Below are 57,671 nucleotides of genomic sequence, written 5' to 3' on the forward strand. Positions count from 1 at the left end.
GTCGAGAAGCCCAGCGAGGCGGCGTCGGGGTGGTGCTCGTTCGGCTCGAACGTCCACTCCTCATCCTGTCGGTGCGCGGTCGCGACGAGGGGGCCTGTGCCGACCATCTCGGTCGTGATGTCGATCTCGCCTGCCTCGATCTCGGCCATGGGCAGGACGGCGGCGGGGGTGTTCGCCAGCGCGGCGAGGAACGGTGCGTAGGGCTCAGACAGCGTGACCGTGACCTCGAGATCGCCGGTCTCCTCGATCGAGGCGATCGGGCCGAGCTGACCCGTCCACGTGGTCGGGGTGTCGATGAGACGCTGCAGGCTGCCGGCGACATCGGCAGCCGTCATGGCACGGCCGTTCGAGAACACCGCGTCATCGGCGAGCGTGAAGACGTACTCGGTGTCGCTCGGCGTCTTCCACGAGGTGGCGAGAGACGGCGCGACGTCGAGATTCTCGTCGATCGTGGTGAGGGTCTCGTACGACAGTCCCTCCAGCATCCACGAGCGCGCGGTCGCCGCACCCTGCGGGTCGAGACCGCCGGCCTCTGCGGTGTCGTAGTCGACCTGGACGACGAGGTCGCCACCGTCGTCGAATGCGTCGTCGGCGACGGCGAGGAAGCCGGGTGCCGCCTCTTCCTGTGTCGGTTCGGTGTCTGGTGAGGCGCCGGCTGCGCATCCGGTGAGTGCGAGGACGGCGATGGCGGACATCGCCACCCCCGCGCGAGCTGCTGTGTGCATGTCGGTGTTTCCCTTCGGGATGCCGGACGACGGCTGATCAGCCGTGGTGCGACGACGGGCGGACAGAGAGGTGATGCAGGTGGTGCTCGGAGTGCGCAGTGCCTGTGTCCTCGTGAGCGCAGGCGCATGCGGTGGGGGAGGCCGGGACGTCGAGGGTCGGGTTCCGGTCGAAGAAGTCGTGGGGTCTGAGGGTGAACCCGCACGTGTCGACGGGCATGATCGGCCAGTCCTCGGTGCGGGGGAAATGGGTGAGACCGAACGTATGCCAGAGCACGAGGTCGGCGCCGTCGAGCGAGGCGTCGTCGGCGACGAAGGCGGGGAGCCCCTGCTCGGGCGCGCTCTGATTGACGACGTCGCCGGCGGGGTAGCGCTCGTCGGGGTCGTAGGCGGTGACCCACAGATCGGACATCGCGAACCGTGCACGCGACGCGATCACCGATTCGGGCTGCGCCAGCAGCACGGGCTTGCCCTCAGGGGCCAGCACATAGGAGGTCGGTCGGCCGAGACGATTCTTCGCGGTCGCGCTGCTCACGCGCCAGGTGCGATCGACCGTCGCGTTGGCGCGACGGCGTCCCTCCTGCTCGCTCCGCAGCCGGGTGGTCGTGAAGCCGATCGCGCTGCCGTGCACGTTGTGGTCGTCGATCGGCAGGGCTCCGACATCGATCTCGTCCATCACGGCCGGGCCGTCGTCGACCGCCATGTCGAGGCGGGCGCAGAACAGATGCTGGTGGTAGGGGGCGGCAAGGCCCGGTGCCAGTTCGCTCGCGAACCGGCTGGTGCGCTCGTCGTAGGCGGCGGTGAAGACGAGGCCGGTGGCCTTGGCCTCGAACTCGATCTTGCCGTCGAGGTAGAGGTACCAGTAGAAGCCGTAGTCGTAGTTGCCGACGGTGACGAAGAACGAGATGACCAGGCGGCGCTGTCGTCGCACATCGCTCGAGCCGGTGAACTGCTCGGTGTGCTTCCAGAGCACACCGGCATCCTCCTCGTGGATGCAGATGGCGTTGGGCAGAACCTTGACGTTCCCTCGCGCATCGGCGATCGGTACGTCGAGATAGGTGATGTCGCCGACGCAGTCGCAGCCGAGTTCGAGCGAGTTCACCAGTCGTCCGAGCTGGTATTCGCCGGTGTCGAAGTAGTTCTGCCAGAAGCGCACCGGCCCCGGGTCGCCGTAAGGGACGAGCATCTCGGCGATCGAGGCGCGGTGCACGATCGGACGCACACGTCCGTCGTCCTCGAAGCCGATGCCGTGCAGGATGAGACCCTCCCGCATGTCGTAGCCGATGCGCAGCGACCACTTCTCCCACGAGATCACGTCGCCGTCGAACGAGAAGCTCGGTCCCTCCGGCTGCGTGATGACGATCGGCTTCTGCGTCGTGCGCTCGGGGCCGAAGGTGCCTGGCACGTGGTAGTCGGCGGTCTCCTGAGGGATCGGCATCACCCCCGTGTCGATGACGTCGACGACCGTTCGGCTCGCGAGATCGACGTACGCGACGAGGCCGTCGATCGGGTGCGCCCAGGGCATGGTCTGCGGGGTCGGCTGGTGGTGCCCGAGCACGCGCGCCAGTCGGCGTCCACTCTCGCCTTCGATCGGGTAGCGGCCCGCCGACAGGCCGGCGAGCGCCACGGTGCTCGGGTCGTCGATTCCTCGAGCCGAGAGCGCGGTGGCCCAGCGCGCGTCGGCGCCGATGAGCTCGCGGATGATCACGTGCTCCTCCTGGAGCAGCGGCACCTGGCCGTCGATCTCGGGGTCGATGTCGACGTCCTTCACGAGCGTGCCGGAGCCGAGATCCACCGAGAGCGCCCGAGCGCGTCCGCTGTCGACGTCGAGGAGCTGCACGCGAGCGCGGCGGGGGACGGATCGGCCGGCGACGACCTCGGTGCGGTCGGGCTCGTCGAGTCCGATGTAGGCGATGCGGTGCTCGTCGCCGAGTGCGCCTTCAGCGCGGAGGATCTCGGCGGCGCGCTGCAGCTCGTCCGCCGAGAGCGTCGCGTACGGCGCACCGGACTCATCGCCGAGGCGGCGCGAGCGCTGGACGTGGTCGGACGAGGAACAGCTGCAGTTCATGGAGTCTCCATCGGAAGTCGGTGCCGGAACGTCTGCGTGCCGGAACGTTCCGGCAAAAGTATGCGAAAAGCGTGTTACGGCGCAAGACCCGATGTGTTTCGAGTGGATTACGGCTTGCTCCGTGTGGCTAGACTCGGCCGCATGCAAGAGCCACGACGCGCCAGATTGATCGATGTCGCTCGGCGCGCGGGGGTCGGAAAGACCACGGCGTCCGACGCGCTCAGCGGCGGCGGTCGCGTGTCTTCGGCCACCCGGGAGGCCGTGCTGGCGGCAGCAGCCGAGCTCGGGTATTCGGTCAACACGGCGGCGCGACACCTCCGCGGCGGCGCGATCGGCACGATCGGGATCGTGCTCCCCGAGGTCGTGTCCCGGTCGTCGTACTACATGGCGTTCACCTTCGGAATCGTCACGAGCGCGGCGGCCCACGACATCGACGTGACCATTGTGAGCCCGTCGGCGTCGTCCGGTCGTTCCCGGCCCATCCGGGCGGACGGGTTGATCATCGGCGACCCGGTCTCGGGGGATCCCGGACTCCCGTCGCTCATGGCCTCCGGCATCCCGATCGTCACGCAGGAGCACCTGCCCGACGACATCGAGGGGGTTCCCGACGGCGTCATCTGGTCATCGCACGAGGCGGCGATGCTCCGGCTCCTCGACGAGATCGACGTCACTGAGGCGCAGCATCCCGCGTTGCTGGTCGCCCCGGATGCGACGGACTGGTCGCGCCAGCTCGTCTCGGGCTATCGGAGAGGATGCGCGGCACGCGGCCTCGATCCGGTCATCGCGCCGATCTCGTTCGAGGCGCCATGGCACGCGGTGCGCGAGTCGACCGAACGGCTGCTGCAGACGAATCCCGACACCGACGTGATCATCTGCGGCCCGGACTCGAGTGCGATCGAGGTCGTCGCCGTGCTCGGGCGCCTGGGTCGCACGGTCGGCGAGGACATCACGGTCGTCTCGTGCGTCGACCATCCGTCGCTGCCCTTCCTGACTCCGTCGATCACCTCGATCGATCTGCGCCCCCGCGACTCGGGAGTCGCCTGCGCCGAGCTCCTCATCGACCTGCTCGACGGCCGGGTGGCATCCGGCACCGATGTGGAGTTCCCGATCACGGTCGTCGCACGGGAGTCCACCTCGCAGGCGCTGCGGGTGCACCGGTGAGCGCGCCGCTCGACGGGATCGTCGTCGCGGACTTCTCCCGCGTGCTCGCGGGGCCGCTGGCGACCATGACCCTCGCCGATCTCGGGGCGCGGGTCGTCAAGGTCGAGAGGCCCGGCACGGGCGACGACACGAGGGCGTGGGGTCCGCCCTATGCCGAGTCAGGGATCACGACGTATTTCGAATCCGCCAACCGCGGCAAGGAGTCCGTGGCTCTCGACCTCACCGATCCGGACGATGCGGCGCGCGCTCGCGAACTGATCGCGAGAAGCGATGTGGTCATCGAGAACTTCCGACCGGGGCTCTTCGCGAAACTCGGGTTCGACTGGGACTCTCTCGCCGCCGAGCATCCCGGTCTCGTCTACGTCTCGGTCAGCGGCTTCGGGTTGGGGGACGGCGCTGCGCTCCCCGGATACGACTTCGTCGCCCAGGCAGTCGGCGGCCTCATGCACATCACCGGCGAGACCGGCGGCGATGCCATGAAGGCCGGTGTCGCCCTGGTGGACGTGCTGACCGGCAAGGACGCGGTGATCGGCATCCTCGCGGCCCTCCGCAGGCGGGAGCTGACGGGGCGCGGCTCGAGGATCGACGTCAACCTGCTGTCGAGCCTGCAGGCGGCGTTGGTCAATCAGATGTCGGCGCACCTCGGAGCGGGTACCGAGCCCGGAAGGCTGGGCAACCGGCATCCGTCGATCGCTCCCTACGAATCGCTGCGGTGCGCCGATGCGCCGATCGCTGTCGCCTGCGGCAACGACGCACAGTTCGCCCGGATGACCATGGAACTCGGATGCGCGCAGCTCGCCGCCGACCCGCGGTTCCTCACGAACCCCGACCGCGTCGCGCATCGCGAGGAACTCGTCGTCGCGCTCGAGTCCGCGCTGGCTGCGGACACGGCGGCGGCGTGGGCCGCGAGGCTGAATCGCATCGGCGTGGCCGCCGGTGTCGTCAACTCGATCGGCGACGGGATCGCGCTCGCCGAGGAGCTCGGCCTCGAGCCCGTGTGGGATGCCGTCGGTGGCGACGGGCGTCGGTCGAGGCAGATCCGCTCACCGCTCACCTGGTCCCCGGCGATCCCGGTGACGGCGTCCGCACCCCCACGGCTCGGCGAGCATGACGAGTCCGTGCGGGCCTGGTTGGATGCCGATCGCTAGAGCCCACGATCGCGGAGCGCGAGCCACAGTTCTGCCGCGACATCCGGGTCATCGAGCGAAGCGTCGAGCGTCTTCTCGGCGGTCGTGATCCTCGGCCGGATGGTGTTCCGGTGCACGCCGAGTTCCCGTGCCGTCCGCTCGGCCTGATGACGGTTGCGCAGGTACGCGATGACCGTGCGCCGCAGTTCCGGCTCGGTGTGCGCCAGCAGATCAGCCCAGCGGCGTGACCGCGAATCCGGATCGGTGCGGGCTCCTGCGCCGGGATCGGCGCGGTGGAGGGCGATGACCCGGGCTGTCGCGGCAGCGACGTCTTCCAGGCCGACCGGTCCGCTGAGGACTCCGGAATCGGGCGTCGGGTCTGCCTCGGCGGAGAGCAGGGTGAGGTGCACGCCCGCATGCGGGGCCCCGGCGCCGAATCCTCCGTCGACGGTCGCACCGACCCCGGCCAGGACGCGGAAGAGCATCGGCATCTCGATGCCGGAGGCGCCGGCGAGGGCGCGGGCCGCCGCGGGTTCGCCGCGAATCGCGAGTTCGGCGATCCATTCCTCGGGCGTCGGGCCCCCGCGATCGCGCGCGCTCAGCAGCCGCAGCAATGCGGTGGCGGTGAGAGCGAGTTGGCGATCCGAGCTGCCGAAAGGTCTGCCCGCGCCGAGCGCGAGCGCACCGCGGGTGCGTTCGCCGTCTGTCACCGCATGGGCGACGACCGTCGAACCGTGCGATACGAACGAGGCCGCCTCGACGCCGGAGCGCAGCAGCGACCTCTCCACGTCTGTGCGCACGGAGGGCAGCATCCCCTCGAGCGACGGGGGGTGCAGGATGTCCGTCGAGCCGCCAGGGCCGATCGGCAGCCACGCGACCCATCCCCCGATGGCCTGCGCCATCACCCGCACGACCGCGGTGATCGGATCAGGCCCGGCCGCGGCCTGCACGAGACGGGTGTGGGCATGCGCGGTGCGCATCGCCTCCTCCTGGCCGCCGCGGCCCGCGAGCGACCAGAACGCTCGGGAGACGTCGAGGAACGGGAGGCCGTCCGGCACTTCGAAGATCGGTATGCCGGTCGCGCGGCAGCGCTCCACCAGCGCGTGCGGCGCGTGCTCCCACCCCTCGCCGAGACCGATCCCGATCGCGCCGATGCCCTGTTCGGCGAGTCTGTCGACGTAGGCCTCGGCCGAGTGGGAGTGCAACGGGATGCCGGTGGTGAGCAGCAGTTCGCCGCCGTCGAGATAGCGGCCGGGGTCGTCGAGCTCCGAGACATGCACCCCGGTGATGCTGCGTGCGGCGTCGAACGGTGCGAGCGGGCGCAAAGAGGCGCCCGATGCGAGAGCGAGTTCACCCAGCGAGACCATGCCGCCATTGTGCAGTACGCACAGGGTGAGCATCAAGACTGGGCGAAGTGTTGCCCCTGCCGCCTCCGGCGCGATCTAGCGTCGACCTCATGACCTCCGCTCCGCATCTGATCACCGAGATTCCCGGCCCGCGCTCGCGCGAGCTCCACGCTCAGCGCACCGCCGCCGTCGCCTCCGGTTTCGGAATCACCCTTCCCGTCTTCATCGCGCGCGCCGGCACCTCGACGCTCGAGGACGTCGACGGCAACACGCTCATCGATCTCGCCTCGGGCATCGCCGTCACCAGCGTCGGTGCGGCGAATCCTCGAGTGCGTGAGAACGTCGCCGCCCAGCTCGACCTCTTCACCCACACCTGCTTCATGGTGACCGAGTACGAAGGGTTCGTGCGGGTGGCCGAATGGCTCAACGCCCACGTGCCCGGCGACTTCGACAAGCGCACCGCCCTGTTCAGCACGGGGGCCGAAGCCGTCGAGAACGCGGTGAAGATCGCCCGGGCGCACACCGGCCGACCAGGGGTGCTCGTGATCGACGAGGCCTACCACGGCCGTTCCCTGCTGACCATGGCGATGACCGCCAAGGAGCACCCGTACAAGACCACGTTCGGCCCCTTCCCGAACGACGTCGTGCGGGGGCCGAACGCCAACCCGCTGCGTGGAGAAGGCGCCGATGCCGCACTCGCCGAGATCGAGCGGGTCGTCATCGAGCACGGCGCCGACCACTTCGCCGCGCTCGTGGTCGAGCCGATCCAGGGCGAGGGCGGATTCATCGTCCCTGCCGAAGGGTTCCTTCCGGGGCTCCGCCGGATCGCGGACACGCACGGGATCGTGCTCGTCATCGACGAGATCCAGAGTGGCCTCGGCCGCACAGGTCGCCTCTTCGCGAGCGAGCACGAGGGGGTCGCGGGCGACATCACGCTCACGGCCAAAGCCCTCGGTGGCGGGCTGCCGTTGAGCGCCGTCACGGGCCGCGCCGAGATCATGGACGCCGCGCACACGGGCGGCCTCGGCGGCACGTACGCGGGCAACCCCCTCGCCTGCGCCGCGGCGCTCGCCGTGTTCGACGTGCTCGAAGACCCTGAGCTGCTGCCGGGCGTGGCGCGCATCGAACAGAGCATCCGAGCCCACCTCGAGCCGCTTCTCGCCGAGCTCCCGGTGATCGCCGAGGTGCGAGGGCGAGGAGCGATGATGGCCCTCGAATTCGCCGACCCCGACACTCTCGCGCCGCGCGCCGACCTCGCTCAGCGCGTCACCGCCGCCTGCCACGCGGCGGGGGTGCTCACGCTGACCTGCGGCACGCACGGCAACGTCATCCGCCTGCTGCCGCCGCTCGTGATCGAGCCTGCCGTGCTCGACACCGGGCTCGAGATCCTCAGCCGTTCCATCCGCTCCATCGCCGCCGAGGAGGCCGCAGCATGACCGTCGTTCCCGATCTGCTCGACTTCGACGAGATGCTCAGCGACGACGAACGGGCGACGCGCGACCGTGTGCGTGCCTTCGTCGACGCCCGCATCCGTCCCCACATCGCCGACTGGTACGACCGCGCGATCTTCCCGACCGAGCTCGCGCCGGAGCTGGCCGAGCTCGGACTGCTCGGCATGCATCTGTCGGGATACGGGTGCGCCGGTCGAAGCGCGGTCGAGTACGGACTCGCCGCGATGGAGCTCGAAGCGGGCGACTCGGGTCTGCGCACCTTCGTGTCGGTGCAGGGTTCGCTCGCGATGAGCGCCATCCACAAGCACGGCAGCGAGGATCAGAAGCAGGAGTGGTTGCCTCGCATGGCACGCGGCGAGGTGATCGGATGCTTCGGACTCACCGAGCCCAACTCGGGGTCTGATCCTTCGAGCATGACCACATTCGCTCGTCGCGACGGCGACGGCTGGGTGATCAACGGCGCGAAGCGGTGGATCGGTCTCGCCTCCATCGCGCAGGTCGCGATCATCTGGGCGCAGACGGATGACGGCGTTCGCGGCTTCATCGTGCCCACGGATTCCGACGGCTTCGTCGCGACGCCGATCGCCCCCAAGCTGTCGATGCGCGCATCGATCCAGTGCGACATCACGCTCACCGACGTGCGCCTGCCGGCGACCGCGCAGCTTCCGGAGGCTCGCGGTCTTCGCGCCCCGTTCTCGTGCCTCAACGAGGCGCGCTACGGCATCGGCTGGGGGGTGATCGGCGCCGCGCGCGACAGCTACGCCACGGCCCTCTCGTACGCCCGCACCCGCATCCAGTTCAACCAGCCGATCGCCGCGTTCCAGCTCACCCAGCAGAAGCTCGTCGACATGGCGATCGAGATCGAGAAGGCCCAGCTGCTCGCTCTGCGACTCGGCAGGCTGAAGGATGCCGGAAAGCTCGCGCCGCATCAGATCTCGGTCGCCAAGCTCAGCAACACCAGGGCAGCCATCGCCATCGCCCGGGAGGCGAGGACCGTCCTCGGGGGAAACGGGGTGTCCGGTGACTACTCGCCGCTCCGCCACGCCGCCAACCTGGAATCGGTCCGCACATATGAGGGCACCGACGAGGTGCACACACTCGTGTTGGGGGCCCACATCACTGGCTTCTCCGCCTTCCGCAGCACCATCACCGAGGGAGCATCATGACCGTCATCGCCCTGCGCCACTTCATCGACGGGACCTGGGTCGAGGGTGGGGGAGAGGCCCTCGTCGACGTCAATCCGAGCCGACCGAGCGACATCGTCGCCGAGGGGCCGGGAGCGTCGGATGCCGATGTTGACCGCGCCTATGCCGCGGCCCGTGCGGCCTTCGACGGTTGGCGTCGCACACCGGCACGCGCACGCGCCGGCATCCTTCTCCGTGCAGCCGACATCATCGAGGCGCATCGTGACGAGTGGGGTCGGGAGCTCGCCCGCGAAGAGGGCAAGACGCTCGCAGAGGCGATCGCCGAGACCGGGCATTCAGCGAACATCCTCCGTTTCCACGCCCAAGAGGTCGAACGCCAGAGCGGCGGTGTCTTCGAGTCGCCGACTCCGGGGGAGCGCATCCTCGTGATCAGAAGACCTGTGGGCGTCGTCGGGGCGATCACGCCGTTCAACTTCCCGATCTCGATCCCGGCGTGGAAGCTCGCTCCTGCCCTGGTCTGGGGCAACACGGTGGTCTGGAAACCCGCGACGTTCGTGCCGGTGCTCGCGATGCGATTCGCCGAGGCGCTCGAGCAGGCTGGACTGCCCCGGGGTGTGCTGAACCTCGTGAACGGCACGGCCGCCGTCGGCGAGGCGATCGTCTCGCATCCGGATGTGGACGCGGTGACCTTCACCGGCTCCACGAAGGTAGGCAGGATCATCGCAGCGCAGCTGGCTGCCCGCGGTGTCCCGTTCCAGGGCGAGTTGGGCGGCAAGAACGCCTCGCTCGTGCTCGCCGACGCAGACCTCGACGTCGCTGTGGAGCAGGTGGCGATCGGGGCTTTTCGCGCAGCAGGACAGAAGTGCACCGCGACCTCACGGGTGATCGTGCACCACGCGGTCGCTGACGAGTTCCTGCGTCGGCTCGCCGCACGGACCGAGCGGATGGTCGTGGGCGACGCCGAAGACGAGGCCGTCGAGGTCGGGCCAGTCGTCGATGGCTCCGCGCGAGACCGCGTCGCGGCCGCCATCGCGCGCGCGCGAACGACTGCGACAGCAGTGGTCGCTCCGGAGCCGTACGCGGCCGGCGACCTCGACGACGGCTATTTCATCGCACCGTCGGTGTTCGAGCTGAATGAGGACGACCCGGGCGAGCTGTGGACGGAGGAGCTGTTCGGCCCCGTGATAGGCGTGCGCAGGGTATCGAGCACCGCAGCGGGGATCGCGCTCGTCAACGACAGCGACTACGGCCTCTCGACCGCGGTCTTCACGACCGGTCTCGCGGATGCGCTCAGCGCGATCGAGGACATCAGGGCGGGTGTCGTGCACATCAACTCGGCGTCGGCCGGCGCAGACCTGCACGTGCCGTTCGGCGGCAGCGGCGCGAGTGCGCTCGGGCCGAAGGAGCAGGGCGCCGCGGCCCGGGAGTTCTTCACCGAGACCGCGACGGTGTATCTGAAGGGCTGATCTCTCAGCGGGGGTCAGCGTCTCCACCGTGATGTCCGATTTCCGCCAGTCCATGTCGGAGGGCGGTGGCAGAGTGGAGGCATGAGCTTCCCCGTGACCGACTTCGATGAGCGATACCGTGCGATCAGCGCGCGTGACACCCGCTTCGACGGGCAGTTCGTGACCGCCGTGCGCTCTACCGGGATCTACTGCCGTCCGAGTTGCCCCGCGCGCACGCCCAAGCCGCAGAACGTCACCTTCTATCCCACCAGCGCAGCGGCGCACGAGGCGGGCTTCCGGGCGTGCAAGCGCTGTCTGCCAGAAGCTGCCCCGGGCTCGCCTGCGTGGGACCTGCGCAGTGACGTCGCGGCGCGGGCGATGCGTCTCATCGCCTCGGGCGTCGTCGAGCGCGAGGGAGTGTCGGGCCTCGCCGTGCGTCTCGGCTATTCGACACGGCACCTGACCCGACTGCTCTCGACCGAGCTGGGGGCAGGTCCACTCGCCCTCGCGCGGGCGCATCGCGCGCACACGGCGCGCATGCTGCTGGTGGGCACGGACATGCAGATCTCGGATGTGGCTTTCTCGGCGGGTTTCGCGAGCATTCGGCAGTGCAACGACACGATCCGCGAGGTGTTCACTCTGACTCCGGGCGAGCTCCGGGCTCGACGGAAGACCCCGGCGTCCGCGGCTCCCGGTGCGATCGACCTCGTCCTCCCGTACCGCGGGCCGCTCGATGCGTCCGGAATCTTCCAGTGGATGGCTGCGCGTGCGGTATCGGGGGTCGAAGAGGCCGCGACCACATCTTTCTCTCGGCACCTGCGTATGGCGGGCGGGCCCGCGTGGTTCGAAGTGCATCAGGACTCGACGCAGCGACTGCACCTTCGGGCGCGCGTCGCTCAGCTCGGCGACCTCGCTCCGCTGGTGTCGACCGTGCGACGGATCTTCGACCTCGACGCCGACCCTCTCGCGGTCGACGAGGCGCTGAGCGCCCACCCCGAGATCGCTCCGCTGGTCGCGCGCACTCCGGGCATCCGCGTGCCGGGCTCGGCGGATCCGCACGAGATGCTGATCCGTGCCATGGTCGGTCAGCAGATCACCGTCGTCGCCGCGCGCACTGCCCTCACCGCGCTCGCCGACGCGCTGGGGGAGCGCACGGAGCAGGGGCTGCTCTTCCCGACGATGGCGGCGATCGCCGAGCACGGGGCCTCGGTGCTGCGCGGACCGGCCGCCCGCATCATGGCGATCGTCGGCGCAGCGAGGGCCCTCGCCGACGGCAGCCTCGCTCTCACGGTCGGCGACGACGGAGTCGAGCAGCGCGCTGCCCTGCTCGCGATGCCCGGCATCGGCCCCTGGACGGCCGACTACGTGCGGATGCGGGTGCTGGGCGACCCCGACGTGCTGCTCCCCGGCGACGTCGCACTTCGTGCGGGGGCCGCCGCGTCCGGACTGCCGGCGGATCCGCTGCCGCTGGTCGCGTGGGCCGAGCGGGCTGCCCCGTGGCGCAGTTATCTCAGTGCTCACCTCTGGCGAGCAGCGCCCGCACGTCCGGTTCGACGGCCGAGCGCGAGACAGACCACCGCCCTTGTGAAGGAGACCTCATGAACGCCATCATCCAGACCGTCGAGACGCTCGACGGACCGTTCACCATCCTCGCCGACGACCGTCAGCGGGTGCTCGCCTCTGGATGGACGGCCGACCAGGCGACGATCCTCGCACGGCTCGCCGTCCCGGTGCGGCCGGCGGAGGTGCGCGAGGGCGAGACGGACGCGGCTGCCGCTGCGCTCTCGTTCTATGCCGGAGACCTCTCGGCGATCGACGCGGTCGCCGTGAAGCAGACGGGCACGGCGCTCCAGCTCACCGGATGGTCGGCGCTGAGGTCGATCGAGCCGGGGGAGCCGCTGACCTACACCTCGTTCGCAGCGCGGCTCGGCAACCCCCGTGCGGTGCGCGCCGCGGCATCGATCTGCGCCCGCAACGCCCCCGCGCTCTTCGTGCCGTGCCACCGTGTGCTGCGGTCGGATGGCACCCTCGGCGGGTTCGCCTGGGGCCTCGACGTCAAGGCGAGCCTGCTGGAGCGAGAAGCCGCGCGGGGATGAATCGGGAATCTCTCTTGTGCTCAGCTTGTTCACAGGAATAGGCTGGTGGGCTGTCGCACCGACCGGGACGACATAGCCGAGCCCCTGAGGAGGACACCATGACATCGATCGCCGCTGTGCAGATCGCCGCTCTCGGCTCGACCCCGGTGCGCCCGCTCCGCTAGAGCCACTTTCCGACACGCACGACCACCGGATGCCGGACTCCGAGAGTCCTTCGCTGCGTCTGCCGCCTTCAGCAACCGCTTCCCCATACGAAACTCGTCTGAGAGACATGTCTTCCTCGCCTTCATCGCAGAACGCCTCCCCTTCCTCCTCCCTTTCCACACCGGCCGCACTGTGGCGCCTGAAGCCTTTCGTCAAGCCCGTCATCTGGCGGCTCGCGGGAGGCGCCGCGAGCGCGCTCGTCGCCGCGATCATCGCACTGATGATTCCGATCGTCCTCGAGCAGATCATCCGCGGTCCTGTGCGGACGGGCGCGATCGATGCGATCGCCTGGGGTGCGCTCGCGGTCTTCGGCCTCGCGCTGGGTGAGGCGCTCATGGTCTGGCTGCGCCGCCAGTTCGTGCTCAACCCCGCAACACAGGTCGAGTACAAGATGCGCACCGAGCTCTACTCGCGCCTGCAGACGCTGCCGGTCTCCTTCCATGACCGCTGGCAGTCGGGGCAGCTGCTGAGCCGGATGATGCAGGACATCGGCCTGATCCGCCGGTGGCTGGCCTTCGGCCTCGTCCTGCTGGTGGTCAACGTCCTGACCATCATCATCGGATCCGTGCTCCTGTTCCGCTGGCACTGGCTGCTGGGAGTGATCTTCATCGTCACCGCCATTCCGCTCTGGATCCGCGGCTACCTCTTCGAGAAGCGTTACGGCGCGCTCACTCGCCGCAGCCAGGACCAGGCCGGCGACCTCGCCACCAGCGTCGAGGAGAGCGTGCACGGCATCCGCGTGCTCAAGGCGTTCGGTCGGGGCAAGCACGCTCTGAGCCGCTTCAGCCGCCAGGCCGAGACGCTGCGTGAGACCGAGATGAGCAAGGCCGGCGCGATCGCGTCGATCTGGTTCTGGCTCGATCTCATGCCGCAGATCGCGTTCGGGCTGAGCTTGATGTCCGGCATCTGGCTGATCTCGCAGGGACAGATCGACGAGGCTCAGCTGTTCGCGTTCTTCGCCATGGCCGTCGTGCTGCGCTGGCCGATCGAATCGATCGGGTTCCTGTTCTCGTTCATGCTCGACGCCCGCACGGCGACCGATCGCGTGTTCGACATCTACTCCGAGACGAACAGCATCACCGACCCCGAGAACCCCGTGCACATCGCGGAACCCCGTGGCGAGCTCGCATTCGACAAGGCGCACTTCCGGTACCAGGACGCGGGCGCGAACGAGCGCGATCTGCTCGACGGCATCGATCTCGTGCTGCGCCCGGGCGAGACCATGGCGCTCGTGGGGCTGACCGGCAGCGGCAAGACCACCCTGACCACCCTGCCCACGCGCCTCTACGACGTCACCGGCGGGCGCGTGACGCTCGACGGCGTCGACGTGCGCGACCTGCCGCTCGCCGAGCTGCGTCAGCACATCGCGATGGCGTTCGAGGACGCCACGCTGTTCTCGGCCACCGTGCGCGAGAACGTCCTGCTCGGACGGGCCGATCTCGACGTGCACAGCGACGAGGCCGAACGAGTGCTGCGCGAAGCGCTCGACGTGGCACAGGCCTCTTTCGTGGACTCGCTCCCCGAGGGGGTCGAGACCGTCATCGGCGAGGAAGGGTTGAGCCTGTCCGGCGGACAGCGTCAGCGTCTCGCACTGGCCAGGGCGGTCGCCGCCAAGCCGAAGGTGCTCGTGCTCGATGACCCGTTGTCGGCGCTCGACGTCGACACCGAGGCTCTCGTCGAAGAGGCGCTGCGGCACGTGCTGGCCGATACGACCGCCATGATCGTGGCGCACAGGCCCTCGACCGTGGCTCTGGCCGACCGGGTCGCGCTGCTCGAATCGGGCCGAGTCACCGCCGTCGGGACGCACAGCGAGCTGCTGAAGACGAGTCGTCACTACCGCCACGTCATCTCCAGCCTCGAGGCTGAGGAGGCGGCGCGCACCGGCGCGATCCCGATCATCCGCGATGAGGAAGACGAGATCGACGCCGTCGTGCAGGACGGGATCCGCCAGGACGCCGCCGACGAAGACATCATCACCGAGAAGGAGGTGCAGCGATGAGCTCCGCGATCACCGGAACCCAGGACGAAGACCGCTCCAGCTACACCAAGGAGGAGAGCCGGGCCATCCGTCGCCGGTCGCTCCGACTGCTGGGATCGCTCGTGCGTCCGCTGAAGCCGCAGATCACTCTGGCGGCCATCGTTCTCGTCATCTCGACGGCGCTCCAGGTCGCGGGACCGATCCTCATCAGCATCGGTCTCGACCGTGCCCTGCCCGCCGTGCTCGAGCGCGCCGATTGGATGCCGACCTTCATGATCGGCGGGATCTACCTCCTCGCCGGCGCCGTCGCGGCGGCGATGATCGCCTGGTACGTGATCATCGCGGCCAAGCTCACGCAGGCGGTGCTGCTCGACCTCCGCAAGCGGATCTTCCTGCACACCCAGCGCCTCAGCCTGGAGTTCCACGAGTCCTACACCTCCGGTCGCATCATCTCGCGTCAGACGAGCGACCTCGACTCGATCAAGGAGCTGCTCGACGGCGGGCTGAACGAGCTCGTCTCCGGCGTGCTGTTCGGCCTGTTCACCTTCATCGCGCTGTGCGTGTGGGACTGGCAGTCCGGGCTCATCCTCGCGATCGGCGGCGTACCCCTGTTCTTCCTGATGCGCTGGTTCTACTCGCGTTCGCAGCTCGTCTATCGTGAGTCGCGCGTCATCAGCGCGAAGGTCATCGTGCAGTTCGTCGAGACCATGACCGGCATCCGTGCCGTCAAGGCCTTCCGCAAGGAGCCTCGCAATGACGTGACCTTCCAGAAGATCGCCGGCGACTACCGGGACGTCAACCGACGCTCGATGCTGCTGTTCGGCACGTTCGAGCCCGGCCTGATGGGCGTCGCGGCGCTCGTGCTCGGAATCGTCGTGCTGTGGGGCGGCATCAGGGTCTCGAACGAGACCCTCACCGTCGGCGTGCTGCTGTCGGCCGTGCTGTACGTGCGCAACTTCTTCGCGCCGATGCAGGAGATCGCGATGTTCCTGAACTCCTACCAGTCCGCCACCGCGGCCCTGGAGAAGGTGTCCGGAGTGCTCGAAGAGGTGCCGACGGTTCCGGATCCCGAGAAGCCGGTCGACCTGTGGGAGTCGCGCGGACACGTGCGGTTCGACGAGGTCACGTTCGGATACAACGGCGAGAAGACCATCCTGCCGAACTTCTCGCTCGACATCCCTGCCGGGCAGACGATCGCGCTGGTGGGTACCACGGGCGCGGGCAAGTCCACTCTGGCGAAGCTGATCTCCCGGTTCTACGACCCGTCGATCGGCACGGTCACGCTCGATGGAGTCGACCTGCGCAGCCTGCATCCGAAGGACCTGCGTCGCGCCATCGTGATGGTCACGCAAGAGGCCTACCTGTTCAGCGGCACGGTCGCCGACAACATCGCTCTCGGAAAGCCCGATGCCTCGCTGGATGAGATCCGTGCGGCTGCCCGCGCGGTCGGGGCAGACGAGTTCATCTCGTCGCTGCCCGACGGATACGGCACCGACGTCAACAAGCGCGGTGGCCGAGTGTCGGCGGGGCAGCGTCAGCTGATCTCGTTCGCGCGGGCGTTCCTCGCCGACCCTGCGGTGCTGATCCTCGACGAGGCGACCGCGTCTCTCGACATCCCCTCGGAACGTCTGATCCAGGATGCGCTGCAGACGCTCCTCAAGGACCGCACGGCGATCATCATCGCGCACCGGCTGTCGACGGTCGCGATCGCCGACCGGGTGCTCGTGATGGAGCACGGCAAGATCATCGAGGACGACACCCCGGAGACCCTCATCAGCGGCACGGGCAAGTTCGCTCAGTTGCACGCCGCCTGGCAGCAGACGCTGGTGTGACCGTCTCCTGAGCGAGCGCGACTGCTGTCGTCCTCCGCGTCTTCTGCGGCCACGGCGCACTTCCGCGGCCACGACGAGAAGTCGTGGCCGCAGAAGGTCACTGTGGCCGCACGAACCGTTGGCCATCATCGGCGCCGACGGGGTGGAAGATGCAGCCCCCGCGCGATCGCGGCCTGCAGAGTGCGCTCGACGTCTTCCCACCCGTGCACGATCTGCGCATAGGACAGGCGCAACACGGTGTACCCGCGCAGGCGCAGCTCGGCATCATGGGCGACATCGGATCCCCGCTGCGCAGACGAGGAGTGATGTGCGTATCCGTCGATCTGCACGACCAGGTGCGAGCCGATCACGATGTCGACCCGGCGACCCGCGAGCCGGACCTGCTGGCGCAGGGGCACACCCCAACCACTGAGCCGTACGACCACCATCGTCTCCAGGCCGGAGTCCGACAGTCCGATGACCTCCTCGGCTAGTGCGCGCGACCGCGGCTCACGCCATTCCACCAGTCGAAGAGCTTCGACGTCGAGCCGCTCGATGCGGACGGCCGACTCCCAGATCACCCGTGCGTCCTCGTGGAGGCAGCAGCCGGCGATGTGCGCCAAAGCGTCTTCGACGGACGCCGTGAGTCGCCGCGGGCCGCAGTCGACGAGCGGCGCGCCCCAATGCAGGGTCGCGTCATCTCGGTGGCGGTGCGCATTGGGCCCGACCTGCAGGTGCAGACCGCCCGGCGCTCGATCCGGCACCCACCACCCGCGACGACGTGCGAGCGACACGCAGGTCAGCCGCGCGGATGCCGCGGCAGCCGCCACCAGGTCGTCGGGCGCCGATGCCAGGGCCACCCACTGAGCGCGCAGGCGGCGCACTGCTCCGGAGCGGATCGCCCCACGAACCTGTCTCGGGGCGAAACCGTGTTCGGCAGCGTCCGATCGGTGGGCGATGCCGCCTCGCGCAGTGAGCCATTCCCTCAGGTCCATCGCCTCAGGATGCCGCCCCGCCCACCTCCTCGAAAGCCGGCTACCCGCATCCTGAGGAGAACCGACTGCCGAAGCGGGATGTGGAGGGGCAGTCACGCCCTCCACTTCGGCGGCTCGGGTGAGCTTCTGCGGCCGTGAGCTTCGGCCCTGGCCGCAGAAGGTGACCAAAGCCGCAGATGTGGGGAGGGGGAGGGGGACAGGAGAGGAGAGAGGGGGAGAGGGGGGAAGGGACACGAGCCTTGGCTCTGGGTACCATCGAGGTATGGATCCGCTGCTGCTCGCCGTCGAGTTGTGGTGGATCGCGCCCGCCGCAGCCGGGGGTGTCGCAGCCGGCGCGGTCGGGCTGCGTCGCCGCAGCATCAAGAGCGGACGCCGACTCGAGTACGACGCGGCTCGGCATGATCTCAAAGCCGCCAGGCAGACGGCGGTCGAGAGGCGGATGGCCGTCAAGCTGGCGCGCGCCGACGTCGCCCGCATCTCGGCCGAACGCAGCGCGCGGCGTGCGACCCCGGAGCAGGTCGCGGGTGCCAAGCGGATGCTGCGGGCGAAGGAGAACGACGCCAAAGCCGCGTCCGCCGACGTCCGCGCCAAGCAGGTGCGCCTGAACGCCGCCCGTGCGGCGATCCCGCCGGCATCCGCACCACGCCCCCTGGAGAGGCTTCAGGCGCAGCACGAGGCGATCGTCGTGCGCTGGATGAGCTACGAGACCGATCCGGGGCTGCAGATCGCCTACCCGGAGATGACCGACGTCCGACAGCCGGCGACTGCGGCGTATCTGCGCGCGGCAGCGCACGCGGTCGAGATGCGCCGCGCCGCCACCGGAAGGGTCAGCGCGGCGGACTTCGCCGCGTACCGCGACGCCGTCGCCGATCTCGAGCGGGCCTTCGAAGCGGCCGAGCACGCCGCTCGGGTGCACGCGGGAGAGGCGTCTTCGGCATCGTCCACCTGGCAGAATGCCGCGCAGGATGTGATCAGTCGGTCGGCCGAGGCGATCGACCGTGCCGCCGGTGCCGCCGCATCGGCGTTCGCCGCGTGGAACGAACGCAAACGCCCGGACAAGCGCTGAGCGCCGCCTCCGCAGGGCGAAGACGGCGCTCGATGCTCACGTGAGTGCGGTGCCTCAGGCGCCGATCGTCCGTGAGGCGATCAGCTGTCGATACCAGTGCCCCGAGTCCTTGACGGTGCGTTCGAGCGAGTCGAAGTCCACGCGCACGATGCCGAATCTCTTGGCATAGCCGTAGCCCCACTCGAAGTTGTCGAGGAGCGACCACACGAAGTAGCCGCGCAGGTCGACACCGCGCTGGATCGCACGATGAGCGGCCGTGAAGTGCCTGCGCAGGTAGTCGGTGCGCTCGGGATCGGGGACGGAGCCGTCCTCAGCCACCTCGTCGTCGAACGCCGCCCCGTTCTCGGTGACCATGAGCGGCTGCGACGGGAACTGCTCCGACAGCGAGACGAGCAGCTCCTCCAGTCCCTCGGGCGCGATGTTCCATCCCATCGCCGTGTACGGCCCCGGCTGCTCGACGAACTCGACCAGCTGATCGCTGCCCGGCCACGCCGTGCCTCCGGCCGTGCCCTTGTGCCCGTCGTTCTGCTGCTTCTCCGACACCCCGTCCCACAGGCGGACGGTCGCCGTCGAGTAGTAGTTGACCCCGAGGACGTCGATCGGCTGGTTGATCGTGGCGAGGTCGCCATCCTGCACGAACGACCAGTCGGTGACCGATGCCGTGTCGTCGAGGAGGTCTGCGGGGTACTCGCCGCGCAGCATCGGGTGGGTGAAGGCGCGATTCGCGAGACCGTCGATCCGGCGCATGGCCTCGTCAGCGCCGTCGCCGACGCCGCGCAGGACATGGAAGTTCAACGTCACCGAGTAGTCCGGGTCACCGGTCGACGTCGCCCGGAGCGCCTGGATGGCGCGCCCGTGCCCAAGGTTCAGGTGGTGCACGGCCGACAGCGCGGAGGCGGGCTCGTGCCGACCCGGCGCGTGACCGCCCTGACCGTAGCCCAGGTAGGCGGAGCACCAGGGCTCGTTGAGCGTGGTCCAGGTGTGTACCCGGTCGCCCAGTGCTGCGCCCACGATCGACGCGTATCGCTCGAAGGCATCGGTCGTGGCGCGAGAGGTCCACCCGCCCGCATCCTCGAGGTACTGCGGAAGATCCCAGTGGTAGAGGGTCGCCACGGGGCGGATGCCGCGCTCGAGGAGTCCGTCGACGAGACGCGAGTAGAAGTCGATGCCCGCCTGATTGACTCGTCCGTCTGCCGCAGGGACGATGCGCGGCCAGGCGATCGAGAATCGGTAGGCCTGCAGTCCGAGATCCGACATCAGGTCGAGGTCCTCATCGACGCGATGGTAGTGATCGCAGGCCACATCGCCGGTGTCGCCGTTCCACACCTTGCCCGGCGTTCGGCTGAACGTGTCCCAGATCGACGGCGTCCTGCCGTCCTCGTCTGCCGCACCCTCGATCTGGTACGCGGCGGTCGCCGATCCGAACGTGAAGCCCTCGGGGAGGACGAGTCCGGATCCGCGGTAGTCATCGGCGGGGGAGAGGGTCACCGGGTCACCTCCGTCAGGTCGGTTTCGTAGATCTTCTCACGGCCGTCGGGGCTCGTGACCGTCACCGTCGTCGACCCCGATCCGCCGGGGAACACGCGCAGTCGCAGGCCGTCGTGATAGTCGTAGTCCGGCCGATCGGTGCGGGCGCCCCAGGGGAGCGCGGTGCCGGGGCGCACGTACAGCGGCAGTGAATCGAAGGCATGGGTCTCCCGGCGCCATCCGCCGCCCACGACCGTCTCTCCCGTCAGCAGCGACGTCCACTCGCCCTCCGGGAGATAGAACTCCACCGTTCCGTCCTCCGAGAAGACCGGCGCGACGAGCAGGTCAGAGCCCAGCATGTACTGCCGGTCGAGGTAGCCGACGGCCGGGTCGTCCGGGAACTCCAGCTGCATCGGACGCATCACCGGCAGCCCGGTTCTCGAGGCGATGATGCCCTGCTGATAGAGGTAGGGCATGAGCTGCATCTTCAGGTGGGTGAAGCGCCTCGTCACGTCGACGGCCTCCTCGTCGAAGGCCCACGGCACCCGGTACGAGCTCGAGCCGTGGAAGCGGGAGTGCGAGCCGAGCAGGCCGAACGCCGTCCAGCGTTTGAAGACCCCAGCATCCGGAGTGCCCTCGAAGCCCCCGATGTCGTGGCTCCAGAAGGCGAAGCCGCTGAGCGCCAGCGACAGCCCTCCGCGCAGGGTCTCGGCCATCGACGCATAGGTCGAGGTGGAATCCCCGCCCCAGTGCACCGGCATGCTCTGTCCGCCCGCCGTGGCCGAGCGCGCGAACAGCACGGCGTCATCCGCGCCGCGGGCGTCGACGAGCACATCGTGCACCGCGCGATTGTAGAGATCGGTGTACAGGTTGTGCATGCGCTCGGGGTCGGAGCCGTCGGCCCAGACGACCTCGGTCGGGATGCGCTCGCCGAAGTCGGTCTTGAAGCAGTCCACGCCCTGGTCGATCAACCCACGGAGCTTCGACTGGTACCAGGCGGTGGCCTCGGGGTTCGTGAAGTCCACGAGACCCATACCCGCCTGCCACAGGTCCCACTGCCAGACCGATCCGTCGGGGCGCTGCACGAGGAAGCCCTGATCGGCGGCCTCGCGGAACAGCGGGGAGCGCTGGGCGATGTAGGGGTTGATCCAGACGCAGACGCGCAGGTCCTTGTCGTGCAGTCGCGACAGCATGCCCTCGGGATCGGGGAACACCCGCGAATCCCAGACGAAGTCGGTCCAGTTGAATTCCCGCATCCAGAAGCAGTCGAAATGGAACACCGACACCGGCAGCTCCCGCGCCGCCATCTCGTCGATGAACGAGTTGACGGTCTGCTCGTCGTAGTCGGTCGTGAAGCTCGTCGACAGCCAGAGCCCGTACGACCAGGCGGGAACCACCGGCGGCCGTCCGGTGAGAGCGGTGTAGCGCGAGAGGACCTCCTTCGGCGTCGGACCGGCGATGAGGAAGTACTCGAGCACCTCTCCCGAGACCGAGAACTGCACGCGCTCGACGGATTCCGAGCCGATCTCGTACGACACATGGCCCGGATCGTTCACGAGAACCCCGTACCCGCGGTTCGACACATGGAACGGGATGCTCTTGTACGCCTGCTCGCTCGAGGTCCCGCCGTCGGCGTTCCAGATGTCCACCGACTGACCGTTCTTCACCAGCGGGCCGAAGCGCTCGCCGAGGCCGTAGATGAGCTCGCCCACTCCCAGGTCGAGCTGCTCGTGCACGAAGACGGATCCGCTGGGGGTCGAGCCGCCCTGGCGGGCGTTGTCGACGATTCCGGCATCCACCTGCGCGTCCGGAGCGAGCCGGACGTAGCCCTGGGCCTTGTGCCCGCTTCCGGTCACACGCCTGCCGTCGACCTCGAAGGACAGGCCCCACGGCGCACCGTGGGTGATCCGCGCCACGAGCGAACCGGCATCCAGGACGCCGCCCGCCTCGCTCACGGACACGGCGGCGGCCCCCGCTCCTGCGCCGGGGAGGCCGAATCCGCCGTGCCAGCGGCCGCCTTCGTGGTGCGCGATGCGCACGCGCACCACCCCTTCGGCGGGAGAGGAGAGCGTGGTCGTGAGCACGGGACGGTTCAGGGTGTCGCCGCGCTTGGCGATCACCATGGTGGGCGCCGTGATGACGATCCCTCGCCCGTCGGGGGTGTCGGTGGTCTCGGCGATGTCATAGGCCTCCTGCGCGTACAGCGCGGTGACCCCTGGACGCAGTTGCCAGAACCCGTCGGTGAACTTCATTACTTGACTGCTCCTGCCGTGATGCCGCGCGTGAGGGTGCGCTGGAAGATGAGGAAGAAGATGAGCGTGGGGATGATGCCGAGCAGCGCTGACGCGCTCGTCGTCGTGACGTCCATGAGCCGGTCGCCCTGCAGCACGCTGATCGCCACGGGGACCGTCTGGTTGGCGTTCGACGCGAGGAAGGTCAGCGGGATCAGGAACTCGTTCCACGTCCAGATGAAGAAGAAGATGAGCAGCACCGACAGGGTCGGACGGCTGATCGGGAAGACGACCCGCCACAGGATCTGCCAGCGGCTCGCGCCGTCGAGAGACGCCGCCTCGAGGATCTCCTTCGGGAACGTCCCGTAGACCGACGACAGCAGATACGTGCCGAACGCCGCCTGGATCACGGTGAAGACGATGATCACCGACCACACGTTGTCGTACAGGCCGACGGACTTGAACATGTAGTAGAGCGGGTAGAGGAGGGCCTCCTGGGGCAGCAGGTTCGCGAGCAGGAAGAGCAGCACGATCCAGCTGCGTCCGCGGACTCGCCCGATGCCGATCGCGAAGGCGTTGAGCATCGAGATGACCACGGCGAGGACGGAGACCACACCAGCGATGAAGAGCGAGTTCCAGACCTTCTCGGGGAAGTTCACCCTCTCCCAGAACTTGATGATCCCGCCGAAGTCGAGGGTCTCGGGGAACGCCAGCGGACCCGACGTCGCGTAGTCGACCGGCGACTTGAACGAGTTGACCAGCACGAGGTAGAACGGCGCGATGATCAGCAGCGCACCGATCACGACGAGGGCGAGCATGAGCCAGTCGATCGGACGCTTCTTGGTCATGCCGCCGCGCGGACGGCGGGTGGCCGGCTTGCCGGTGACGATGGCGGTGGTGGCGTGCATCAGAGACCCGCCCTTTCCTTGCGCTCGAGCGAGTTCTGCACGCGGATGAAGATGATCGACACGATCACCACGACGATGGTCAGCACGGTGGCGATGGTCGCGCCGTAGCCGACGTTCCGCTTCGTGAAGAACTCCTGGTAGGCGTAGTACGCGGGCACCAGGGTGGCGCCTGCGGGGCCGCCGCGGGTGATGATGTAGACGGGGCCGAAGACCTTGAGTGCCGCGATCGTGCAGGTCAGAGTGACGACGAAGATCTCCGGGCGGATGATGCTCATCGTGATCGCCGAGAATCGCTGGAACCAGTTCGCCCCGTCGAGTTCGGCGGCTTCGTAGAGCTCAGGGTCGACGCGCTGCAGCGCCGCCATGAAGACGACCACGGGGTAGCCGAGCTGCACCCACACCATGACGACCATCAGCACGATGAGGGCCGAGGGCATCTGGCCGAGCCAGTCGTAGGCGGGGATGCCGAACCATCCGAGGATCTGGTTCAGCGCGCCGTCGCCACCCGGCCGGACGATCCAGCCGATCACGATGCCGGCGACGGCGATCGGGAGGATCTGGGGGAGGTAGTACGTCGCCCGCAGGAAGCTGCCCACCTTGCCGCCGAACTTGCGTCCGACGACGTCGAAGAGAAGGGCGGCGACGATGAGACCGACGATCGTGGGCACCACGACCATGGCGATGATCATCCACACCGAGTTCGTGAATGAGGTCCAGAAGTCGCTGTCGGTGAGGATCTTCTGCCAGTTCTCGAGACCGATGAACTCCGGTGTGCGGACGCCCTTCCACTTCGTGAAGGTCAGATACACGTTCCAGATCAGCGGGACGATGACGACGACGAGGAGCAGGACGAAGCCCGGGAGCAGGTACATCCAGTAGGCGCCGGTCCCACCGCTGCGCTGCGGGATCGACGGCTCTTCGGGCGGCAGCTTCGTGCGGCCCTCGCGGCGGGTGACGAGTGACATGTTCATCTCCAGGAGGATGCGGGGGCGGCGACGTGCGGTCGCCGCCCCCGCGAGTGGATCAACGGAATTCGGACGTGCCCTCGTCGTACTGCTCGCCGAGGTTGGTGTTGGTCGTCTCGGCGTCCTGCGTGCCGGTGATCAGACCCTGGAGCTCCTGGACGATCACGTCGTAGAAGCCGGGGGCGGGCCAGTCGGGGTAGAACGAGAGTCCGTCGGCGTCGAGCACGCCGTTGAACGTCTCGATCAGGGCCGCGCTCTTCTCATCGGTGATGTCAGCGGTGTCTGCCGCGACGGGGAGGCCGCCGTTGTTGCCGATGATCGCCTGGATCTCCGGCCGCATCGTGATGTCGATGAACTCGTACGCGAGCTCCTTGTTCGCGGCGTTCTCGGGGACGACCCACAGGTTGCCGGACGAGCCGAGCGAGAGATCCGCTCCAGGGAACGCCGTCATCGTCCAATCGAAGCCGGTGGCCTCCGAGACGAAGCGTCCGAACCACCAGGAGCCCGAGACGAAGATCGGCGAGGTGCCGTTGATGAACGAGACACCGGCGTCCTCGGCCTTGACCGATGAGACGTCCGAGGCGATGTAGCCCTTGTCGACGTAGTCCTGGAGCGTCTCGGAGGCGGCGGTGACCTCCGGGCCCTGCCAATCGACCTCTCCGTCGTAGAGCTGATAGGAGTCGACGAAGTCGCGGTCTCCCTCGAGCAGCGCGAGCTGATACCACAGCTGTCCGAGCGGGTACTCCGCGCCGGCCTCGGCGAGAGGGGTGACTCCCTGTGCGACGAACGCGTCGAGCACGTCGACGAACTCCTCGTAGGTGGTGGGGATCTCGAGCCCTGCCGCGGCGAACGCGTCCTGGTTGTAGTAGACGCCGACGAACTCGCCGTAGTTCGGGACGCCGAACCACGTGTCACCGCCCATCACACCGTCTTCGGAGTACTTCGCGGTGGTCTGGAGAGAGGGTGCGAGCTTCTCGTCCCACCCGTACTCCTCGACGGCGTCGGAGATGTCGGCGATCAGGCCGGTGGAGGCGAGGAAGCCGGCCGTCGCGTTGCCCTTGTTGAACTCCATGAGGTCGGGGGCGGCGTCCGTGTCGAGCACCTGGCTGGCGGTCTTCTGGATCTGCTCGAAGGACTTCTCCTCGAACTCGACCTTCGCGCCGGTCTCCTCCTCGAAGATCGCGATCGCCTCGGCCCACGCCTTGCCCATCGCACTGTCGGCGCCCTCGTAGTGCCAGAGCTTGAGGGTGTCGCCGCCGCCCCCCTCGTCGCCGGAACCGGCGGTGCATCCGCTCAGGGCGATGCCTGTCGCGGTGAGAGCGGCGAGAGCCGCCAACGTCTTCGTCCTGCGGGTGGTGCGTGCCATCGTCGGCACTCCTTTCTCGGTGGCCCTGGGGCCGGACACTTCAGTGGGTCGGGTGTTCAGTTGTGATGAGGCGATCGTCGAAGCGTTTCGATGATCGCGATGCGGCTGCGTGGTCGACGCCCGTCAGTCCCGCGCGGGAGCGACGGAGCCGGCGGACTGGTACTCAGGTGGGATCAGGTGGATCTGCGCGGGCAGGCCCGGTTCCTTCAGGCGTCGTACCGCGAGGTCGACGGCGAGCTCGCACGACCTCTGCGGCACGAGCGGGATCGTGTCGATCGGGACGACGAGCGCAGACGTGTCGAACGATGCGGCCGCCGAGATGACGGAGACGTCTTCTCCCACCGTCAGCCCCTGGGACGAGATCGTCTCGAGGAGGACGTCGTGGACGTCGCCGGCGGCGTGGACGATGAAGGCGCGGACGCCGCGCTCCAGCGCCAGCTCTGCGGCCGCGCGCACGGAGGAGGCATCGGTGGTCGTGACGCCCGTCGTCACCCAGTCGAGGTCGACGCCCCGCTCGGCCGCTCGCTCCTGCACGCCGAGGAGCAGGCGACGAGGGAAGTTCGACTTCCGGTAGGAGACCTCGGTCTGGCCGAACAGCGTGACCGACGTATGTCCGGCATCGGCCAGTCGATCCACCGCGAGATGCCCCGTCGCCTCGAAGTCGAGGTCGACACAGGTCAGATCCCGGGCGTCGTCGGGGATGCCGATGAACACGGTGGGGGAGCGCAGGGAGCGGGCGATGTCCGCGCGCTCGTCGTCGGGGGCGACGTCGAGCACGAGGATGGCGTCGACCAGATTGCTCGCGGCGACGCGGTTCATGCCCTCTGACGCCTGCTCGTCGGTCAGGAGGAGGATGTCGTAACCGCGGCGCCGCGCGGCGACCGCGGTCGCCAGCACGAACGCCATGTGGGTCGGGGCGTGCGTGTCGGCGCGGAGGGGCTCGGTGAGCCCGAAGATCTGCGTGCGGCGCCCGGCGAGCATCCGTGCTCCGGCGTCGGGCTCGTAACCGAGCGTGTGCACCGCGTCCTCGATGCGTCGGCGCGTCTTCTCGGAGACGGGGCGCTTGCCGCTCAGAGCGTAGGAGACCGTGCTGATCGACACTCCGGCGGCTTCCGCCACCTCGTGGATCGTCGTCATCAGGACTCCATCGTCGTGTCTCGGTCACATCGTCGAAGCGTTTCGCTCTCGCCTCTGACAGCGATGATAGGCACGGTTCGACGCTGCGCGCAACCTTTTTGTGGTCACTCGCAACAAATCGATCGCGGAGAACGCGGGAGCGGTCCCATCGATTCACCGGACAGGGCGACGGGGCCTCGATGGGGGAGGGGATTCGAGACCCCGCCGCCGGTCTACGAAGGGATGCGGATCTGAGCGATGACTTCGGAGTACTCGGTCTCGCCGACAGGGGTGAAGCCGACACGCAGGAAGAACGCCTCGGGGCCGTCTTCTCCGGCCTCGTAGATGACGTTGACGTGGTCGAATCCGCGGACTCGCGCCTCTTCGATGAGCTGCTCGACCGCGAAGCGACCCACGCCCTTGCCCTGGTCGTCGGCGTCGACGTTGATGCGCCACAGCACGGAGCGGAAGTGCTCTTCCGGGGCGTCGGCGTCGAAGTTCGCACTGACGAAACCGACGACCTGGTCGTCGTCGAGGACGACTCGCTGCCAGGAGGTCTGGGGGTTGATGACGGTCGCGGCGATGCCATAGGACACCGGAGCGAGGAACTGCTCCTGTCCGGGCTTGAGCGACATGTTGTTCACGGCGACGATCGTCGCAGCGGAGAGTTCGACCATGCGCAGTTCGGACATGATCACAGGCTAGCCCCTCATCGGGTCGCCGCGCAGAAACCTCGACTTTCGTCAGGGGTGCAGCTCTGCGGAATGCCGGAAGTCGATGTGCACCCCGCCTCCCGGCGAACGTGGGTCGGGAGCGGCTCAGGTATCTTGGTATCGAGACAAATATGCCCTCGCGAACGGAGAACCTCCTGGTGACCGACGACGCCATCATCTACACCTACACGGACGAGGCTCCGGCTCTCGCCACCGCTTCCTTCCTGCCGATCATCAAGGCCTACACGGGGCAGGCGGGCATCGAGGTCGAGACCCGCGACATCTCGCTCGGCGGACGCATCCTCGCGGCATTCCCGCAGAAGCTCACCCCGGAGCAGCAGGTCGGTGATTCCCTCGCCGAGCTCGGTGGCCTCGCCACGCTCCCCGAGGCGAACATCATCAAGCTGCCGAACATCTCGGCCTCGATCCCGCAGCTCAAGGGCGCGATCGCCGAGCTGCAGGCCCAGGGCTACGACATCCCCGACTTCCCGGACGAGCCGACCTCTCTCGAGGAGAAGGACGTCCGCGCCCGCTACGACCGCATCAAGGGCTCAGCGGTGAACCCCGTGCTCCGCGAGGGGAACAGCGACCGTCGGGCACCTCTGGCCGTGAAGAACTACGCGAAGAAGCACCCGCACCGCAACAAGCCGTTCGCCGAGGGATCGAAGACCCGCGTCGCGACGCTCGGTCACGACGACTTCAAGCACAACGAGCGCTCCTGGGTCGCCGCCCATGACGACGTCCTGAGCTTCCGCCACACCGCCGCAGACGGCACTGTGACGATCCTCAAGGAGGGGCTGAAGGTCCTTCCGCGCGAGATCATCGACGCGACGTTCCTCTCGGCCGCGCACCTCGACGCCTTCCTCGCCGAGACGCTCGAGACGGCCAAGAACGACGACGTCCTCTACTCGGTGCACCTCAAGGCCACCATGATGAAGGTCAGCGACCCGATCATCTTCGGTCACGTCGTGAGGGTGTTCTTCAAGGACGTGTTCGCGCAGTACGGCGACAAGCTGGCCGCCGCGGGACTCAACCCCAACGACGGTCTCGGCTCGATCCTCTCGGGCCTCGGTGACATCGCCGACGGCGACGAGATCGCCGCAGCATTCGACAGGGCCATCGCCGAGGGACCGCGTCTCTCGTACGTGAACTCCGACAAGGGGACCACGAACCTGCACGTCCCGAGCGACGTCATCGTCGACGCCTCCATGCCCGCACTCGTCCGCAACGGCGGCAAGCTGTGGGGCAAGGACGGCGGCGAGGCCGACACGCTCGCGGTGATCCCGGACTCCTCGTATGCGAGCGTCTATCAGGCGGTCATCGACGATGTGATCGCCAACGGCCCGCTCGACCCCGCCACGATCGGCACCGTGCCGAACGTGGGCCTCATGGCGCAGGCGGCTGAGGAGTACGGCAGCCACGACAAGACGTTCGAGATCGCCGCCGCAGGCACTGTTCAGGTGCTCGACAGCGAGGGCACCGTGCTGATCGAGCACGAGGTCGGCGCGGGTGACATCTGGCGTGCGACGCAGACGAAGCACATCCCGGTGATGGACTGGGTCAAGCTCGCCGTCTCCCGCGCTCGCGCCACGGGCGTGCCCGCGGTGTTCTGGCTCGATGCCAACCGCTCGCACGACGCGCAGATCATCGCCAAGGTGCACCAGGGTCTCGCGACGCTCGACACCAAGGGCCTCACGATCACGATCCTCGCTCCCGAGGAAGCCACTCGCTACACGCTGGCGCGGATGCGCCACGGCCTCGACACCATCTCGGTGACGGGCAACGTGCTGCGCGACTACCTGACCGACCTGTTCCCGATCCTCGAGGTCGGCACCAGCGCGAAGATGCTGTCGATCGTCCCGCTGCTCGCCGGCGGTGGCCTCTTCGAGACGGGCGCCGGCGGATCGGCCCCCAAGCACGTGCAGCAGCTCGTCGAGGAGAACTACCTGCGGTGGGACTCGCTGGGCGAGTTCTTCGCGCTGGCCGCGTCGCTCGAGCACTTCGCCGACCGCACCGGGAACGAGAAGGCCCGGGTCCTCGCGGAGACCCTCGATGCGGCGACCGGAACGTTCCTCGAAGAGGACCGCTCCCCGGGCCGCGCTCTCGGCACGATCGACAACCGCGGCAGCCACTTCTACCTGGGTCTGTACTGGGCGCAGGAGCTGGCGAAGCAGACGAAGGATGCCGAGCTCGCCGCGTCCTTCGCACCGATCGCCGCCACGCTCGCCGAGAACGAGGAGAAGATCGTCTCCGAGCTCAACGCCGTGCAGGGCAAGCCCGTCGAGATCGGCGGCTACTACCGCCCCGACGACGCGCTCGTCACCGCAGTCATGCGCCCGTCCACCACGCTGAACGGCATCGTCGACGCGCTGAGCTGACGCAGATCACAGAAGAAGGGGCCGGATGCGAGAGCATCCGGCCCCTTCTTCGCGTGATCCCTCCGCGGAATCGACGACGCGTCGCGTGCGGGGATCTGCTCGGTGAGAGCGGGGATCAGTAGTGGACCGCGACCTCGAGGCCCACGGGCGACCATTCGTAGACGTACCGGGCGACATCGATCGGCATGTTCACGCAACCGTGGCTGCGGGGATTGCCGAAGTCGTTGTGCCAGTAGGTGCCGTGGAAGCCCTCGTCGCCGTTGAAGTAGGTGACCCAGGGGACGTTGGGCGTCTCGGTGATCGAGCCGTCCGGCTCGCGGCTCTTCATGGTCTGCTCGCGCACGTGCGCGTAGACACGGAAGTTGCCGGTGTCGGTGGGTGTCGCGCTCTTGCCCGATGAGATCGCCCAGGAGCGCACGACCGCGCCGTTCTCGATGAGGGTCGCGGTCTGCGACCCGAGGTCGACATCGATCTTGCGCACGAGGTTGACGGACTCGAACGGCGTCTCGGTGACCTCGATGGGGAAGATGCCCTCGCCGGCCTCGAGCTTCGTCGCGACGTCTGATGCGAGGGCAGAGGTGTCGCCGATCGCGCGACCGCTCACTCCCTCGGCCTCGGTGCGGAGGATCTTGCCGGCCGAATCGACGATGTTCGTCGCGTTGACCGGGGCCCGGTCGACGGCTGCCGGGAGGGCGTCGATCGTCGCCTGGATCGAAGCCTCGTCGGCGACCACGCTGAGCTCGCCACCGTCGTCGACGACGGAGATCCAGGTCGAGGCGGTCGCCGCGTCGACGGGCACCGTGCGCTCTTCGCCGATGTAGAAGCCGATCGAGCCGAGCATCGTGTTCAGAGAGGTCGCGAAAGCCGTGGCGTCTTCATCAGTGATCGCCGGTGCGGCTTCGGCCGGGTCGCCGGAGAACTCGAGGCTCGTGCCACCGTCCGCGATCGTGTCGACGATCGCGGCGGTAAGACCGTCGAGGTCGACGGCCGTCCCGGTGGCTGAGGGGGTGATCGCGTAGCCACCGCCTGCGGCGTCGAAGACGACGCCGGCATCGACCGCGTCTTCGAAACTCGACGGCACGGCCTCACGCAACGCGGCCTCGGCCGTCGCGGGATCGAGAATGATCTCGCCGGCGACGGGTTCACCCATCCAGGCGGTCACGTTCCAGAGCGGACGCTCCGCGAAAGCGGCGTCCGCGAGTGCGGCCGCGTCGATCTCGGCGCCGAGATCCGCTCCCGTCAGCACGGTGTCGCCGCCTGCTCCGGTCAGAGTGACCTCTGCATCGGCGACGTGGGCCTGGATCGTGTCGGCCGCGGCACCGGGCGTGAGCCAGCCGACGGGAATCCCGGCGACCGTGGTGCCCGGCGCGATCAGGATCATCGAGGCGGCGGCCGTGCCCAGGGCCAGCGCGCCCACGCCGAGGCCGATCCACAGGCCGAGGCGCTTCTTCTTCGGAGCCGGTTCGATCGGCGCCCAGGCGAGTTCCTGGTCGCCGCTGCGCGGCGGCTGGGAGTCGGTGGGTGCGTCGCCGGAGTCGGCGGGCGCGACAGGATTCTGCTGGTCGCCGGAGGCGGTCGCCTCGGTCAGCTTCTCGGTCTTCGCATCCTGCGCTGAGATCAGATCGGTCACGAACTCACCCCCCGGTTTCTCACGTGTCCTTAGCGATATGCTACGCGATCGCTGATAACGAGGAGGCAACGGTCCGTGGACCGCGGAAATTCCCGATGCGTCAGTCGCTGATGACGGCGAGGCCGTCGATCTCGACCAGCATCTCCTCGCGGGGGAGGCCCGTGAAGACGGTCGTGCGCGAAGGCAGGACCCCGCTGGTGGTGTGCGCTGTCACGAACGCGCCATACGCGTCGTTCATGATCGCGAAGTCCTCGCGCTTGGTCAGGTAGACGCGCAGCATCACGACATCGTCGAATGTCGCGCCGGATGCCTCGACGATCGCCTTGACGTTCTCGAGCGTGCGCGTGGTCTGAGCCGCGACATCGCCGGGGAAGAGGTATTCGCTCGTCTGGGGGTCGACAGGGCCCTGCCCGGAGACCTGCACGATCGGGCCCTTTCGGATCCCCTGCGAGAAGGTGTGAGCGGGAGCGGGGGCGGCGTCGGTCGACACTCGGATCTTCGCGGTCATGCGACCAGCCTAGTAGCCTTGTTAGATGCCTCTACAAATCCCGGATCCTGTACTCGGCACCTGGGCGAAGGGTTTCCCTCCGCGTTCCGCGGGGCTGCGGCTGTCGGAGGTACCCGACGCGGGCCTGCACCTGTCCGATCTCGTGACGCCGGTGCTGACGGTCCACGAGGCGGCGCTCTCCCACAACGAATCGACCGTCTTCGCCTGGGCGGCGGAACAGGGAGTCGTCCTCGCACCGCACGGCAAGACGACGATGGCGCCGGCGCTCTGGCAGCGGCTGCTCGATGCCGGCGCATGGGGGATCTCCGTCGCGACGCCGTGGCAGGCCGAAGTCGCGGTCGAGGCAGGGGTCTCCACCGTGCTCATCGCGAACGCCGTCACGGATCGTGGCGCCGCGCACCACCTCGGCGCTCTGCTCGCTGCGGCGGGCGATCTCCGGATCCTCTGCTGGGCGGACTCCGTCGAGACCGTCGGCATCCTCGCCGACGCGCTTCACGACGCCGAGCGTCCTCTCGACGTGCTCGTCGAACTCGGTGGCCGGGGCGGGCGCACGGGCGCACGCAGCGTGGAGGACGGGGAGCGCATCGCCCAGGCGATCGTCGCGGCCCCCGGTCTGCGGCTCGCCGGAGTCGCCGGCTACGAAGGACCGTTCGGTCCCGACCGATCGGAGGCGTCTGTCGCCGCCGTCGACGCCTATCTGTCCACACTCGTCGACCTCCACCGTCGCCTCGAGTATCCGCCCGGCGTTCGGCCCGTGCTCAGCGCAGGAGGCAGCGCCTTCCCCGACCGGGCAGCGGCGATCCTGGCCCCTCACGGAGCGGATGCCGACATCGTGCTGCGGTCGGGTGCGTTCCAGATCCACGATGACGGCTTCTACTCGCGCATGTCGCCGTTCGGCGCCCTGACATCGACGGCGCCGCTGCGATCCGCCATGCACGCGTGGTCGCGCGTCGTCTCGCAGCCCGAAGAGGGACTCGCACTGCTGGACGCGGGCCGTCGAGATGTGCCGTTCGACCTCGACCTGCCGGTCCCACAATCGGTCGAGGGGCGGATCACGGCCCTGAACGACCAGCACGCCTTCCTCGCTCTTGCAGACGGGGCAGATGTCTCCGTCGGCGACGTGGTGCGTCTCGGGCTGTCGCATCCCTGCACGGCTTTCGACAAATGGCGCGTGGTGGCGGTCATCGACGACCCGGATGCGGCGGACCCCCGGGTGATCGGAGCGGTCGCGACATGCTTCTGAGCACCGAGAAGCCCGTGCGGGTGTACCGAGGCGTCACCGTGGTCGACGGCACCGGAGCCGAGAGGTTCGCGGCCGACGTCGCGGTCGAAGGAGCCCGCATCGTCGCGGTGATCCGCGACGGAGATGAGAGGGTCCTGGAACTGCCGGCGGATGCGGTGGAGGTCGCGGGGGCGGGGCGGGTGCTGGCTCCCGGGTTCATCGACATGCACGCGCACAGCGAGCTGGCCGTGCTGCAGGGAGCAGCCCACGACGCGAAGATCCTCCAGGGCGTCACGACGGAGGTGCTCGGCCAGGACGGGCTCGGCTATGCCCCGCTGGACGACGCGACGGCGGCGGTGATCCCGGCTCAGATCGCGGGCTGGAACGGCATGCCGCCCGCCGTCCCCTGGCGTTCGATGGATGACCTGCTCGCTGCGATCGACTCGGCCGCGGTGGGCAACGCCGCGGTCCTGGTGCCGCAGGGCAATCTGCGCATGATGGTGGTCGGTCACGAGAACCGGGCGGCCACACCTGCGGAGATCGCAGCGATGTCCGGCATCCTCGGCGCGGCGCTCGACGCAGGCGCGTTCGGCATGTCGAGCGGATTGACCTACACCCCGGGGATGTACGCCGACACGGCGGAGCTGGAAGCGCTCTGCCGAGTCGTCGCCGAACGCGGCGGCTACTGGGCGCCCCACACCCGAAGCTACGGCGGGGGAGCCCTGGACGCCTATCGGGAGGCGCTCGACATCGGCCGTCGCACCGGGTGCCCGATCCATCTCACGCATGCGACCATGAACTTCGCTCCGAACCGCGGGCGTGCGGCAGAGCTGCTGGCCCTGGTCGATGAGGCCCTCGACGACGGCGTCGACGTGACCCTCGACACCTACCCTTATCTTCCCGGTGCCACCACGCTCGCGGCGCTGCTTCCGAGCCGACTGGCCGAGAGCGGCGACCTGCTCGCGACCCTCGCTGCGCTCGATGAGAGCGGACGCGAGACCGTCCGCGTCGAGCTCGAGGAGATCGGCTGCGACGGTTTCCACGGGGAGCGTGCCGACTGGTCGGCCATCCAGATCTCCGGCACCTCGTCGCCCGAACTCGCGGACCTCGTCGGACGGACCGTCGCGGAGATCGCCGAGTCGTCCGGCAGGCGCTCGGTCGACGTGGTGCTGGACACGATCCTCGAGGATGCGGGGGCCACCGGCATCCTGATGCACATCGGCGACGAGGAGAACGTCCGCACGATCATGCGGCACCCGCGGCACAGCGGCGGCAGCGACGGGATCCTGATCGGCGCGAGACCGCATCCGCGGGGCCGAGGGACCTTCCCGCGCTACCTCGGGCACTACGTGCGAGAACTCGGGGTGCTCTCCCTCGAACAGGCTGTGCAGCACCTGTCCGGCACGCCGGCGATGCGGCTGGGCCTCGACCGGGGTGACGCGCCGCGGGGTGTGATCCGCGAGGGAGCGACGGCCGACCTCGTGCTGTTCGATCCCGAGACCATCACGGCGGGGGCGACCTTCGATGCTCCCCACGAGGCGCCGATCGGCGTCGACGAGGTGCTCGTCGGCGGTGTGCCGGTGGTGCTGGCGGGACACGCGTCCGGTGCGACACCGGGTCGAGCGCTGCGAATGACGCCCGCCGCGCATCGTGCCTCGGTCCCGAACATCCCGTCGGTGATCGATCCCGCTGCCGAGCCGTTCGAGTGGACGGTTCACACCCCGGTGTCGGCCCCGGAAGCGCTCGTCGCGAGCGCATCCCGTCTCGGCGAGCATCTCGAAACCGGGAATGCGGCATCCGCGATCACGCTGAGGATCGACGAGTCTCTCGCGGGGGAGCCGTTCGCTCGAGGGCGTGTCGGCGCCGAGGCATTCCGCGTGACGGTGACGGCCGAGGGAATCGACGTCGCGGGGGCGAGTGCGGCGGGCGTGTTCCGGGGCGTCACGCTGCTCCGGCAGCTGCGCGAGCCCGGCTCCGATCGCGCTCGGATCCCCGCAGGAACATGGCAGTCTGCTCCGGCTCACACCTGGCGGGGGGTCATGCTCGATGTCGCGCGGCACTTCCGCCCGGTCGAGGATCTCAAGCGACTCGTCGATCTGATGGCCGACCACCATCTCACGGTGCTGCACCTCCACCTCACCGACGATCAGGGCTGGCGCTTCGAGGTGCCGGGTTATCCGCTGCTCACAGAGGTGGGCGCGCGCCGCGAGGAGACACAGCGGGGCCACGGGCCGCACGCCACAGTGGTGCCGGGGCTGCACGAGGGTCATTACACGGATGCGGAGCTGCGCGACCTGGTCGCCTACGCCGCGGAGCGATTCGTGACGGTCGTGCCGGAAGTCGAACTGCCCGGGCACATCCAGGCGGCGCTCGCCGCGTACCCCGCGCTCGGCAACACGGATGCGAGCGAGCGCGCTGTCGCGCCGTGGTCGCGCTTCGGCGTGAACCCTCGCACCCTCGCGCCGACGGATGACGCCCTCGCGTTCGGGCGCGCGGCGATCGACGCCCTGTGCGACCTCTTCGACTCTCCGTGGATCGGCATCGGCGGCGACGAGGTGCCGGTCACCGAGTGGGCGCAGAGCGCCGCTGCGCGCGAGCGGATGGGCGAGCTCGGTCTCGCGACTCCCCACGACGTGCAGCCCTGGTTCACCGATCATTTCGTCGCCCACCTCCGCAGCCGTGGGCGCATCGCCCTGGCATGGGACGAGGTGCTCGAGGGCGATGTCCCCGAGGGTGTGCGGATCCTCGCGTGGCGGGGTCCCGTCGCGATGCGCGAGGCGCTGAGGCGCGGCATCCCCGTGATCGCGTGCCCCGACCTCGAGGTGTATCTCGACTACCCCCAGTCGGAATCGGCGGAGGAGCCGATCCGGGTCGGCCCGCCGCTGCCGATCGAGCAGGCCTACACGCTGCGCATCGAGGACGGCGCGGTCGGCGGACAGGCCAACGTGTGGACCGAGCACCTCCCGACGAGAGATCGGGTCGACTTCGCGATGTTCCCTCGTCTCGCAGCGATCGCCGAACGGCTGTGGGACGGCGGCGAACCACCCTCGTATGAGGGGTTCGCGCGACGTCTTCCCGTCCATCTCAGACGCCTCGCCGAGTCCGGTGTGCGGTATCGTCCTCTCGACGGTCCGACGCCCGTGCAGAGGCGTCCTGGAGTGCCGGGGAAGCCTCTGACACGCGAGGCGCGGCAGGCGATAGTCGCGGGCCTCGTCGAAGGCCTGGCGGACTCGTCGGGCACCGCCGCCGGAGTACTCTCGGCATAATGTAACGTTTCCGTAACCCTCCCTGTGCTAACTGTGGCAGGGGTTGCGAAATTTTTGTTCGTAAGGTCTACTAACAAACATGTCCGTATCGGATGGATCGCGTCCTTCGACGTCGCCAGATTACGTCGCCGCGAGCGCGCACGCCTTCGGCCCGGGGCGCCACCTGCGCTCTCGCTCGAAGGTGCTCCCGGAACACGCTCGCGGTCACAACCGCGCGCTCGTGCTGCAGACGCTCTATCACTCGGGAGCGATGAGTCGAGCGGACCTCTCTCGCGAGACCGGCCTCACTCGGGTCACCATCTCCGACCTCGTCGCGGAGTTCATCTCCGACGGCATCGTCGTCGAGATGGGAGTGCGCGAGACGGTCGGACCGGGCAAGCCTCCGATCCTCATCGACATCGACCGAGTCGGGCACCAGATCATCGGGATCGATCTCTCCGGCCCCCATGCCTTCGTCGGCGCTCTGCTCAGCCTCGACGGCGACGTGCTCGAGCGCCGTGAGGTGCCGCGGCCCGAGAGCGCAGACGGCGACGCCGCCTACGCCGCCACGCTGGAGCTGGCCCGAGCGCTCGCCGAGACGGCCACGCAGCCCATCCTCGGCGTCGGGATCGGCAGCCCCGGTGTCGTGCGTCCTGACGGCGTCGTGCTCAGCTCGCCCAACCTCGGGTGGAGCAATCTCCCTCTCGAGGCGAAGCTGGGCGTCGATCTCGATCTGCCGGTCCTCGTGCGCAACGACGCCAACGCCGCGGTGCTCGCCGAGTACACGTTCGGCGAGGCGAAGGCCGACTTCATGCTCATCAAGATCGGTCGCGGAGTCGGAGCCGGCGTCATCACCGGCAGCCAGCCGCTGCTCGGCAGTCGCTTCGCAGCGGGCGAGATCGGCCACGTCGTCGTGGGCACCGACGGTGGACCCCGCTGCGCGTGCGGCAAAGACGGCTGCCTCGAAGCGTGGCTGAGTGAGACGCGGCTGCGTCCCGCCATCGCAGACGCCCCCGGATCGCGCGACGAGATCCTCCGCGATGCGGGCACCCGCATGGGCATCGCGATCGCCCCGATCGTCGCGGCACTCGATCTGTCCGAGGTCGTGCTCTCGGGTCCTGAGGATCTGCTCGACGGCGTGTTGATCGACGCCGCGGTCGAGACCCTGCACGCGCGCACGCTCGAGGGCGTCTTCGAGGACGCGCTCATCCGCCGCACACACCAGGACGACATCGTCCTGCGCGGTGCCGCCGTGATGGTGCTGTCCAGCCAGCTGGGCGTCTCGTGATCCGTACCGGCGGGAGCGACCGCGTCCACGAGCCGAAGACGAGCAGGGGCACCATCCGATGACGGATGCGCTCGCCGTCGACCTGTCCGGTCGGCCCATACGAGTGGGCCTGGACGTCGGCGGAACCAAGATCGATGCCGTCGCGGTGTCCGCGGACGGAGACATTCTGGCGCGCCTGCGCCGACCCACCGGCTGGGGTGAGGAGGCAGTCGTCGTCAGCATCCTCGAGACGGTCGATGCGCTCGCCGACGAGGGAGGATTCGCTCGCTCGTCGGTCAGGTCGGTGGGCGTCGGGATCCCCGGGCTGGTCGACGCCGACACCGGTCGGGTGCTCCATGCCGTGAATCTCGGCGTCGAGTCCCTGGATCTCGCCGGGCGCGCCGGTCGACAGCTGGGTATCCCCGTCCGCGTGGAGAACGACGTGAAAGCGGCCGCCCTCGGGGCTGCGGTGCTGCGCGGCGTCGACGGGTCGATGGCCTATCTCAATCTCGGCACCGGGGTCGCTGCCGGGATCGTCGTCGACGGCACGATCTGGCGTGGCGCGCGAGGCACGGCCGGCGAGGTCGGGCACCTCTCGGTCGACCCGAACGGCCGTCTCTGCGGCTGTGGACAGCGCGGCTGCATCGAGACCTTCTGCGGCGGAGGCGCGCTCGCCCGAGCCTGGGATCGTCCCGGTGCGCTCCCGGTGCGCGACATCTTCGACGCAGCCGACACCGGTGACGAACGGGCGCTCGCGCTCCGCGCCGATCTCTTCCACGGCGGGGCCGCGGCGGTGCGTGCGCTCGTGCTCTCCGCCGACGTCGAACGCGTGATCATCGGCGGCGGCCTCACTTCGCTCGGCGACAGGCTCTACACGGGCATCCGCGACGCTCTCCGGTCCGATGCCGAGGCCTCGCCCTTCATGCGCTCGCTCCACCTGGACGACAGGATCGAACTGCTCCCTGCCGGCTCTCCCGCCGCGGCCTTCGGGGCCGCGGTCGTCGGCGCAACCACCCCCTCTAAGGAGACCGTTTCTCATGGCTGAAGTCGTCATCGTCGAGAACGCAGAAGCGGCAGGCGCCCTCGTCGCCGCCGAGATCGTCGAGCTGATCGACGGACGTGCGGATGCCGTGCTCGGCCTCGCCACCGGCTCGACGCCCCTCCCCGTCTACAAGGCGCTGCGAGGCAGGCTCGCGGGTCGCGACGTCTCGCAGGTGCGCGGTTTCGCCCTGGACGAGTACGTGGGGATCGACCCCGCTCATCCCGAGAGCTACCGCTCGGTCATCACCCGCGAGGTCGTCGAGCCGCTGGGGCTCGACCCGCGACGGATCCATGTGCCCAACGGCGCACAGGCCACCATCCAGCACGCAGGTGACGACTACGAGACCGCGATCGACGCGGCCGGAGGAGTGGATCTGCAGATCCTCGGCATCGGCACCGACGGACATATCGGCTTCAACGAACCCGGCTCTTCGTTCGCCTCGCGCACGCGCGTGAAGACCCTCACCGAGCAGACCCGCGAAGACAACGCTCGCTTCTTCGACTCGATCGACGACGTGCCCATGCACTGCATCACCCAAGGGCTCGGCACGATCCTTCGCGCTCGGCACCTCGTGCTGCTCGCCTTCGGAGAGGGCAAGGCACAGGCCGTGGCGGATGCCGTCGAGGGGCCGCTGTCGGCCATCCTCCCGGGTTCGGCGATCCAGCTGCACCCGCACGCGACCGTCGTCGTCGACGAGGCCGCGGCGTCCCGGCTGAAGCTCGCCGACTACTACCGCTACACCTTCGCGAACAAGCCGAGCTGGCAGGGGATCTGACGCGGTCGGCTCTCAGGGCCGAATCGTCGGCCACGCCAGCGGCAGCAGGTGCTCGATGCTGAGCGGCGCCAGCGGCAGCGTCTCGGCATCCGCGGGTGTGATCCATCGCAGCTCGGCGAGCTCCGCCTGGACGACGACCTCCGCCGCGGCGATGGACACCGAGAACGCGTCGGCCACGACTCGGTGACCGGGCTCGTTGGCCGCCTCGGAGACGAACGTGCCGAGCGGCTCCAGATCGCCCTCATCCAGGCGAAGGCCGAGCTCTTCGTGCAGCTCGCGGATCAGCGTCTGCGACGGGGTCTCCCCGGGCTCGGGCTTGCCGCCGGGTTGCATGAAGCGCGTCGTGCCCTGCTTGCGCACGACGAGCACCCTGCCGGCGTCATCGACGATGACCGCGGCGCTGACGTGGATGTCAGGCATCGGGCGCGAAGACCTTGCCGGGGTTGAGGATTCCCAGCGGATCGAACACCCGAGTGATCTGACGCTGCAGCTCCCACTGGTCGTCTCCGAGCTCGTCGGCCAACCAGCGGCTCTTCAGCGTTCCGATCCCGTGCTCTCCGGTCAGCGTGCCGCCGAGCGCGATCGCGGCCCGGAACAGCTCGTCCGCCGCCGCCCAGACCTCAGCGGGAGGCTCTGCGCCCTCGAAGATGAAGTTCGGATGCAGGTTGCCGTCGCCCGCGTGAGCGACCGTGGGGATCGCCATCGAGTAGGCCTTCTCGATGCGGGCGATCTCGTCGAACATGGCGGGCATGGCGCTGCGCGGCACCGACACGTCTTCGATGAGGGTCGTGCCGAGCGCCGACATGGCGGGGTGCATGGCACGCCGGATGGCCAGGAGGCGCTCTCCTTCTTCGCGGTCATGGGAGACCTCGGTCACACCCTGATGAGCCGTCAGGATGTCGGAGATCATCGTCGCCTCGGCCACTGCCGCCGGACCATCGGTCTGGATCGTCAGCTGGGCGCTCCCGGCCAGGGGCGAGGGGAGGTCGAGCAGGGCTGCGACGGCGGCGAGGCTCGCGGAGTCCATCAGCTCCATGATCGCCGGCTGCGCACCCGAGGCGGTGACCGCGGCCGAGGCGGACGCTGCGGCACGCACATCGGGGAAGACGGCCGTCACCGTGCAGGTCGTTCCCTCGACCAGTCGGCGCAGCTTGAGGGTGGCGCCGACGACCACGCCCAGCGTGCCCTCGGAGCCGATCACGAGCGAGGTGAGGTCGAGTCCTGTCACGCCTTTGACGCTGCGGTGGCCGAGGTGCAGCAGTCGGCCGTCGGCGAGAACCAGATCGACACCGAGGACCGCGTCTCGCACGACGCCGTACTTCGCACAGAGCAGCCCACCCGCTCCGGTGGCGATGTTGCCGCCGACCGTCGAGATCGCACGGCTCGCAGGATCCGGTGCCCACCAGAGTCCGTGCTCCGCGAGCACGTCGTTGAGGTCGGCATTGAGGATTCCGGGTTCGACGACGGCAAGCAGGTCGTCGGCCCGGATCTCGTGGATCGCGGTCATCCGGCGAGTGGACAGCACGATCTCGCCCTCGCCGCCGTTCGCCGCCCCGGCGAGACCGGTGCCGGCGCCACGCACCACGACAGGGGTCGCCGTCTCGGTCGCGATGCGCATCACCGTCTGGACGTGCTCGACCGTCTCGGCGTGCACGACCGCGAGCGGCCGCCCGGGCGCCGCATGCCCGGATCTGTCGGCGCGGGCTTCTTCGAGGACCGTCGCATCGGTGTCGACGATGTCGCCGAGTGCGGCGACGAGCAGGTCGAGGGCGCTCATCGGATGCGACGCCGGCCGCTCACGACGCCGGCGCCGACGGCGACCACGGCGAACGCGATGCCGATGAGGGGCTGGTCCATCAGCCACCACGCGATCGTCACGCCGACGTAGATGAGCAGCTCGACGACGACGCGAAGGAACGGATGCAGTCGCAGGACGGGTCGCGGCGAGAGGAAGAGCGCCCAGATCAGGATCACGACGACCGGAGCCCCGATGCCGAGGATGACGTTGTACGGGAAGGGCCAGGTGGCGAATCCCCACAGGGCGAGGGTGCCCACTGCGACGATCAGGACGACCGATCGGACGACGTCGAGGGCGGTGATGGTGGGGCGGTCGACGCCGGGAACGGAGGCGGGATCCTGGGACATGGATCCAGTCTATTCGCCGCCGATGACGGGTCAGAGCGCGGGCGCGGCCTCGTCTGCGGCCACCGGGTCGACCGGTGCGGTCTCGTCGACCGGTGCGGTGTCGTCGGCGGGGGCAGGCTCTGTCGGAAGGGCGGTCTGGTCCTCGGTCACGGGCTCTGCCGGAGGAGCGGTCTCGACGGGAGCGGCCGGGGCCTCCGTCTCGGGTGCCGGCGTCTCAGGGGACGCCTCGGCGTCCGGGGACTCGGTCGGGGCAGCGGGTGCTGCCTCGTCCGTCGGCTCGGGGATCGGCGCGATCGCGTCGTCCGGAGTCGGCTCGGAGGGTACCGTCTCGGCGGGATCCGCAGCCGGCCCTCCGCACGAGGGGGCGAGGGCCACGGAACCGAGGGTCACCCCGAGAGCCGAGAGGCTCGTGGTCGTCGGCAGCATCGGACCGGACGCCGTCACGTAGTGGACCTCGAGGGGCGCGCTGAGGAGAATCTGGACGAGACCGGGGCGCAACTCGATCGTGCCGGTCCCTGCGTCACTCAGCGACGTGCCGTCGACGCCGCCGCGGCGTCCGCCGAGCAGCGCTTCGATGTCCGCGCCCGGTTCGCCGGACACATTCACGGTCACATAGGTGACAGCGCGTGCGTCGAGGCAGATGCTCGCGAGGCTGACTTCGATCGGAGTCGTCGGCGCGGCCGGTTCCGTGGGGGTTTCGCCGCCGGGGGTTTCTCCGGGGTTCTCGCCGGGGGTTTCGCCGCCGGGGGTTTCTCCGGGGTTCTCGCCGGGGGTTTCGCCGCCGGGGGTTTCTCCGGGGTTCTCGCCGGGGGTTTCGCCGCCGGGGGTTTCTCCGGGGTTCTCGCCGGGGGTTTCGCCGCCGGGGGTTTCTCCGGGGTTCTCGCCGCCGGGGGTCTCTCCGGGGTTCTCGCCCGGGACCTCGCCATCGGGGTTCTCGCCGTCGGGGTTCTCGTCGTCAGGCTCTTCGTCCACGGGAGGGGACGTGGACTCGGGCAGCGCCGGCGCGGTCGACTCGGTCGGCGCCGGGGGTGAGACGATCGCCGGCGCGATGTCCTCAGCGGGCTGGGGGGTGACGGGTGCTTCGACGGGCGGGGTGACGGGCTCGGGCTCGGTCTCCGCTTCATCGACGATCGGCGTCTTGTCGTCGGACATCGACTCGTCGGGCCCGACGTCTGCACTGATCGACGAGGAATCGCTGTCGCCGGCACTCGGCATCGATGCCGCGGGCGTCGCGCCCGTGAGGCTCGGGATGATTGTGGCGGCCGCCACGACGCCGGCGACCACGAGGGCCGCCGATCCTGCGCTGACGAGCGCACCGACTCCGCTGAAGATGCCTCCGGTCGCCGTGCCACCGGCTCCGCCACCGGTCGCTGTGCCTGCGCCGGTCGCGCCGGCTCCACCGGTGCCGCTCGACGATCCGGCGGCGGCTGCTCCGCCTCCCGCAGCCACGACAGCTCCCTCGGTGATCCCCGAGGGCATGGCCGCGAGCGCGACGATGGGCATACCGCCACCCTGGAGGGTGGCGAGGTAGCCTGCGGAACCCGTGACGCCGAGGACGAGCGGCAGCAGCACGAGGGCCAGCCGCTTGGAGACGTCCTTCGCTTCAGCGGCGACGATCATGCAGCGTGCGCACTGGTCGAGGTGCTGCTCGAGACGGTTGTGGTCTCGCGTGCTGAGGTTGCCGCGCGAGTAGGCACCCAGGTGCTCGATGGTCCACCGGCAGTCGGAACCTTCGGCCGCGCTGCGGAGGTGAGCCTGGATCCACGCTTCGCGAAGTCCTTCACGCGCTCTGAAAGCCAGCTGCGAGACGGCGCCGGACTTCATACCGAGCAGGGTCGCGGCCTCCTGCGGCTTCATCTGCTCGATCTCTGTGTACCAGAGCACTTCCTGCCAGCGGGAGGGCAGGCTGCGGAACGCCTGCGCGGTCAGGCTGCGATCGAGGGCCTCGTTGGCCGCCTGGTCGGTGCTGTCGGGATCGGCGACGGAGTCGAGCTCGTCGATGGCGGACTCGCGTCGAGAGCGGCCCCAGGCGGCGGCGGTGTTGCGGATGCTCGTGAACAGGTAGGCGCGGAACGATCCGTTCGGTCCGCCGCCCTTGATGATCGCCTGATAGATGCGGGTGTAGGACTCCTGCACGAGGTCGTCGGGGTCGATCGACGACGTGATCGATCGCGCGACCGACATGCCGGAGGGATAGTGCCGCCTCCACAGTTCGCCGAAGGCCGCCGCGTCACCCGAGCGGGTGCGCAGGACGAGATCGGCGTCGGCGATCGTTTCCTCGTGTGAAGTGCTGTCCTGATCCACTGTCATCCATCTGTCGTGGAGCGCGAGTGCGCCTCCACATGAAGAGACGCGTGAACCCCATTTTCATCACGCGTCATCTCCATTCTCTCTCCTATCTCTCAGGCTTGCCACCCCTTCTCGAAAAGTGCTCGCAGAAGACCGGGGGCGAATAAAGACCTGATCACGGGCAGATCAGTCGGGCGCGCGGAAGAACCGTGAAAAAAGATCTGAGAAATCGCGTAATGAATCGGCGTCGACGTCGTCTCATCACTAGAGACAGCCATGGGGCTCCACCGGGGGGCGGAGCTCAGGCGCTGGTGCAAGGGGTAAGTGCACCGGCATGGTGGGTCGGGCACCTCGGGGGAGGAGCGCTCGGCCCGCCAGCTCTCGCAACGTGGGGGGAATTGTGACGGGGTCGCCGATCTGGGGAACGGCGGCCCCTCACCCGCACCGGGCTACGGCCGGTCGCCGACCCACACGCGAGCGACCTGCAGCTGTGCGTTCAGCAGCACCGCGTCAGCGACGAACCCGACCGCCAGGCGACCGATCCGGTCGCCGTATCCGATCGCTCCCGCCGGTGTCTCGGTGAGCGCCCGGACGGCTTCCGTGAGAGGTGCGCCCGCCGCGGTCGCCCTGCGCAGCGCCACGTCGAGGGTGAGCGTCGACCCCGCGATCGATCCCGTGTCGTCCGCGCGCGCGATGCCGTCGAGGACCGTCACGCTCACCGCACCCAGGTCGTAGTGCCCGTCGGCGCTGCCGGCAGCCGCCATGGCATCCGTGATGAGTGCGACGCGACCGGGTGCCGAGTCGAACACGAGCTTGACCACGTGCGGGTCGAGGTGGATGTCGTCGGCGATCACCTCGAGCACCACGCGGCGGTCGGCCGCCGCCGCCAGTACCGGCCCCGGCGCTCGGTGATGGATTCCGGGCATGGCGTTGAAGGCGTGGGTCAGCACGGAGGCGCCGGTCTCGAATGCCGCGTCCGCAGTCGCGGCATCCGCACTCGTGTGTCCCACCGCTGCGACAGCGCCGGCGTCCACGATCATCCGGATCGCCTCGAGACCGCCGGGGAGCTCCGGTGCGATCGTCACCTGCCGGATCGTCCCGCGGCCGGCGTCGAGCAGGCGGGCGACGTCGTCTCGTGTCGGAGTGCGCAGCAGCGACGGCTCGTGGGCTCCGTGGTGCGCCGGGTCGAGGAACGGCCCTTCCAGATGCGAACCCAGGATGTCGGCATCCGACTCCATCAGGTCGGCGATCTGCGCCACGCGTCGAGCGAGGGCGTCGACGGGGGCGGTGACGAGGGAGATCACCGATCGTGTCGTGCCATGAGCGCGGTGCAGAGCGCGAGCCGAGCGGATCGCCTCCGGCCCGTCGTCGAACGACGCTCCGGCGCCGCCGTGGCAGTGGATGTCGATGAATCCGGGTGTGAGCACGGCATCCGGCCCGGCGACGACGGTCGCGTCGACGACCTCATCGGCGGGGGCCCACGTCTGGCCGGTGCCGAGAGCGGCGACCCTCCCGTGTTCCATGCGAACCCAGGCGTCCGCGACCTCGACGCCGTGGTCGATCAGTCGGGCCGAGTGGATGACGACCGATCCCGTCGCTGTCGAAACGGATGTCATCGCTCGCTCCAGGGGATCTCGTCTGCGGGGTGGAAGTCCACGCCCTCAGCCTTCCACAGCGGGGCGAGTGCGCCGAGTCGCCCGCGGAACGACTCCCAGTCCCGGCCGTCGGCGTCGCGCGGTGACCACGCGACCTCCGCCTGAGCGGCGGCCCGCGGAAAGACCAGCTGCTCGACCTCGCTCAGGGTGCGGGTGGTCTCGCTCCACAGCGGAGCCTCGATGCCGAGGATCGCGGACTCCGGGACGTCGAGCACAGCGGTCGGCTCCCACTCGTACGCCCTGCGGACATCGATGATCGCGGCCCAGGTGAGTCCGAGCGGAAAATCCTCGGTGTACTTCATGTCGAGGTAGGCGACGTCGGCGGTCGACATGATGAGCGCCCCGCCACGCTCGACGAAGTGCGCCGCCTCCTCAGCGTGCGATCCCTCGGGCGTCGTCTTGCCCCAGTACTGGCCGATCGTCCCCTCGGCGATGTCCTTCGCTGCGCCCACCTCGTGCCAGGCGACGGGGATCTTGCCCTCCTCGAACACGATCGCGGTGGCGCGCTCGACGAACAGATCGAAGTCCGCCTGCGGGGTGCCGAGGGACTCGTCGCCGCCGATGTGGATGTACGGACCCGGGGTCATCTCGGCGAGCTCGCGCACGACGTCACGGACGAACTCGTAGGTGCGTTCTTCATGGATGCGGACGCTCGAGTGCCCGACGCCCCACCCGAGATAGGGCTCGCCTGCGACGGGGAGCGGCTGCCCCAGGCGCGCCGATTCGGCGATCAGGCTGTCGTTCATGATCGGATCCTCGACGAGCTCCGGATACGCGACGCCGATGGCGTGCGTGTGACCGGGGAGGTCGATCTCAGGGATCACGACCATGTGCCGCTCAGCGGCGTACGCGACGATCTCGCGATAGTCGTCCTTCGTGTAGAAGCCGCCGGGGTCGCCGAGGGAGGCCGTGGACGAGGCGAGCTCGGTGAGCTTCGGCCACGAGTCGATCTGGATGCGCCAGCCCTGGTCGTCGCTGAGGTGCAGGTGCAGGTGATTGAACTTCAGGGCACTGGTGCTGTCGATGAACTTCTTGACCTCATCGACGTCGAAGAAGTGACGCGTGACGTCGAGCATGACGCCGCGACGTGCGAATCGTGGCGCGTCGGTGATCTCGGCGCGCAGGAACGCCCATCCCTCGCCGTCCTCGCGGAGCAGCTGCAGCAGCGTCTGCACGCCGTAGAAGAGCCCTGCCTCGGCGCCGCCCACGATCTCGACGGAGTCGCCGACTGTGAGCCCGTATCCTTCGGGCGCAGTGGCGGGGTCGATCCGCAGGACGATCGTCGACCCGGTGCCGGCGCCGGTGCTGTCCGTCGAGTGCGACAGCCGGATGCCGCTGCGGCGCGCGACGGCGTCGATCAGCTGGGCCGCCGCGGGGGAGTCGCCGATGACTCGCAAGCCGTCGGAGACGGGCAGCCGACCATCGACGGCGATGGAGGAAGCGGGAAGAGGAACAAGGGGCATGGAATGGGGAAGGACCATGAACAAAACCTACCGTGCGCAGAGTCGGCAGCACAGGGAAATCCGCTATGCTTTCTCACGTCGCGACTGGCGTCTGGGTGGACTACCACCGGGGAGCGACTGACCACGGAATTCGACCGCGCGCCTGGGCCGATAGGTACACCCTTCGAATCCGTTGTCAGAGGAGCATGTCATGACCGACCGTTACTTCAACGCCCCACTCTCCGAGGTCGACCCCGAGATCGCACAGGTCCTCGACCGAGAGCTCGCACGGCAGCAGACGTTCCTCGAGATGATCGCATCCGAGAACTTCGTGCCCGTCTCCGTGCTCCAGTCCCAGGGCTCGGTGCTGACGAACAAGTACGCCGAGGGATACCCCGGCCGTCGTTACTACGGCGGCTGCGAAGAGGTCGACGTCGCGGAGGAGCTCGCGATCCAGCGCGCCAAGGATCTGTTCGGCGCGGAGTTCGCCAACGTCCAGCCGCACTCGGGAGCATCCGCGAACGCCGCCGTGCTGCACGCGATCGCTCGGCCCGGCGACACGCTGCTCGGCCTCGCGCTCGACCAGGGCGGTCACCTCACTCACGGCATGAAGATCAACTTCTCCGGCCGTCTGTACGACATCGTCGCCTACGGCGTCGACCCCGAGACCTCGACCATCGACATGGACGAGGTGCGTCGCCTCGCCCTCGAGCACAAGCCGAAGGTCATCATCGCCGGCTGGTCGGCATACCCGCGCACGCTCGACTTCGCCGCCTTCCGTGCGATCGCCGACGAGGTCGGCGCGCTGCTCTGGGTCGACATGGCGCACTTCGCCGGCCTCGTCGCCGCCGGCCTCCACCCGAACCCGGTGCCGCACGCGCACGTCGTCTCGTCGACCGTGCACAAGACGATCGGCGGCCCCCGTTCGGGCTTCATCCTGACGAACGACGCCGACCTCGCGAAGAAGCTCAACACGGCTGTGTTCCCTGGGCAGCAGGGCGGCCCCCTGATGCACGTGATCGCCGCGAAGGCGACGGCGTTCAAGCTCGCGGGCACCCCGGAGTTCAAGGAGCGCCAGGAGCGCACGCTGCGCGGAGCGTCCATCCTCGCCGAGCGTCTCTCGCAGCAGGATGTGAAGGATGCCGGCATCGGAGTGCGCTCCGGCGGCACCGATGTGCACCTGGTGCTCGTCGACCTGCGTGACGCCGCGATCGACGGCAAGCAGGCCGAGGACCTGCTGCACGACATCCACATCACCGTCAACCGCAATGCGGTGCCGAACGACCCGCGACCGCCGATGGTCACCTCGGGTCTGCGCATCGGGACGCCGGCACTCGCCACGCGCGGCTTCGGCGACGCCGAGTTCACCGAGGTCGCCGACGTGATCGCACTCGCGCTGCTCCCCGGCGCCGACGTCGAGGCGCTCCGTGCGCGTGTCGATGCGCTCGCCGCAGGCTTCCCGCTCTACCCGGACCTGCAGCAGTGACCGCGAAGATCCTCGACGGCAAGGCGGCGTCGGCCGCGATCAAGGCCGAGCTCACCGAACGGGTCGCCGCGCTGAAGGCGAAGGGCGTGGTGCCCGGCATCGCGACCGTCCTCGTCGGAGCCGACCCGGCATCTCAGCTCTACGTCGGTATGAAGCACCGTCAGTCCGAGGCGATCGGGATGAACTCGATCCAGCGCGAGCTGCCGGCCGATGCCACCCAGGCCGACGTCGAGGCGCTGATCGACGAGCTCAACGCCGATCCGGACTGCCACGGATACATCGTGCAGCTGCCGCTGCCGAAGCACATCGACACGGACGCGATCCTCGAGCGGATCGACCCGGCGAAGGATGCGGACGGACTGCACCCGACCAACCTCGGTCGACTCGTGCTCAACGTCAACAACCCGATCCACACCCCGCTGCCGTGCACGCCGCGGGGTGTCATCGAGCTGCTGCTGCGCAACGGCTACGACTTCGCCGGCAAGCACGTCGTGGTCGTCGGACGAGGTGTGACGATCGGTCGCTCGATCGGCCTGCTGCTGACGCGCCGCGACCTGAACGCCACGGTCACGCTCACGCACACCGGCACGGTCGACATGCCGCGGTACCTGCGGGAGGCCGACGTCATCGTCGCCGCCGCGGGCGTCAAGCACCTCATCCGCGCCGAGGACGTCAAGCCGGGCGCCGCCGTGCTCGACGTCGGCGTGACCCGCGAGACCGACCCCGAGACGGGCAAGAACCTCGTGTTCGGAGACGTGCACCCGGATGTCGCCGAGGTCGCGGGCTGGGTGTCGCCGAACCCGGGCGGAGTCGGTCCGATGACCGTCGCCCTGCTCATGACCAACGTCGTCGAGGCGGCGGAACGCCTGGTCTGACCGTCGCCGGTCTCGATCTGCATCGTCGGTCCCGATCCGTGGACCTCCCCTTCCGATCCGCCTGCGGATCGGGGTGAGGCCCGGGATCGGGACCGTCTGCGTTCAGCCCAGCTCGTCGAGCATCCGCCGCTGCTCCGGGGTCAGACCGTCGTGGAGCTCCTCCCGCGCCTCCGCGGCGGCGGTCGTCTCCGGGGCGGGCGTGGAGGCTGCGGGCGCCGGCTTGCGGCGCGACACCTTGCCCTGCACGGCGTCGTACAGCTCGCCGGCCTTCGCCCGCAGCCTGTCGTCGACCTGGTCGTAGATCATCCAGCCGAACAGCAGGAAGAGCGGCGGGAGCGCGTAGCTCCAGAAGCCCGAGGCGCGGACGCCGCTCAGCCAGACGACGGCCACCCAGATGAGCAGCTCGACGAGGTAGACGAGGACGTACTGGACGACCTTCTCGCCGGTTCTCGTGCGATCGGCCGCGGACTTCGCCGCCGCGTTGCGGAACGCCGTGGTGAGCAGCGGCTTCACGAAGAGCGCCGCGAGCGTCAGGATGACGGCCGCCCACAGCGCGGTGAACCCGACAGAGACACCCGACGACAGCAGGCCGATGAGCAGCAGCACCGCGACGTTGAACACGTAGAGTGCGGCGAACCGGACGATTCCGTTCTTCATCTGACCAGAATTCCACACACTCTCGGATGCCGTGGCATCTCCGTGCGGAGCCTGGTGGGGATCAGCGTGCGGGAAACGCGCGTTCGACCGCATCGACCACGGTGCCGTAGACGGAGTCCCACGGGACGAGCGGGGGAGTGACCCCGGCGAGTTCGAGGCTCACGGCTCCATGCACCTGCGCCCAGACGGTGAGAGCGGCGGCCATGACCTGCGGTTCGTCGACGCGGGCCGCGAGCGCGCGCACGAGCGGCGCCATCGCCGTGCTCATGGTCGCGTCATCGGGGCGGCAGTCCTCGGTCGCCACTGCGCCGCCGAACATGAGGCGGTAGAGCGCGGGATTCTCCATCGCCCACGTCCGATACGCGAATCCGAGTGCGCGGAGCCCTTCCGGTTCGGCCGTGGCCTGCGCCTCGCCGAACGACGCGAAGCCGTGCTCGATGACCGCGACGAGCAGTTCGGTCTTCCCGCCGAACAGCGCGTAGACCGCTGAGGTCGAGGTGCCGGCGTTCTGTGCGATGTCGCGGAGACTGATCCGCTCGGGGCCCTTGTCGTCGACCATCTCGGCCGTCGCGTCGAGCAGGCGGTCGCGCAGGGCGTCGTCGTACAGGGGAGGTCTTGCCATGGGATCGATCTTATCGTAACGTTGTTGCATAACGCAGTTACGTAACGATGTTCCAAGGAGAGCGCATGACTCAGCACGTCTTCCCCGGCAGGTTCACGGCCGCTCCGGAACGATCGGATGTGACGGTCTTCCTGATCGGGATGCGAGCCAATCGGTGGTGGCAGCTCGGCAGGGTGTGGCGCACGGCCAGCAAGATGCCCCCGATGCTGCAGCATCTCGCGACGCACCCGGAGGCGGGGATGCTCGGAGTGCACAGCTGGTTCGGTCGCACGACGATCCTGCTGTCGTACTGGGAGAGTCCGGAGCATCTGCAGCGGTTCGCCGCCGACCGCGACGCCCCCCATCTGCAGCCCTGGCGCGACTTCATGCGCACGCTGCAGGGAACGGGGAGTGTCGGCGTGTGGCATGAGACCTATCAGGTGCCGACAGCGGATCTGGAGGCCGTCTACGTCGACATGCCGGCATTCGGACTCGCGGCGGCGACCGCGCACGTCCCCGTAGGGCCGGGCATGAAGACGGCGCGCCAGCGGATGGGTCGCTGACGCGCCGGCATCATCAGAGCTCAGCCCTGGGGGTGCAGGCTGCTCTCGATGTTCGTGATGCGAGCCTGCTCGTCGAAGCGGAAGGTCGCAGTGCCCGTGCCGTCGGCGACCGTGGCCCCCGAGAACGCCTCGTCGGTCCACGTGAGGTTCCACCCGGCGAGACGGGCGGCGTCCCAGACCGCCGTCCGGGCATCAGGCAGAGCCAGGCCCGAGAGGATGCGCGGAAGGGCGATGGAGGCTGCGGCGACGGTCAGGGCGGGGAGCGGCGCATCGAGCAGGAAGACGGCGTACGTGCCGCCGCCGACCGGCGCGAGGTAGTAGGGCGCTCGACCGGTGAGCTCGACCGCGACCGCGCCGACCGTGTGGGCGGCTGCGGTGATCCAGTCGGCGTCGCCGGTGGCGTCCGCGGGGAAGGGGAGCTCCTGCTCGCTCAGCTCCGGGATGCCGTGCTCCCTGCCGTAATCGCGCAGCTGGCCGGCGATGCCGGCAGGGTCGCCCTGCGGGTGCGCCCACGCCCAGAGCAGCGAGCGGGGACCGGGGGCGATCGTCGCGACGAGGTGGGCGCGAGCCACGAGCCGGCGCGTGGCATCGGCGTTCGAGGTGAAGGTGAGGGTGCCCGCCGCCATGTCGGCATCCCATCGATTGTCACCGAGGTCCTCGAGGGCGGTGGCCAGGGAGTCCTGACGGAGGGCGGAGAACAGTGCGGCACGGTCTGCGAGCGGCTGGAGCGCGGCGAAGGTCATGCCCACAGTCTCGCCCGGGTTGCTATGAATCCGCCAACTCCGAGCGCGGGGACAGTGCATCGGAGGGGCGGCCCATCCGCCAGACACTCGGTACCACCAGTGTCACGGCGGCGAGCACGGCATAGAGGATCCCCGAGGTGACCAGCACCGTCTCGACATCGCTGCGGGTGATCAGCCAGCCGTAGACGAGGGTGCCGATCGGCATCACGACGAAGCTGCCGAGCATGTCGTAGCTCGAGACGCGGGACAGCTTGTCGCCCGGGATGTTCTCCATCATCGCGAGGTTCCACCCGGTGCTGAACACCTCGGCCCCGGCGCCGGCGAGGAAGGCGGCGATGGCGAGCAGCACCACCGCGGGGTGCACGCCGAGGACGGTGAGCGGGATCGCGAACGCGGCCATGCCGATCATGCCGTAGCGCAGGGGGCGTTTCAGCGGGAACCACATCAGGACGAGGGTCATGAGCAGGATGCCGACGCCTTCGGCGCTGACGACCCACCCCCAGCCGGCGATGCCGAGCCGTTCGTCGTTCTTGGCGATGTACGGACCGACGACGCCCCACGCGCCGATGTGGATCGCGTTCATGACCATGAAGGCGAGAACGATGACCCACAGCCACGTGCGACTCCAGAACTCCTGCCACCCGATCCTGAGGTCGTGGAACATCGTGGTTCCGCCCGCATGATCAGGCGGAGGCAGTCGGACCATCGCCAGGACGGGGATCGCGATGACCCAGCCGATCGCCTGAACGACCATGGCCCAGGCGGGGCCGGCCGCGGCCACGACGATGCCCGCGATGATCGGGCCGCCGATCGTGGTCGCCGAGCGCACGAACGACAGCATCGCGTTGGCCTGCTGCAGGTGCTCGGGGGAGGTCAGCTGCGGGATGATCCCCTGCATGGCGGGGAGCACGAACGCGGTGGACGCACCGTTCACGACCGACAGCAGAGCGAGCAGGGGAACCGTGGCTGTGCCGCTGAACAGGAGGGCGGCCATCGCGCCCACCGTCAGGATGTCGATGACGTAGCAGGACTGGATGATCAGCGCGCGAGGCAGCCGGTCGGCGATCACGCCGCCGAAGAGCAGGAAGACGATGTTGCTGACGGTGAAGGCGGCCAGGACCAGGGAGAGCGAGCGTGCGTCGTTGTCGATCTCGAGCACGGCGAAGGCCAGCGCGATCGACGACATCGACCCTGCGATCAGAGTGATGGCGCGGGCGAGGAAGAACCAGCGGAATCCTCGGTCCTGCATCGCTGCGAGGGCGCGGATCATGACGGCTCGTCGCTGCTCTGCATCCGTCAATCCTGCCACTCGAGGGCAGCGGCAGGCGTCAGTAGCTGGAGCGGGTCGTGTCGTCGGATGCCGGGATGAAGCGGGCGGCCAGAGCCTCGGATGCGCGTGCCAGCATCGCCACGTCGGCACCGACCGCCACGAAGTCCGCGCCGGCGGCGGTGTACGCATCGGCGGCGGAGGGATCGAAGGCGTTCACACCGACGGGCGTGCCTGCGGCCGCGACCGCGGCGAACACCTGCTCGACGGCGGCGACGACATCCGGATGCGTCTGCTGGCCGAGCAGTCCCATCGACGCGGAGAGATCAGACGGGCCCACGAACACGGCGTCCACGCCCTCCACCGCCGCGATCTCGGAGGCGGCCTCCACCCCGGCGACCGTCTCGATCTGCACGGTGAGGGAGGTGTGCCGCGCCGAGTCGCGCAGGTAGCCGTCGACCCGGTTCCAGCGCGCGCTGCGGGCGAGCGCGCTCCCGACTCCTCGGACGCCCTCTGGCGGATAGCGGGTCGCCGAGACGGCCGCGCGTGCCTCCTCGGCCGACGAGACCATCGGGACGATGAGGTTCTGTGCTCCGAGGTCGAGGACCTGCTTGATCGCCACGATGTCGTTGGACGGCACGCGCACCACCGGGGTGATCGGATAGGCGGCGACGACCTGCAGCTGCAGCAGCGTGGACTCGAGCGTGTTGGCCGAATGCTCCATGTCGATCAGCAGCCAGTCGAGGCCCGAGCCCGCAGCCACCTCGGTGACGAGGGCACTGCCTGAGCACGCCCACATCCCGATGAGCGGGCGATCGGAGACGGCGAGATGCTCGCGGAAGGAGGGGCTCAGATGAAGCGGCATTCGATCGTTCCCATCGGTCCGTAGTCGCACAGCACCTGATCGCCGCGAGACACCCACATCGGGCGTGTGAACGATCCTGCCAGGATGACCTCGCCGGCCTCGAGACGCGCGCCGTGCTGGTGGAACTTGTTCGCGAGCCAGGCGACGCCGGTGGCGGGGTGGCCCAGCACGCCGGCGGCGACTCCGGTCTCCTCGATCTCGCCGTTGCGCGAGAGCACGCCGGGCACCCATCGCAGGTCGATCTCGTCCGGGCGCTTGTGCACATCGCCGAGGACCATGGCCCCGTAGGCGGCGTTGTCGCTGATCGTGTCGACGATCGTCCTGCCCTCGAGCTCGATGTGCGAGTTCAGCACCTCGAGCGCCGGCACGGCGTAGTCGATCGCGGCGAGGGCGTCGTCGAGCGTGCAGTCGGGCCCCTCGAGCGGATGCTTGAGCACGAACGCGAGCTCGACCTCGATGCGCACGTTCGAGAAGTGGTCGACCGGGATCTCGGCACCCGACTCGTAGACGGTGTCGTCGAACATCACCCCGTAGTCGGGCTCTGTGATGCCGGTGGCCTGCTGCATCGCCTTCGACGTCAATCCGATCTTGCGTCCGACGAGACGGCGTCCCGCGGCGATCTGCGAGTCGCGCCAGACCCCCTGGATCGCGTATGAATCCTCGACCGTCGCGTCCGGGTACCGGGCGGTGATCCGGGGGATCACCGAGTGGGTCCGGTCGGCCTCGGCGAGCTCTCCGGCGATCTGCGCGACGATGTCTGCTGACAGCATCCGTCTCTCCTCTGTGTGCGAACCTGCGGATGAATCGATCAGAGCTGGTGGCCGAGCTTGTACTCGCCCTGCTTGTACTCCGGCATGGCCTCGTCGTCGCCGGGTCGCGTGTACGAGAAGCCGTCGGCACCGATCGTGACGGCCATCTCGGAGTCGTCGGTGCGGGCGACGACGGGCTGCGGGTTGCCGTCGAGGTCGAGCACGAGCGAGGCCTCGGTGTACCAGGACGGGACGACCGGGTTGCCCCACCAGTCGCGGCGCTGGTTGTCGTGCACATCCCAGGTGATGACGGGGTTGTCGGGGTCGCCCGTGTAGTAGTCCTGCGTGTAGACCTCGACACGGTGACCGTCGGGGTCGCGGAGGTAGAGGTAGAACGCGTTCGAGACGCCGTGGCGGCCCGGGCCGCGCTCGATCGCGTCGGAGCGGCGGAGGGCTCCGAGCTTGTCGCAGATCGCGAGGATGTTGTGCTTCTCGTGGGTCGCGAAGCAGACGTGATGCATGCGGGGGCCGTCGCCGCCGGTCATCGCGGTGTCGTGCACGGTGGGCTTGCGACGCATCCAGGCGGCGTACACGGTGCCCTCGTCGTCCTGGATGTCCTCCGTGACGCGGAATCCCAGGTCCTGCATGAACTTCACGGCGCGGGGCACATCGGGGGTGACCTGGTTGAAGTGGTCGAGTCGAACGAGCTCGCCCGGGATGTGCAGGTCGTAGCGCCACGACATGCGCTCGACGTGGTCGGACTGGTGGAAGAACTCGATGGGGAAGCCCAGCGGGTCGACCACGCGCACCGAGTCGCCGACGCCCTTGACGAAGCCCTCCGGGTTGCGGCGCACGTCGCAGCCGAGCTCGGTGTAGAACGCCACGGCGAGGTCGAGATCCTCAGCCGAGCGCACGCGGTAGGAGAACGCGGCCACAGCGGCGATCGGCCCCTTGCGCAGCACGAGGTTGTGGTGGATGAACTCCTCGGTCGAGCGGAGGTAGATCGCCTCGTCGTCCTCTTCGGTGACATACAGCCCCAGGACGTCGACGTAGAACACCCGCGAGGCCGCGAGGTCGGTGACGACCAGCTCCATGTAGGCGCAGCGCAGCACGTCCGGGGGAGTGCTCTCGGGCGTCGCGATCGGGTTGGCGGTCTCGATCGGAGCCTCCTGGCTCACGTAGTAGCCCGAGGAGGTCAGCGTCTTCGCAGTCTTGTCGGTCATGTCGGGTCCTTGCTCAGTTCTTGCCGAAGGTCGGGTTGTGCGCGCCGCCGAGCGTGATGTGCACGCTCTGCTGGTCGGTGTAGAAGTCGATCGAGCGGTAGCCGCCCTCGTGGCCCAGGCCCGAAGCCTTGACGCCGCCGAAGGGGGTGCGCAGGTCGCGCACGTTGTTGCTGTTCAGCCACACCATGCCCGCCTCCACGGACTGCGCGAAGTTGTGGGCGCGCTTCAGGTCGTTCGTCCAGATGTAGGCGGCCAGGCCGTACTTCGTGTTGTTCGCGAGCGAGAGCGCCTCGTCGTCGGAGTCGAACGGGGTGATGGCGACGACGGGGCCGAAGATCTCCTCCTGGAAGATGCGGGCATCGGGGGAGACGTCGGCGAACACCGTCGGCGCGACGAAGTTGCCCTCGTCGAAGCCCTCGGGGCGGCCGCCGCCGGCGACGAGGCGGCCCTCGGTCTTGCCGATCTCGACGTAGCTCATCACCTTGTCGTAGTGCTCGGGGTGCACGAGCGCGCCGACCTCGGTGGCCGGGTCGTGCGGGTAGCCGACCTTCACGCGCTTCGCCTGGGCGGCGTAGCGCTCGACGAACTCCTCGTAGATGGAGCGCTCGACGAGGATGCGGGAGCCGGCGGTGCAGCGCTCGCCGTTGAGGGAGAACACGCCGAAGATCGTCGCGTCGACCGCGGCCTCGATATCGGCATCGGCGAAGACGACGGCGGGGGACTTGCCGCCGAGCTCCATCGACAGGCCCTTGAGGAACGGTGCGGCGTTGCCGAAGATCAGCTGTCCGGTCGAGCTCTCGCCCGTGAACGAGATGAGCGGCACGTCGGGGTGCTTCACGAGGGCGTCTCCGGCGTCTTCGCCGAGGCCGTTCACGAGATTGAACACGCCCTGCGGCAGCCCGGCCTCCTCGAAGATGCCCGCCCAGAGCGAGGCGGAGAGCGGCGTGAACTCGGCGGGCTTGAGCACCACGGTGTTGCCGGTCGCGAGTGCGGGGCCGAGCTTCCACGACTCGAGCATGAACGGCGTGTTCCACGGCGTGATGAGGCCGGCGACGCCGATCGGCTTGCGGTTGACGTAGTTCATCTGCTTGCCGGGGACCTTGAAGGCGTCATCGGACTGGGCGACGATCAGGTCGGCGAAGAAGCGGAAGTTCTCGGCCGCGCGGCGGGCCTGGCCGAGCGCCTGGGTGATCGGCAGTCCGGAGTCGTACGACTCGAGCTCGGCGAGGCGGGCATCCCGCGACTCGACGATGTCGGCGATCCTGTGCAGCACCCGCGAGCGCTCCCGCGGCAGCATCCGAGGCCAGGGGCCCTCGTCGAACGCGCGCGTGGCAGCGGCGACGGCGAGCTCGATGTCGGCCTTCTTGCCGGCGGCTGCGGTCGTGTAGGTCTTGTTCGTCACCGGATCGAGCACATCGAACGTGTCACCGTCGACGGAGTCGACGAACGCTCCGTCGATGTAGTGCTGGATGTGGTCGGGCAGGTCTGCGGGGATGCGGGAATCGGTCATGACTCGTCTCCTGAGTTGTGGTGAGAACGGGTGTGCAGCGCGTCGAGGAAGGCGTCCCTCGTGCGCAGGCGGTGGTTGCGGGCGGCGAGCTCGATCTCGAGCGGGTCGGCGCCCGTTCGGATCAGCTCGAGGATCTGCGCGTGCTCCTCGACC

Annotated in this window: 47 protein-coding genes and 1 riboswitch (2 of these 48 cut by a window edge); of the genes, 19 read left to right on the top strand and 28 right to left on the bottom strand. The window is 68.8% G+C overall.

The window, feature by feature from the left end; translation table 11 throughout:
- Both BEP68_RS11970 and BEP68_RS11975 read right to left on the bottom strand, forming a co-directional pair.
- A protein-coding gene (locus tag BEP68_RS11970; RefSeq protein WP_187250088.1) for an ABC transporter substrate-binding protein crosses the window boundary here: on the bottom strand, positions 1-725 show its 5' end (the start). It extends 886 nt beyond the left edge of the window; the window shows 725 of its 1,611 coding nt (coding positions 1-725); it begins with the start codon at positions 723-725; its stop codon lies beyond the left edge, outside the window.
- Positions 726-762: 37 nt separating this feature from the next.
- Positions 763-2,790 carry a primary-amine oxidase gene (locus BEP68_RS11975; RefSeq protein ID WP_187250089.1) on the bottom strand — a complete coding sequence of 676 codons (2,028 nt, stop codon included), beginning with the start codon at positions 2,788-2,790 and terminating at the stop codon, positions 763-765.
- 141 nt (positions 2,791-2,931) lie between these two features.
- On the opposite strand from BEP68_RS11975, the gene BEP68_RS11980 reads away from it, so the two are divergent.
- Together BEP68_RS11980 and BEP68_RS11985 are read left to right on the top strand one after the other, a co-directional pair.
- Positions 2,932-3,951 carry a LacI family DNA-binding transcriptional regulator gene (locus BEP68_RS11980; protein WP_187250090.1) on the top strand — a complete coding sequence of 340 codons (1,020 nt, stop codon included), beginning with the start codon at positions 2,932-2,934 and terminating at the stop codon, positions 3,949-3,951.
- Positions 3,948-5,099: a CaiB/BaiF CoA transferase family protein gene (locus tag BEP68_RS11985; protein ID WP_222839402.1), complete on the top strand. Its 1,152-nt coding sequence runs from the start codon at positions 3,948-3,950 to the stop codon at positions 5,097-5,099. Before BEP68_RS11980 ends, BEP68_RS11985 begins: the two co-directional genes overlap by 4 nt.
- Here BEP68_RS11985 and BEP68_RS11990 read toward each other — a convergent pair.
- Entirely contained in the window at positions 5,096-6,445 is a 1,350-nt protein-coding gene (locus BEP68_RS11990; protein ID WP_187250091.1) for a PucR family transcriptional regulator, read from the bottom strand. The two genes, BEP68_RS11985 and BEP68_RS11990, sit on opposite strands and share 4 nt — an antisense overlap.
- An 89-nt stretch (positions 6,446-6,534) precedes the next feature.
- Here BEP68_RS11990 and gabT point away from each other — a divergent pair, with 89 nt between their 5' ends.
- The 7 genes from gabT to BEP68_RS12025 all read left to right on the top strand — a co-directional run bounded on the left by gabT (position 6,535) and on the right by BEP68_RS12025 (position 16,575).
- The gene (gabT, locus tag BEP68_RS11995; RefSeq protein WP_187250092.1) at positions 6,535-7,860 is read left to right on the top strand and encodes a 4-aminobutyrate--2-oxoglutarate transaminase; all 1,326 of its coding nucleotides are present in this window, start codon (positions 6,535-6,537) and stop codon (positions 7,858-7,860) included.
- Entirely contained in the window at positions 7,857-9,041 is a 1,185-nt protein-coding gene (locus tag BEP68_RS12000) for an acyl-CoA dehydrogenase family protein (protein WP_187250093.1), read from the top strand. The genes gabT and BEP68_RS12000 overlap by 4 nt, the downstream gene beginning before the upstream one ends.
- Positions 9,038-10,486: an aldehyde dehydrogenase family protein gene (locus tag BEP68_RS12005; protein ID WP_187250094.1), complete on the top strand. Its 1,449-nt coding sequence runs from the start codon at positions 9,038-9,040 to the stop codon at positions 10,484-10,486. The genes BEP68_RS12000 and BEP68_RS12005 overlap by 4 nt, the downstream gene beginning before the upstream one ends.
- 81 nt (positions 10,487-10,567) lie before the next feature.
- Complete coding sequence (locus tag BEP68_RS12010) at positions 10,568-12,067, top strand: DNA-3-methyladenine glycosylase 2 family protein (RefSeq protein ID WP_187250095.1); 1,500 nt, start codon at positions 10,568-10,570, stop codon at positions 12,065-12,067.
- Positions 12,064-12,561, top strand: coding sequence for a methylated-DNA--[protein]-cysteine S-methyltransferase (locus tag BEP68_RS12015; protein ID WP_187250096.1), 498 nt, complete (start codon positions 12,064-12,066; stop codon positions 12,559-12,561). The genes BEP68_RS12010 and BEP68_RS12015 overlap by 4 nt, the downstream gene beginning before the upstream one ends.
- A gap of 271 nt (positions 12,562-12,832) precedes the next feature.
- Positions 12,833-14,764 (top strand): ABC transporter ATP-binding protein, encoded by a 1,932-nt coding sequence (locus BEP68_RS12020; protein WP_053099014.1) that lies wholly within the window; start codon positions 12,833-12,835, stop codon positions 14,762-14,764.
- On the top strand, positions 14,761-16,575 hold the full coding sequence (locus tag BEP68_RS12025; RefSeq protein ID WP_053099015.1) for an ABC transporter ATP-binding protein: 1,815 nt from the start codon (positions 14,761-14,763) through the stop codon (positions 16,573-16,575). Before BEP68_RS12020 ends, BEP68_RS12025 begins: the two co-directional genes overlap by 4 nt.
- A gap of 125 nt (positions 16,576-16,700) precedes the next feature.
- Here the strand turns inward: BEP68_RS12025 and BEP68_RS12030 are convergent, their stop codons facing one another.
- On the bottom strand, positions 16,701-17,549 hold the full coding sequence (locus tag BEP68_RS12030) for an endonuclease domain-containing protein (RefSeq protein WP_187250097.1): 849 nt from the start codon (positions 17,547-17,549) through the stop codon (positions 16,701-16,703).
- 262 nt (positions 17,550-17,811) lie between these two features.
- Between BEP68_RS12030 and BEP68_RS12035 the strand changes: the two genes are divergently transcribed.
- On the top strand, positions 17,812-18,615 hold the full coding sequence (locus BEP68_RS12035) for a hypothetical protein (protein WP_187250098.1): 804 nt from the start codon (positions 17,812-17,814) through the stop codon (positions 18,613-18,615).
- Between the two features lie 54 nt (positions 18,616-18,669).
- Here BEP68_RS12035 and BEP68_RS12040 read toward each other — a convergent pair whose 3' ends face one another.
- The 7 genes from BEP68_RS12040 to BEP68_RS12070 all read right to left on the bottom strand — a co-directional run bounded on the left by BEP68_RS12040 (position 18,670) and on the right by BEP68_RS12070 (position 27,360).
- Entirely contained in the window at positions 18,670-20,103 is a 1,434-nt protein-coding gene (locus BEP68_RS12040; RefSeq protein ID WP_187250099.1) for a GH1 family beta-glucosidase, read from the bottom strand.
- On the bottom strand, positions 20,100-22,334 hold the full coding sequence (gene yicI / locus BEP68_RS12045) for an alpha-xylosidase (RefSeq protein ID WP_187250100.1): 2,235 nt from the start codon (positions 22,332-22,334) through the stop codon (positions 20,100-20,102). The genes BEP68_RS12040 and yicI overlap by 4 nt, the downstream gene beginning before the upstream one ends.
- A complete protein-coding gene (locus BEP68_RS12050; RefSeq protein ID WP_222839353.1) occupies positions 22,334-23,221 on the bottom strand; it encodes a carbohydrate ABC transporter permease in 888 nt (295 codons plus the stop codon). Before BEP68_RS12050 ends, yicI begins: the two co-directional genes overlap by 1 nt.
- On the bottom strand, positions 23,221-24,186 hold the full coding sequence (locus BEP68_RS12055; protein WP_157538122.1) for a carbohydrate ABC transporter permease: 966 nt from the start codon (positions 24,184-24,186) through the stop codon (positions 23,221-23,223). The genes BEP68_RS12050 and BEP68_RS12055 overlap by 1 nt, the downstream gene beginning before the upstream one ends.
- 58 nt (positions 24,187-24,244) lie before the next feature.
- Positions 24,245-25,552 carry an ABC transporter substrate-binding protein gene (locus BEP68_RS12060; protein ID WP_056277377.1) on the bottom strand — a complete coding sequence of 436 codons (1,308 nt, stop codon included), beginning with the start codon at positions 25,550-25,552 and terminating at the stop codon, positions 24,245-24,247.
- Between the two features lie 123 nt (positions 25,553-25,675).
- Positions 25,676-26,689 carry a LacI family DNA-binding transcriptional regulator gene (locus BEP68_RS12065; protein WP_187250101.1) on the bottom strand — a complete coding sequence of 338 codons (1,014 nt, stop codon included), beginning with the start codon at positions 26,687-26,689 and terminating at the stop codon, positions 25,676-25,678.
- A gap of 212 nt (positions 26,690-26,901) precedes the next feature.
- On the bottom strand, positions 26,902-27,360 hold the full coding sequence (locus tag BEP68_RS12070; protein WP_053099400.1) for a GNAT family N-acetyltransferase: 459 nt from the start codon (positions 27,358-27,360) through the stop codon (positions 26,902-26,904).
- Positions 27,361-27,539: 179 nt separating this feature from the next.
- Between BEP68_RS12070 and BEP68_RS12075 the strand changes: the two genes are divergently transcribed.
- Positions 27,540-29,759, top strand: a complete 2,220-nt coding sequence (locus BEP68_RS12075) for an NADP-dependent isocitrate dehydrogenase (RefSeq protein ID WP_056277754.1) — start codon at positions 27,540-27,542, stop codon at positions 29,757-29,759.
- A gap of 115 nt (positions 29,760-29,874) precedes the next feature.
- On the opposite strand, the gene BEP68_RS12080 is transcribed toward BEP68_RS12075, so the two are convergent.
- Positions 29,875-31,389: a L,D-transpeptidase family protein gene (locus BEP68_RS12080; RefSeq protein ID WP_315985308.1), complete on the bottom strand. Its 1,515-nt coding sequence runs from the start codon at positions 31,387-31,389 to the stop codon at positions 29,875-29,877.
- Between the two features lie 100 nt (positions 31,390-31,489).
- On the bottom strand, positions 31,490-31,897 hold the full coding sequence (locus BEP68_RS12085; protein WP_053095391.1) for a RidA family protein: 408 nt from the start codon (positions 31,895-31,897) through the stop codon (positions 31,490-31,492).
- 25 nt (positions 31,898-31,922) lie between these two features.
- On the opposite strand from BEP68_RS12085, the gene BEP68_RS12090 reads away from it, so the two are divergent.
- The 5 genes from BEP68_RS12090 to nagB all read left to right on the top strand — a co-directional run bounded on the left by BEP68_RS12090 (position 31,923) and on the right by nagB (position 39,448).
- Complete coding sequence (locus BEP68_RS12090) at positions 31,923-33,140, top strand: alanine racemase (RefSeq protein ID WP_222839355.1); 1,218 nt, start codon at positions 31,923-31,925, stop codon at positions 33,138-33,140.
- Entirely contained in the window at positions 33,131-36,385 is a 3,255-nt protein-coding gene (locus BEP68_RS12095) for a family 20 glycosylhydrolase (protein WP_187250102.1), read from the top strand. The genes BEP68_RS12090 and BEP68_RS12095 overlap by 10 nt, the downstream gene beginning before the upstream one ends.
- Before the next feature lie 79 nt (positions 36,386-36,464).
- Positions 36,465-37,652 (top strand): ROK family transcriptional regulator, encoded by a 1,188-nt coding sequence (locus BEP68_RS12100; protein ID WP_056277392.1) that lies wholly within the window; start codon positions 36,465-36,467, stop codon positions 37,650-37,652.
- 58 nt (positions 37,653-37,710) lie between these two features.
- The gene (locus BEP68_RS12105) at positions 37,711-38,676 is read left to right on the top strand and encodes an ROK family protein (protein WP_171821895.1); all 966 of its coding nucleotides are present in this window, start codon (positions 37,711-37,713) and stop codon (positions 38,674-38,676) included.
- The gene (nagB, locus tag BEP68_RS12110) at positions 38,669-39,448 is read left to right on the top strand and encodes a glucosamine-6-phosphate deaminase (protein WP_187250103.1); all 780 of its coding nucleotides are present in this window, start codon (positions 38,669-38,671) and stop codon (positions 39,446-39,448) included. Before BEP68_RS12105 ends, nagB begins: the two co-directional genes overlap by 8 nt.
- A gap of 12 nt (positions 39,449-39,460) precedes the next feature.
- Here nagB and BEP68_RS12115 read toward each other — a convergent pair whose 3' ends face one another.
- The 6 genes from BEP68_RS12115 to BEP68_RS12140 all read right to left on the bottom strand — a co-directional run bounded on the left by BEP68_RS12115 (position 39,461) and on the right by BEP68_RS12140 (position 47,018).
- Entirely contained in the window at positions 39,461-39,868 is a 408-nt protein-coding gene (locus BEP68_RS12115) for an NUDIX hydrolase (protein ID WP_187250104.1), read from the bottom strand.
- Positions 39,861-41,225 carry an FAD-binding oxidoreductase gene (locus BEP68_RS12120; RefSeq protein WP_187250105.1) on the bottom strand — a complete coding sequence of 455 codons (1,365 nt, stop codon included), beginning with the start codon at positions 41,223-41,225 and terminating at the stop codon, positions 39,861-39,863. Before BEP68_RS12120 ends, BEP68_RS12115 begins: the two co-directional genes overlap by 8 nt.
- Complete coding sequence (locus BEP68_RS12125; RefSeq protein WP_053095398.1) at positions 41,222-41,593, bottom strand: YrdB family protein; 372 nt, start codon at positions 41,591-41,593, stop codon at positions 41,222-41,224. Before BEP68_RS12125 ends, BEP68_RS12120 begins: the two co-directional genes overlap by 4 nt.
- A gap of 30 nt (positions 41,594-41,623) precedes the next feature.
- A complete protein-coding gene (locus tag BEP68_RS12130; protein ID WP_187250106.1) occupies positions 41,624-43,903 on the bottom strand; it encodes a sigma-70 family RNA polymerase sigma factor in 2,280 nt (759 codons plus the stop codon).
- Positions 43,904-44,331: 428 nt separating this feature from the next.
- Positions 44,332-45,498, bottom strand: coding sequence for an N-acetylglucosamine-6-phosphate deacetylase (nagA, locus tag BEP68_RS12135; RefSeq protein ID WP_053095400.1), 1,167 nt, complete (start codon positions 45,496-45,498; stop codon positions 44,332-44,334).
- On the bottom strand, positions 45,495-47,018 hold the full coding sequence (locus BEP68_RS12140) for a family 20 glycosylhydrolase (protein WP_187250107.1): 1,524 nt from the start codon (positions 47,016-47,018) through the stop codon (positions 45,495-45,497). The genes nagA and BEP68_RS12140 overlap by 4 nt, the downstream gene beginning before the upstream one ends.
- Positions 47,019-47,070: 52 nt before the next feature.
- Positions 47,071-47,155, top strand: a riboswitch (ZMP/ZTP riboswitch).
- A gap of 35 nt (positions 47,156-47,190) precedes the next feature.
- Here BEP68_RS12140 and glyA point away from each other — a divergent pair.
- Both glyA and BEP68_RS12150 read left to right on the top strand, forming a co-directional pair.
- Complete coding sequence (glyA, locus tag BEP68_RS12145; RefSeq protein WP_053095402.1) at positions 47,191-48,465, top strand: serine hydroxymethyltransferase; 1,275 nt, start codon at positions 47,191-47,193, stop codon at positions 48,463-48,465.
- Positions 48,462-49,340, top strand: a complete 879-nt coding sequence (locus BEP68_RS12150) for a bifunctional methylenetetrahydrofolate dehydrogenase/methenyltetrahydrofolate cyclohydrolase (RefSeq protein WP_056277410.1) — start codon at positions 48,462-48,464, stop codon at positions 49,338-49,340. The genes glyA and BEP68_RS12150 overlap by 4 nt, the downstream gene beginning before the upstream one ends.
- Positions 49,341-49,442: 102 nt before the next feature.
- Here the strand turns inward: BEP68_RS12150 and BEP68_RS12155 are convergent, their stop codons facing one another.
- Both BEP68_RS12155 and BEP68_RS12160 read right to left on the bottom strand, forming a co-directional pair.
- Positions 49,443-49,997 (bottom strand): hypothetical protein, encoded by a 555-nt coding sequence (locus tag BEP68_RS12155; protein WP_053095404.1) that lies wholly within the window; start codon positions 49,995-49,997, stop codon positions 49,443-49,445.
- 61 nt (positions 49,998-50,058) lie between these two features.
- Positions 50,059-50,619: a TetR/AcrR family transcriptional regulator gene (locus BEP68_RS12160; protein WP_261987829.1), complete on the bottom strand. Its 561-nt coding sequence runs from the start codon at positions 50,617-50,619 to the stop codon at positions 50,059-50,061.
- Positions 50,620-50,684: 65 nt separating this feature from the next.
- On the opposite strand from BEP68_RS12160, the gene BEP68_RS12165 reads away from it, so the two are divergent.
- Positions 50,685-51,161 (top strand): DUF4188 domain-containing protein, encoded by a 477-nt coding sequence (locus BEP68_RS12165; RefSeq protein WP_056277414.1) that lies wholly within the window; start codon positions 50,685-50,687, stop codon positions 51,159-51,161.
- 20 nt (positions 51,162-51,181) lie between these two features.
- Here BEP68_RS12165 and BEP68_RS12170 read toward each other — a convergent pair whose 3' ends face one another.
- The 7 genes in view from BEP68_RS12170 to BEP68_RS12200 are tightly spaced (at most 58 nt apart) and all read right to left on the bottom strand, a layout consistent with a single transcriptional unit that may run on beyond the window.
- On the bottom strand, positions 51,182-51,904 hold the full coding sequence (locus tag BEP68_RS12170; RefSeq protein WP_187250108.1) for a DUF6882 domain-containing protein: 723 nt from the start codon (positions 51,902-51,904) through the stop codon (positions 51,182-51,184).
- A gap of 22 nt (positions 51,905-51,926) precedes the next feature.
- A complete protein-coding gene (locus BEP68_RS12175; RefSeq protein ID WP_187250109.1) occupies positions 51,927-53,174 on the bottom strand; it encodes an MFS transporter in 1,248 nt (415 codons plus the stop codon).
- Positions 53,175-53,232: 58 nt separating this feature from the next.
- Positions 53,233-54,036 (bottom strand): HpcH/HpaI aldolase family protein, encoded by an 804-nt coding sequence (locus tag BEP68_RS12180; protein WP_187250110.1) that lies wholly within the window; start codon positions 54,034-54,036, stop codon positions 53,233-53,235.
- On the bottom strand, positions 54,021-54,806 hold the full coding sequence (locus BEP68_RS12185; RefSeq protein ID WP_187250111.1) for a fumarylacetoacetate hydrolase family protein: 786 nt from the start codon (positions 54,804-54,806) through the stop codon (positions 54,021-54,023). Before BEP68_RS12185 ends, BEP68_RS12180 begins: the two co-directional genes overlap by 16 nt.
- Before the next feature lie 38 nt (positions 54,807-54,844).
- Positions 54,845-56,008 (bottom strand): 3,4-dihydroxyphenylacetate 2,3-dioxygenase, encoded by a 1,164-nt coding sequence (gene hpaD / locus BEP68_RS12190; RefSeq protein ID WP_053095410.1) that lies wholly within the window; start codon positions 56,006-56,008, stop codon positions 54,845-54,847.
- A 13-nt stretch (positions 56,009-56,021) separates the two neighbouring features.
- Positions 56,022-57,518 (bottom strand): 5-carboxymethyl-2-hydroxymuconate semialdehyde dehydrogenase, encoded by a 1,497-nt coding sequence (hpaE, locus tag BEP68_RS12195; RefSeq protein WP_053095411.1) that lies wholly within the window; start codon positions 57,516-57,518, stop codon positions 56,022-56,024.
- On the bottom strand, positions 57,515-57,671 hold the end of the coding sequence (locus tag BEP68_RS12200; protein WP_053095412.1) for a GntR family transcriptional regulator. Its footprint extends 530 nt past the window's final position; only the last 157 of its 687 coding nucleotides appear in the window; its start codon lies off the right edge, out of view — the gene reads right to left on this strand; the stop codon is at positions 57,515-57,517. Before BEP68_RS12200 ends, hpaE begins: the two co-directional genes overlap by 4 nt.

Origin of the sequence: Microbacterium sp. 4-7, assembly GCF_014332665.1 — a bacterium.
In the GTDB taxonomy this organism is placed as follows: domain Bacteria; phylum Actinomycetota; class Actinomycetes; order Actinomycetales; family Microbacteriaceae; genus Microbacterium.

Bases quoted from the DNA above. Each gene is read 5' to 3' on its own strand.
- BEP68_RS11975 (WP_187250089.1), bottom strand. From the start codon at position 2,790: ATGAACTGCAGCTGTTCCTCGTCCGACCACGTCCAGCGCTCGCGCCGC.
- BEP68_RS11980 (WP_187250090.1), top strand. From the start codon at position 2,932: ATGCAAGAGCCACGACGCGCCAGATTGATCGATGTCGCTCGGCGCGCG.
- BEP68_RS11990 (WP_187250091.1), bottom strand. From the start codon at position 6,445: ATGGTCTCGCTGGGTGAACTCGCTCTCGCATCGGGCGCCTCTTTGCGC.
- gabT (WP_187250092.1), top strand. From the start codon at position 6,535: ATGACCTCCGCTCCGCATCTGATCACCGAGATTCCCGGCCCGCGCTCG.
- BEP68_RS12000 (WP_187250093.1), top strand. From the start codon at position 7,857: ATGACCGTCGTTCCCGATCTGCTCGACTTCGACGAGATGCTCAGCGAC.
- BEP68_RS12005 (WP_187250094.1), top strand. From the start codon at position 9,038: ATGACCGTCATCGCCCTGCGCCACTTCATCGACGGGACCTGGGTCGAG.
- BEP68_RS12010 (WP_187250095.1), top strand. From the start codon at position 10,568: ATGAGCTTCCCCGTGACCGACTTCGATGAGCGATACCGTGCGATCAGC.
- BEP68_RS12015 (WP_187250096.1), top strand. From the start codon at position 12,064: ATGAACGCCATCATCCAGACCGTCGAGACGCTCGACGGACCGTTCACC.
- BEP68_RS12020 (WP_053099014.1), top strand. From the start codon at position 12,833: ATGTCTTCCTCGCCTTCATCGCAGAACGCCTCCCCTTCCTCCTCCCTT.
- BEP68_RS12025 (WP_053099015.1), top strand. From the start codon at position 14,761: ATGAGCTCCGCGATCACCGGAACCCAGGACGAAGACCGCTCCAGCTAC.
- BEP68_RS12030 (WP_187250097.1), bottom strand. From the start codon at position 17,549: ATGGACCTGAGGGAATGGCTCACTGCGCGAGGCGGCATCGCCCACCGA.
- BEP68_RS12035 (WP_187250098.1), top strand. From the start codon at position 17,812: ATGGATCCGCTGCTGCTCGCCGTCGAGTTGTGGTGGATCGCGCCCGCC.
- yicI (WP_187250100.1), bottom strand. From the start codon at position 22,334: ATGAAGTTCACCGACGGGTTCTGGCAACTGCGTCCAGGGGTCACCGCG.
- BEP68_RS12050 (WP_222839353.1), bottom strand. From the start codon at position 23,221: ATGCACGCCACCACCGCCATCGTCACCGGCAAGCCGGCCACCCGCCGT.
- BEP68_RS12055 (WP_157538122.1), bottom strand. From the start codon at position 24,186: ATGTCACTCGTCACCCGCCGCGAGGGCCGCACGAAGCTGCCGCCCGAA.
- BEP68_RS12060 (WP_056277377.1), bottom strand. From the start codon at position 25,552: ATGGCACGCACCACCCGCAGGACGAAGACGTTGGCGGCTCTCGCCGCT.
- BEP68_RS12065 (WP_187250101.1), bottom strand. From the start codon at position 26,689: ATGACGACGATCCACGAGGTGGCGGAAGCCGCCGGAGTGTCGATCAGC.
- BEP68_RS12070 (WP_053099400.1), bottom strand. From the start codon at position 27,360: ATGTCCGAACTGCGCATGGTCGAACTCTCCGCTGCGACGATCGTCGCC.
- BEP68_RS12085 (WP_053095391.1), bottom strand. From the start codon at position 31,897: ATGACCGCGAAGATCCGAGTGTCGACCGACGCCGCCCCCGCTCCCGCT.
- BEP68_RS12090 (WP_222839355.1), top strand. From the start codon at position 31,923: ATGCCTCTACAAATCCCGGATCCTGTACTCGGCACCTGGGCGAAGGGT.
- BEP68_RS12095 (WP_187250102.1), top strand. From the start codon at position 33,131: ATGCTTCTGAGCACCGAGAAGCCCGTGCGGGTGTACCGAGGCGTCACC.
- BEP68_RS12100 (WP_056277392.1), top strand. From the start codon at position 36,465: ATGTCCGTATCGGATGGATCGCGTCCTTCGACGTCGCCAGATTACGTC.
- BEP68_RS12105 (WP_171821895.1), top strand. From the start codon at position 37,711: ATGACGGATGCGCTCGCCGTCGACCTGTCCGGTCGGCCCATACGAGTG.
- nagB (WP_187250103.1), top strand. From the start codon at position 38,669: ATGGCTGAAGTCGTCATCGTCGAGAACGCAGAAGCGGCAGGCGCCCTC.
- BEP68_RS12115 (WP_187250104.1), bottom strand. From the start codon at position 39,868: ATGCCTGACATCCACGTCAGCGCCGCGGTCATCGTCGATGACGCCGGC.
- BEP68_RS12120 (WP_187250105.1), bottom strand. From the start codon at position 41,225: ATGAGCGCCCTCGACCTGCTCGTCGCCGCACTCGGCGACATCGTCGAC.
- BEP68_RS12125 (WP_053095398.1), bottom strand. From the start codon at position 41,593: ATGTCCCAGGATCCCGCCTCCGTTCCCGGCGTCGACCGCCCCACCATC.
- BEP68_RS12130 (WP_187250106.1), bottom strand. From the start codon at position 43,903: ATGACAGTGGATCAGGACAGCACTTCACACGAGGAAACGATCGCCGAC.
- nagA (WP_053095400.1), bottom strand. From the start codon at position 45,498: ATGACATCCGTTTCGACAGCGACGGGATCGGTCGTCATCCACTCGGCC.
- BEP68_RS12140 (WP_187250107.1), bottom strand. From the start codon at position 47,018: ATGGTCCTTCCCCATTCCATGCCCCTTGTTCCTCTTCCCGCTTCCTCC.
- glyA (WP_053095402.1), top strand. From the start codon at position 47,191: ATGACCGACCGTTACTTCAACGCCCCACTCTCCGAGGTCGACCCCGAG.
- BEP68_RS12155 (WP_053095404.1), bottom strand. From the start codon at position 49,997: ATGAAGAACGGAATCGTCCGGTTCGCCGCACTCTACGTGTTCAACGTC.
- BEP68_RS12160 (WP_261987829.1), bottom strand. From the start codon at position 50,619: ATGGCAAGACCTCCCCTGTACGACGACGCCCTGCGCGACCGCCTGCTC.
- BEP68_RS12165 (WP_056277414.1), top strand. From the start codon at position 50,685: ATGACTCAGCACGTCTTCCCCGGCAGGTTCACGGCCGCTCCGGAACGA.
- BEP68_RS12170 (WP_187250108.1), bottom strand. From the start codon at position 51,904: ATGACCTTCGCCGCGCTCCAGCCGCTCGCAGACCGTGCCGCACTGTTC.
- BEP68_RS12175 (WP_187250109.1), bottom strand. From the start codon at position 53,174: ATGATCCGCGCCCTCGCAGCGATGCAGGACCGAGGATTCCGCTGGTTC.
- BEP68_RS12180 (WP_187250110.1), bottom strand. From the start codon at position 54,036: ATGCCGCTTCATCTGAGCCCCTCCTTCCGCGAGCATCTCGCCGTCTCC.
- BEP68_RS12185 (WP_187250111.1), bottom strand. From the start codon at position 54,806: ATGCTGTCAGCAGACATCGTCGCGCAGATCGCCGGAGAGCTCGCCGAG.
- hpaD (WP_053095410.1), bottom strand. From the start codon at position 56,008: ATGACCGACAAGACTGCGAAGACGCTGACCTCCTCGGGCTACTACGTG.
- hpaE (WP_053095411.1), bottom strand. From the start codon at position 57,518: ATGACCGATTCCCGCATCCCCGCAGACCTGCCCGACCACATCCAGCAC.